Source organism: Fulvivirga sp. AWR4_260 (assembly GCF_056158185.1).
This window is the reverse complement of sequence record NZ_JBSWSU010000001.1, coordinates 527,480-585,150: the sequence shown is the minus strand read 5'-3', so window position 1 is coordinate 585,150 and position 57,671 is coordinate 527,480. Positions and strand designations below refer to the sequence as shown.

General features: G+C 39.1%; 32 protein-coding genes and 1 tRNA gene (2 of these 33 running past the window's edge). 14 read left to right on the top strand and 19 right to left on the bottom strand.

Going from position 1 to position 57,671, the window contains the following annotated elements; all coding sequences use genetic code 11:
• On the top strand, nucleotides 1–498 hold the 3' portion of the coding sequence (locus ACXACQ_RS02455) for a hypothetical protein (RefSeq protein ID WP_474974334.1). It extends 75 nt beyond the left edge of the window; the window shows 498 of its 573 coding nt (coding positions 76–573); its start codon lies beyond the left edge, outside the window; its stop codon occupies nucleotides 496–498.
• Here the strand turns inward: ACXACQ_RS02455 and ACXACQ_RS02450 are convergent.
• The 4 genes from ACXACQ_RS02450 to era form a co-directional block, all read right to left on the bottom strand.
• A complete protein-coding gene (locus tag ACXACQ_RS02450) occupies nucleotides 495–1,112 on the bottom strand; it encodes a SprT-like domain-containing protein (protein ID WP_474974333.1) in 618 nt (205 codons plus the stop codon). The genes ACXACQ_RS02455 and ACXACQ_RS02450 overlap by 4 nt on opposite strands.
• A gap of 101 nt (nucleotides 1,113–1,213) precedes the next feature.
• Nucleotides 1,214–1,432 (bottom strand): hypothetical protein, encoded by a 219-nt coding sequence (locus ACXACQ_RS02445; protein WP_474974332.1) that lies wholly within the window; start codon nucleotides 1,430–1,432, stop codon nucleotides 1,214–1,216.
• Between the two features lie 64 nt (nucleotides 1,433–1,496).
• Nucleotides 1,497–2,801, bottom strand: coding sequence for a ribosome biogenesis GTPase Der (der, locus tag ACXACQ_RS02440; RefSeq protein WP_474974331.1), 1,305 nt, complete (start codon nucleotides 2,799–2,801; stop codon nucleotides 1,497–1,499).
• A gap of 41 nt (nucleotides 2,802–2,842) precedes the next feature.
• Entirely contained in the window at nucleotides 2,843–3,727 is an 885-nt protein-coding gene (era, locus tag ACXACQ_RS02435; RefSeq protein ID WP_474974330.1) for a GTPase Era, read from the bottom strand.
• Between the two features lie 144 nt (nucleotides 3,728–3,871).
• On the opposite strand from era, the gene ACXACQ_RS02430 reads away from it, so the two are divergent.
• From ACXACQ_RS02430 to ACXACQ_RS02420, 3 genes are all read left to right on the top strand, one after another.
• On the top strand, nucleotides 3,872–4,633 hold the full coding sequence (locus ACXACQ_RS02430; protein WP_474974329.1) for a hypothetical protein: 762 nt from the start codon (nucleotides 3,872–3,874) through the stop codon (nucleotides 4,631–4,633).
• Nucleotides 4,634–4,807: 174 nt separating this feature from the next.
• Nucleotides 4,808–4,883 (top strand) — tRNA-Met (locus tag ACXACQ_RS02425).
• Nucleotides 4,884–5,004: 121 nt separating this feature from the next.
• The gene (locus tag ACXACQ_RS02420) at nucleotides 5,005–5,601 is read left to right on the top strand and encodes a pentapeptide repeat-containing protein (RefSeq protein ID WP_474974328.1); all 597 of its coding nucleotides are present in this window, start codon (nucleotides 5,005–5,007) and stop codon (nucleotides 5,599–5,601) included.
• A gap of 46 nt (nucleotides 5,602–5,647) precedes the next feature.
• Here ACXACQ_RS02420 and ACXACQ_RS02415 read toward each other — a convergent pair whose 3' ends face one another.
• Genes ACXACQ_RS02415 through ACXACQ_RS02405 form a run of 3 tightly spaced genes read right to left on the bottom strand, consistent with a single transcriptional unit; the run spans nucleotide 5,648 to nucleotide 8,806 of the window.
• Entirely contained in the window at nucleotides 5,648–6,247 is a 600-nt protein-coding gene (locus ACXACQ_RS02415; RefSeq protein WP_474974327.1) for a hypothetical protein, read from the bottom strand.
• Nucleotides 6,234–8,351 (bottom strand): xanthine dehydrogenase family protein molybdopterin-binding subunit, encoded by a 2,118-nt coding sequence (locus tag ACXACQ_RS02410; RefSeq protein ID WP_474974326.1) that lies wholly within the window; start codon nucleotides 8,349–8,351, stop codon nucleotides 6,234–6,236. Before ACXACQ_RS02410 ends, ACXACQ_RS02415 begins: the two co-directional genes overlap by 14 nt.
• A complete protein-coding gene (locus ACXACQ_RS02405) occupies nucleotides 8,348–8,806 on the bottom strand; it encodes a (2Fe-2S)-binding protein (protein WP_474974325.1) in 459 nt (152 codons plus the stop codon). Before ACXACQ_RS02405 ends, ACXACQ_RS02410 begins: the two co-directional genes overlap by 4 nt.
• Before the next feature lie 928 nt (nucleotides 8,807–9,734).
• Here ACXACQ_RS02405 and ACXACQ_RS02400 point away from each other — a divergent pair.
• Together ACXACQ_RS02400 and ACXACQ_RS02395 are read left to right on the top strand one after the other, a co-directional pair.
• On the top strand, nucleotides 9,735–9,959 hold the full coding sequence (locus ACXACQ_RS02400) for a hypothetical protein (protein ID WP_474974324.1): 225 nt from the start codon (nucleotides 9,735–9,737) through the stop codon (nucleotides 9,957–9,959).
• Nucleotides 9,960–10,170: 211 nt separating this feature from the next.
• Nucleotides 10,171–13,110 (top strand): galactose-binding domain-containing protein, encoded by a 2,940-nt coding sequence (locus tag ACXACQ_RS02395; protein WP_474974323.1) that lies wholly within the window; start codon nucleotides 10,171–10,173, stop codon nucleotides 13,108–13,110.
• Between the two features lie 54 nt (nucleotides 13,111–13,164).
• Here ACXACQ_RS02395 and ACXACQ_RS02390 read toward each other — a convergent pair whose 3' ends face one another.
• From ACXACQ_RS02390 to ACXACQ_RS02365, 6 genes are all read right to left on the bottom strand, one after another.
• On the bottom strand, nucleotides 13,165–13,404 hold the full coding sequence (locus ACXACQ_RS02390; protein WP_474974322.1) for a hypothetical protein: 240 nt from the start codon (nucleotides 13,402–13,404) through the stop codon (nucleotides 13,165–13,167).
• 17 nt (nucleotides 13,405–13,421) lie between these two features.
• Nucleotides 13,422–14,132, bottom strand: coding sequence for a hypothetical protein (locus tag ACXACQ_RS02385; RefSeq protein WP_474974321.1), 711 nt, complete (start codon nucleotides 14,130–14,132; stop codon nucleotides 13,422–13,424).
• Between the two features lie 137 nt (nucleotides 14,133–14,269).
• Nucleotides 14,270–14,665: a (R)-mandelonitrile lyase gene (locus tag ACXACQ_RS02380; protein ID WP_474974320.1), complete on the bottom strand. Its 396-nt coding sequence runs from the start codon at nucleotides 14,663–14,665 to the stop codon at nucleotides 14,270–14,272.
• A gap of 61 nt (nucleotides 14,666–14,726) precedes the next feature.
• Nucleotides 14,727–15,473 carry an SDR family oxidoreductase gene (locus ACXACQ_RS02375; protein WP_474974319.1) on the bottom strand — a complete coding sequence of 249 codons (747 nt, stop codon included), beginning with the start codon at nucleotides 15,471–15,473 and terminating at the stop codon, nucleotides 14,727–14,729.
• A 24-nt stretch (nucleotides 15,474–15,497) separates the two neighbouring features.
• On the bottom strand, nucleotides 15,498–15,959 hold the full coding sequence (locus tag ACXACQ_RS02370; RefSeq protein WP_474974318.1) for a cupin domain-containing protein: 462 nt from the start codon (nucleotides 15,957–15,959) through the stop codon (nucleotides 15,498–15,500).
• Nucleotides 15,960–16,104: 145 nt separating this feature from the next.
• Nucleotides 16,105–16,983, bottom strand: coding sequence for a helix-turn-helix domain-containing protein (locus ACXACQ_RS02365; protein ID WP_474974317.1), 879 nt, complete (start codon nucleotides 16,981–16,983; stop codon nucleotides 16,105–16,107).
• A 141-nt stretch (nucleotides 16,984–17,124) separates the two neighbouring features.
• Between ACXACQ_RS02365 and ACXACQ_RS02360 the strand changes: the two genes are divergently transcribed.
• Together ACXACQ_RS02360 and ACXACQ_RS02355 are read left to right on the top strand one after the other, a co-directional pair.
• Nucleotides 17,125–17,520: a group III truncated hemoglobin gene (locus tag ACXACQ_RS02360; protein WP_474974316.1), complete on the top strand. Its 396-nt coding sequence runs from the start codon at nucleotides 17,125–17,127 to the stop codon at nucleotides 17,518–17,520.
• A gap of 20 nt (nucleotides 17,521–17,540) precedes the next feature.
• A complete protein-coding gene (locus ACXACQ_RS02355; protein ID WP_474974315.1) occupies nucleotides 17,541–18,041 on the top strand; it encodes an N-acetyltransferase family protein in 501 nt (166 codons plus the stop codon).
• Between the two features lie 40 nt (nucleotides 18,042–18,081).
• On the opposite strand, the gene ACXACQ_RS02350 is transcribed toward ACXACQ_RS02355, so the two are convergent.
• Nucleotides 18,082–18,939, bottom strand: coding sequence for a DUF6252 domain-containing protein (locus ACXACQ_RS02350; protein ID WP_474974314.1), 858 nt, complete (start codon nucleotides 18,937–18,939; stop codon nucleotides 18,082–18,084).
• A 149-nt stretch (nucleotides 18,940–19,088) separates the two neighbouring features.
• Between ACXACQ_RS02350 and ACXACQ_RS02345 the strand changes: the two genes are divergently transcribed.
• Nucleotides 19,089–21,272: a B12-binding domain-containing radical SAM protein gene (locus tag ACXACQ_RS02345; RefSeq protein ID WP_474974313.1), complete on the top strand. Its 2,184-nt coding sequence runs from the start codon at nucleotides 19,089–19,091 to the stop codon at nucleotides 21,270–21,272.
• A gap of 37 nt (nucleotides 21,273–21,309) precedes the next feature.
• Here ACXACQ_RS02345 and ACXACQ_RS02340 read toward each other — a convergent pair whose 3' ends face one another.
• Both ACXACQ_RS02340 and ACXACQ_RS02335 read right to left on the bottom strand, forming a co-directional pair.
• Nucleotides 21,310–22,041, bottom strand: coding sequence for an SDR family NAD(P)-dependent oxidoreductase (locus ACXACQ_RS02340; protein ID WP_474974312.1), 732 nt, complete (start codon nucleotides 22,039–22,041; stop codon nucleotides 21,310–21,312).
• 71 nt (nucleotides 22,042–22,112) lie between these two features.
• Nucleotides 22,113–22,964, bottom strand: coding sequence for a helix-turn-helix domain-containing protein (locus ACXACQ_RS02335; RefSeq protein WP_474974311.1), 852 nt, complete (start codon nucleotides 22,962–22,964; stop codon nucleotides 22,113–22,115).
• Between the two features lie 277 nt (nucleotides 22,965–23,241).
• Here ACXACQ_RS02335 and ACXACQ_RS02330 point away from each other — a divergent pair, with 277 nt between their 5' ends.
• From ACXACQ_RS02330 to ACXACQ_RS02315, 4 genes are all read left to right on the top strand, one after another.
• A complete protein-coding gene (locus ACXACQ_RS02330; protein WP_474974310.1) occupies nucleotides 23,242–24,546 on the top strand; it encodes a spondin domain-containing protein in 1,305 nt (434 codons plus the stop codon).
• 98 nt (nucleotides 24,547–24,644) lie between these two features.
• Nucleotides 24,645–25,493 carry a helix-turn-helix domain-containing protein gene (locus ACXACQ_RS02325; RefSeq protein ID WP_474974309.1) on the top strand — a complete coding sequence of 283 codons (849 nt, stop codon included), beginning with the start codon at nucleotides 24,645–24,647 and terminating at the stop codon, nucleotides 25,491–25,493.
• Between the two features lie 277 nt (nucleotides 25,494–25,770).
• Nucleotides 25,771–27,735 carry a carbohydrate-binding protein gene (locus ACXACQ_RS02320; RefSeq protein ID WP_474974308.1) on the top strand — a complete coding sequence of 655 codons (1,965 nt, stop codon included), beginning with the start codon at nucleotides 25,771–25,773 and terminating at the stop codon, nucleotides 27,733–27,735.
• Between the two features lie 188 nt (nucleotides 27,736–27,923).
• A complete protein-coding gene (locus tag ACXACQ_RS02315; RefSeq protein WP_474974307.1) occupies nucleotides 27,924–29,396 on the top strand; it encodes an aminotransferase class V-fold PLP-dependent enzyme in 1,473 nt (490 codons plus the stop codon).
• Nucleotides 29,397–29,448: 52 nt separating this feature from the next.
• Here ACXACQ_RS02315 and ACXACQ_RS02310 read toward each other — a convergent pair whose 3' ends face one another.
• The 3 genes from ACXACQ_RS02310 to ACXACQ_RS02300 all read right to left on the bottom strand — a co-directional run bounded on the left by ACXACQ_RS02310 (nucleotide 29,449) and on the right by ACXACQ_RS02300 (nucleotide 36,482).
• Nucleotides 29,449–30,138 carry a hypothetical protein gene (locus tag ACXACQ_RS02310; RefSeq protein ID WP_474974306.1) on the bottom strand — a complete coding sequence of 230 codons (690 nt, stop codon included), beginning with the start codon at nucleotides 30,136–30,138 and terminating at the stop codon, nucleotides 29,449–29,451.
• A 47-nt stretch (nucleotides 30,139–30,185) separates the two neighbouring features.
• On the bottom strand, nucleotides 30,186–32,087 hold the full coding sequence (locus ACXACQ_RS02305; RefSeq protein WP_474974305.1) for an eCIS core domain-containing protein: 1,902 nt from the start codon (nucleotides 32,085–32,087) through the stop codon (nucleotides 30,186–30,188).
• Nucleotides 32,088–32,222: 135 nt separating this feature from the next.
• Nucleotides 32,223–36,482, bottom strand: a complete 4,260-nt coding sequence (locus tag ACXACQ_RS02300; protein WP_474974304.1) for a glycosyl hydrolase — start codon at nucleotides 36,480–36,482, stop codon at nucleotides 32,223–32,225.
• A gap of 1,683 nt (nucleotides 36,483–38,165) precedes the next feature.
• Here ACXACQ_RS02300 and ACXACQ_RS02295 point away from each other — a divergent pair.
• Nucleotides 38,166–57,671, top strand: the 5' portion of a protein-coding gene (locus tag ACXACQ_RS02295; protein WP_474974303.1) for an SDR family NAD(P)-dependent oxidoreductase. 11,889 nt of this gene lie beyond the right edge of the window; only the first 19,506 of its 31,395 coding nucleotides appear in the window; its start codon is at nucleotides 38,166–38,168; its stop codon lies beyond the right edge, outside the window.

Here is a 57,671-nt window from a genome sequence, read left to right as displayed (position 1 = left end):
GGTAAGCAGTATAATCATGACCTTTACTCTGAAAATATTTATGGGTATTATATAGATCCCGCCTGGGATTTTATGGGCTCAGAAACGCTTTATTTAAAAGTGTTGTATGTTGATTATGATGAGGGGTATACTATTATTGAATTTATAGGTGAGTGGAACGATACTATTAATAATGATATAATGCACCTCAAGCGTAACATCATTGATAATTTCATTCATCAAGGCGTAAATAAATTTATATTAATAGGCGAGAATGTATTTAATTTTCACGGGTCTGATGATTGTTATTACGAAGAATGGTTTGAAGATGTAGAAGAGGGATGGATAGCCATGGTTAATTTTCCTGATTTTGTGCAAGATGAAATGAAGAATTTTAACATAGATTACTATTTAAATATGGGGGGAAATTTGCAGGTAGATAAATGGCGCACTATGACCCCTCAAAAATTCTACGTTTTTATCGATCAGCTTATTCAAAGGAGGTTGTCTTTACCCTAAGATATAACCTCAACCTCGGCAATTTTTGAGATCAGGTATTTTTTTTGAGAACTTACCTCGCTACACACATAGCGTGTTCTTCGTAGTGTTTCTTTTTTAAATACTCTATTGTTTAGTCTGAATAAAGTGCCTGTGGGTATATCACTTAGGTGAATAATACTGCTGTCTTTATCTTGAGTTTTTAAGGCTTTCATTAATGTATGATCATTGCATGAGGATGCCTTAGGATTGTGCATGTATTTTTTTAATGGAGAAAGTACGGCCGGAGGAAATGTGTCCGTAGTTAATAAAGGAAGCATTAGCTGTTTGAAATTATTTTTCCATTCTTCGCCATGAGGTTTTACTCTGTTTTTAAATTGATTGTATGTAACCAAATGCGCTACTTCATGTACATAGGTTATTAGGAAAGAGAATGGATTAAGGTCATTGTTGACAGAAATAGTATGTTGTTTGCTTCTCGAATCATACCTATAATCGCCCAGTTTAGTCATTCTGCGTTTCTTTACCTTAAGCGAAAAGTTATGTACCTCCCATAACTCATAGCAGTAATGTAAAGCATTTTCAGGTAAATGTTTTTTTAGGGCTTTTTTAAAGCGATCTTCCCGGTTGTCCATACCCCACAAAAATAGTATTAGAAATGAAATTCATAGCCTGAAAGGCAAAAAAAAGAGCCTAAGGTCTAACCAGAGGCTCTTTTTAAAAGTGTTAGTTATAATTATTCAGCAGAAACTGAATCAACTTCTTCTTCCACTTCTTCTGCAGCATCTTCTACTGATTCTTCTACGTCTTCAGCAGCTTCTTCCATGTGGTCGCCAGCTTCTTCTACAGTTTCTTCAACTTGCTCAGAAGCAGACTCTTCTTTTGCAGCATTGTTACAAGCTACAAATCCTAATGTAAAAGTAAGTGCAAATAAAAATGTTAATAGTTTTCTCATTTTTTTTCAGGTTTTGATTCGAGACCTAAATATAGATACAAAGATAATACCGGTCAAATACTTATCATTTTTTTCTAAAAAATAAGCGAACAGGTACCCCTTCGAGGTCAAAATTTTGCCTTAACTTATTCTCTAAAAAACGTTCGTAAGGCGCTTTTATGTATTGTGGTAAATTGCAGAAAAATGCGAATGTAGGAACCTGAGAAGGTATTTGAGTCACATATTTAATTTTAATATATTTCCCTTTTAATGCAGGAGGCGGATACCTTTCTATTTCAGGAAGAATTACATCATTTAACTGAGAAGTAGCAATTTTCTCGTTTTTACTGTCGTAAATATTAATTGCTTTTTCTATAGCCTGAAAAATTCTTTGTTTTTTTAATACCGATGTGAATATAATAGGAATGTAAGTCAAAGAGCCTAGTTTAGCTTCAATGCTTTTTCTGTAAGCATCAGCTGTTTTGGTATCTTTTTCAATTAAATCCCACTTATTAACCATAAGCATAATGCCTTTGTTGTAACGAACGGCCAAGTTTATTATGCTCATGTCTTGTGCTTCAAGACCTCTTTCCGCATCTATAAGTACAATACAAACATCACTATCTTGTAAAGCTTGGATAGATCTTAATACTGAGTAAAACTCAATATCCTCTTTTACTTTTGCTTTTTTGCGTATTCCTGCAGTGTCTGTAAGTATAAAATCTTTATTAAATAATTTGTAACGAGTATTAATGGCATCTCTGGTGGTGCCAGCCTCATCAGTAACTATAGACCTCTCTTTTCCTAATAATGCGTTCAGAAAAGATGATTTTCCCACGTTAGGTCTTCCTAATATAGATATTCTAGGAATACCCTCTTCTGGATTTTCGGTGCCTTCATCAAAGTGCTTCACCACTTCGTCAAGCAGTTCGCCCGTTCCTGAGCCACTTACAGATGAAACCGGATGAATGTCACCCATACCCAATGCGTAAAATTCATTGGCCATGTGCAAGCGTTCGGTGTTGTCTGCTTTGTTGGCCACTAAGAAAATGGGCTTCTTTGATGAGCGCAGCACATTAGCAAAGTCTTTGTCCAGGTCTGTTAAGCCCGCAAAACTATCTACCATAAAAAGGATTACTGTAGCTTCATCTAATGCTAACTCCACTTGGTGTCTGATCTGACTTTCAAATTTGTCTTCAGAACCTGTTACATAACCTCCTGTATCTATAACGGTAAAATGCTTACCGATCCACTCAGCATATCCATAATGCCTGTCACGCGTAACTCCACTTTCATCATCCATGATGGCTTTTCTCTGTTCAACAAGTCTGTTAAAAAGAGTTGATTTGCCTACATTGGGTCTTCCTACTATTGCTACAATATTTGCCATTACTTTATAGTAATAATTTACTTCTATTCTTTATTAATTGATTAAGAACGATAGCCAAATCGCCTTAGGCTGGCGTCATGTTTACGCCAGTTTTCAGAAATCTTTACAAAGGTTTCTAAATGTATTTGTTTGTCGAAAAATTTCTCTAGATCTGCACGGGCAGCTATTCCCACCTTTTTTAGGGCTTCGCCACCTTTGCCTATGATGATTCCTTTTTGACTTTTTCTTTCTACATAAATTTCGGCACGCATGCGTATGATGGTGTCATCTTCCTTAAATTCCGTAACCACCACTTCTGTGCTATAAGGAACTTCTTTTTTATAGTTCAAGAAAATTTTTTCGCGTATAATCTCTTCTACGAAAAATTTTTCTGGTTTGTCAGTGAGTTCATCTTTTGGGAAATAAGCAGGGTGCTCAGGTAATTTGTCAACAATGCTGTTAAATACCTGATCTATATTTACACCTTCCAAAGCTGATACCATTAAGTATTCCTCTGCTTTCACCAAGCCTTTCCAATAGTCTAACTTATCGCTAGCTTGTGTGCCTTTCGCCTGATCTACCTTATTAAGGATAAAAATGATAGGGAGGTGAATTTGCTTTAATTGGTTTTCTATCTCCTCATCAAATTTCTCATATATATCTGTTACAAATAAAACTACATCTGAGTCTTCTAATGAGCTTTTAACAAACTTCATCATTGAGCTGTGTAGTTCATATTCAGGTTTTATAATTCCGGGAGTGTCACTATAAATTACCTGAAAATTTTCTCCACTAATAATACCCATTATTCTGTGACGGGTGGTTTGTGCTTTAGAAGTAATAATGGAAAGACGCTCACCAACCATCTGATTCATTAATGTCGATTTCCCAACATTGGGTTTTCCTATAATACTTACAAAGCCAGCTTTGTGAGGAGTGGTACTCATTAGAATTTTTCTGCAAAGGTAGTTGAAATATTTAATTGATGCTTGAAAGTACCGAAGATGTGAAAATAATATTGTGTTTTAGTCATTTGGCATGGTGCTTGATCCGGTATTTAAAATCAATCGAAGCCTTTAAAATTAACATCTATGAGTAGAATTTTACTATTTCTAATTGGGGTTGCTATGTTTTCTTGTAGCTCTCGCGAATTTGTTCCATTAAGCTACTCGCCTGAAAAGAGAGATTTGGATGAAATTCAAATAAATGATAATGCTCAATATAGGCTAGAGTATATAGATGAAGACAAGTCATTTTTCATTTTCAGCTTAGAGGTGACCAATAGCTCATTTGATACTTTGTGGATTAATAAAAAGAAAATTAAATGTGTGGCCAGCTATTATCCGATTTTTGATGGGGCTTCTGTTTATGATCAGTATGCATTGTACGCGCTAAACGATTATGAAATATATAACATATATAATGAGCGAGTTCGTAAAGCTAATGGTGCTTTAGCGGTAATAGGAGTTCTGGCAGCAGGCTTAATAGTATACGATGCTGTCAATGATGTGAAAGATGCAGAAGATGAGGAGTGGACTGAACGAGACGTTTACAAGGCAGAAAGGAGAGATGATTTTGTAAATATAGGTTTGTCGGCCCTATGGATTAGTGCTGATAACGTCATTAGAAGTGGAGAGCGAGCGGCTGTAGAGTTGGACTTTCTGCCATACGAATTATTTAATAAGGAATACATATTGCCAAATGAGAGATATTATGGTAAGGTTCTTTTCGAAAAGAAAAATTTCATCAACTATTTTCAAGTGACATTACCTGACAATGAATGCCAGCTAGAGTTCAATTTTAGGAAAGCTGAGCCAAAAGAGAAGAGATTTGTAAAAAAACATCAAAGATAAATATCTGATAATCAATGCTATGTAATTTTTATTGAAAAAAACATTTGCTCTAATGTTGACTTTATGTTTTCTTTTCTTACCTTTGTATTCCCATTGAACGAAAGGGGTCAACGAAACGAAAAAAAGACAAGCGTTTCGATTTGAAAATAAGAATTAAAAATACTAAAAATATAGCGCGGGATGGAGCAGTTGGTAGCTCGTCGGGCTCATAACCCGAAGGCCGCAGGTTCGAGTCCTGCTCCCGCTACCATCAAAGCCAGTTGTTGTAAAACGACTGGCTTTTTTTATGCTCAATATTTTGGAGCACTTCCGCTGTTTTTCGGTAATAGTTATTTTATTTGTGGACCTATTTTAGAAAATAATCCAGTGTTATGAGTAGTGCTAGTGATCAGGAAGTGCATATTAAAAGGAAGTTTACAAAACTTAATTTCTCTAATAAGACATTAAAGGAGCGAGGATTTGTGCAATGCGTTTTTGTGGGGTGTGATTTTTCGAAAACAAGATTGCGTGATGATGACTTTGAAAACTGCACTTTTGAACAATGCAATTTTTCCATGACCATAATGGAAGGAGCCGGATTTAGGGATTGTATTTTTAAGGGGTGTAAAATATTGGGGGTAGATTTTACTACCTGTAATCGGTTGATGTTTTCATTTTCTTTTGATGATTGTCATTTAGATTATTGTGTTTTTGTTGGTGTGCGGTTGAGAAATACAGTTTTTAACAACTGTACCTTGAAAGAGTCTGATTTTTCTAACGCTGATTTATCATCTTCTAATTTCAAGAATTCTGAATTACCTGGTACGGTGTTTTCCAATAGTAATTTAGAAAAGGCTGATTTTAGAACAGCTAGAAATTTTGATTTGGATTTGGATCAGAATAAAATGAAGGATGCGAAATTCTCTTCGTTGAATCTTGCGGGCTTATTGTCGAAGTATAGGCTGAATATCGATTATGGAGATTATTGATTGGAAATAATGATAATAAAAAAAAGCCCTCATTTAGGGCTTTTTTTTATTCGCTAGGTGGTATGTGTGCTCCTGTTTCAATCCATTGTACGAAATAGTTTGAGAATTCTTCATGTGTTAGTGGAGGAGATGTTCGTCCACCTCCCATATTCCATGAGCCAACAACGAGGCCGTCAGAGGTGATATGGGTGATGAGTTCTTTCTTAGATTTTCCTCCATTTTTGGTTTTGTCTAATAGTTGCAAAGCCAATTCGTGCGCACTTTTTCCTTCAAATACCATTTTCATATCAGCAGGAGGTAGGTGCCAGTTAGGGTTTCCAGGAGGTGTATGTGCTCCGGGCGTGTTGGTGGCTTGGTGGCAATTCGCGCATTTCATTGAGTATAGACCTTTCCCGTCTGTACCTCGGGTAACTTCCATGGTATGGAGGTGGCTATCATCCCCTTGTAGTGGAGAGTCTCCCGCGGGGTGACAGTTCATGCATCTTGGGTGCATCAGTACGGTATATACCTTTTGAAATGCTTCTATTGATTTCTTTTTGTTGTTTTTATGGTTGTCTACTGTGCTTACGCTCTTCTGGTAGGTAATGATTATTAAGCCTATAGCGAGTGTTATGCCTATTGGTAGAGTTAATTTAGATAAACTCATAGTTTCTAATTAATGGTAATGTGGTTATGTGTTTTCCTGTGGCAGCATAAATAGCATTTCCTAGGGCAGCTGCGGTTGCAGGTACTGCGCATTCTCCTGCTCCTCCCATCTTTTCTGTGCTGGCTACAATATGGACTTCTATTTCGGGGCTATCGTTCATGCGTAGCATGCAATAGTCGTAAAAATTATTTTGTTTGACTATGCCACTTTCTATTGATATTTCACTGTGCAAAGCCATGGTTAGTCCATAAACTATTCCGCCCTCCATTTGTGCTATAACACCGTCTGGATTCACGGCTAGTCCACAGTCGATACCGCAAACTACTTTGTGTATTTTTGGTTGATTATTAACAAAACTTAGTTCTAAGGCTATAGCTACATAACTGCCAAAGCATTCATGTACGGCAATTCCTTTGTGGCGATTGGTGGGCTTTGATTCGCTCCATTTGTATTTATCGGCCACTAAATTAAGCACCCTTAAGTGTCTGGGATTGTCTTGTAATAGTGTTTGTCGATATTCAAGAGGATCGATTTTAGCCTGAGATGCCAGTTTATCGATGAAAGTTTCCATGACGAAGCCGCTATGTGAGTGGCCCACTGACCTATAATAAGCTACATGAATAGGCTGTGAAGTGGTGGTGAGCTGTATTTTGTAATTAGGTATATTTTTGAAGTACGGGGATCCATGTACGCCTTCGACTGAGGCTTCATCTATTTCGGCATTAGAGAGTGGCTGGCCTACAATGTGATGCTGCCATGTTTCAGGGTAGCCGTTTTTATTCAATGATGTTTCAATGTGGTGTACGAATAGCGAGCGGTAGTGCATTCCTTTCATGTCATCTTCTCTGCTCCATACTAGTTTAATGTGTCTAGTGCTTTTAGCATTTTTGATGATGTGTGCCGCTTCTTCAATAAAATCTGTTTGGGCTCTGCGGCCGAATGCACCTCCTATGTAAGGCGTTTTGATTGTAATGTTTTGGCTGGGGATTCCTAGTATTTGCGCGGTTACGCCTTGTGCTACTTGTGGAGTTTGTGTTCCGGTAGTTACTGTGCATTTTTCTCCATTGAGCTCAATAGTGCAATTCATTGGCTCCATCGCTGAGTGCGATAGGTAAGGCATTATGTAATCTACTTCTATTGTGGAGTTGTTGTTGGCTGCTTTCGGGTTGCCTTTTTCTTCTACCAGTTTTCCTTGAGTGCGCGCAGCAGCTTTATACTCTTCGGCTATTTTTTGTGATGAGAGATTTTGGTTGGCAGATGTGTTCCATTCTAATTTCAGGGCCTTTCTTCCTTGAGTTGCACTCCAATAATTCTCTGCAATTACTGCTACCCCTGTTGGTATATTTAACACTTCTTTTACGCCTTTTATTTTTAATGCATTATTGCTGTCGGCATTTTTTAAGGTAGCTCCAATTACAGGGGCATGAGCTACAACGGCAATAAGTTGATTGTTGCCTCTGGCATCTATAGCGTATTCTGCTTTTCCATTTACTTTGTTGGTAATGTCTACTCTCTTAATGCTTTTACCAATGTAAATCCATTCTTCTGGTTGTTTAAGAGTTACATTTTCAGGGAGAGATATTTTTGCTGCATCACTAGCTAATTGGCCATAAGTGAACTGTTGTCCATCGCACATAATAGTGCCATTTTTTGCAATACATTTATCGGTGCTAACTCCAGCTTTGTTGGCAGCAGCTTGTATTAAAACTGATCGTGCTTGTGCTCCTGCTTTTCGGTATCTATCGAATTCAGAGTATGTTGAAGAGGATCCTGCAGTAATTTGAAAGCCCCAAAATGCATGATTGTAGGCTTTGTCTGCAGGGCTGTGTATAACCTCAATGTCTTTTGGGTTTGAGTTTAATTCTTCACCAATTAATATGGCTAGGGTGGTGAATATGCCTTGTCCCATTTCTACCTTGCTAGATATGATTTTTATCTTGTTTTCAGTAGAAATATGTAAGAATGCGTTTATTGTTGACTCATCATCTTCAGTGGCTTTCTTGCTTTTACCTTTAAGTGGAATGGTAAACGGGATGAATAATCCTGCGCCAATGAGTGATCCTGTTTTTAAAAACTTCCTTCTGTTTACTTTTGATGCTTTCATCCGTTGTTGTTTTTAGCTGCCCAAAGAATTGCTTTTTTTATTCTAGGATAAGTGCCACATCTGCATATGTTGCCGCTCATAGCAAGGTCTATGTCATGCTCTGTGGGGTTGGCGTTCTCTCTCAGTAGTACCGCGGCTGACATGAGCTGCCCTGATTGGCAGTAGCCGCACTGAGGTACGTCAAACTTGAGCCAGGCCTCTTGTAAAATATGTTCGTTATTATCTGATAAGCCTTCAATGGTGGTGATTTCTTTATCGATGGCTCTTTCAAGTTTGGTTACGCATGACCTTACTGCTTCTCCATCGAGGTGGACAGTACAGGCGCCACATTGTGCTACCCCGCATCCGTATTTAGTGCCTGTTAACCCGAGTATGTCTCTAAGTACCCATAATAAAGGCATGTCTAGATCAGCATCAACGGCATAGGTTTTATTATTGATTTTTAACTGATGCATGTTTGTTGGTTAGTTGAGTTGTTAGTATTTGTAAATGTAATTTGATAAGTGTGATAAATAGTTGCGCATATCAATCTGAAAATTGTAAAAATCAAACAATATTTAAATTTCTCTATGAGTGAGAGGGTGTGGTGTGTCTTTAGTGATTAAAACCTATGTGTTGCTGGGGAGATGCTATTTTACTGAAAATATCAATTTATCTCTGCTTTTTTGAGGGATAAAAGTCATGTGTAAGTAAAATGTATTGTATGCATACAAGTATAATATAAATTTCTGATTCTAAATATATGAGCTATCGGTTTGTTGTGGATTTGCTTTTTTCACATATTAATAGGTGGGGTATGTTAAGGGCTGATGGGCGTATGATACGTTAACTAGGTGAGCTTTTAAGGTAACTCACTAAAATACTGATCTGAAAATGGTTAGATTTTAGGTTTCATTGCCTCAAATATTAGAACCAAGTATGTTATGAATTAGATCTATTAAAATCAGCATTTTATAAACCTAAACCTAAAATCCAATGAACCTACTATTTATCACTATTAAGTCTCATTTACAGAAGAGACTTATGTCGCAAGCTTCTTGTTTGGACGCCTTGCAGACGTAAATATTTCATTGCCCACATAATGGAATTTGTAAGAGTATAGAATCAAAAAAATTATAAATAGCCATAGCCTAGCCTCATTAGCATAAATCAATAATTGGAAATAGTGATTTTTTTAGTCTGCGCCATGTCAAATGATTTGGGGCTGAAATATTTGTTTTTCAGTGAATTGCGACTATTGTTTTAATTTATCTATTACTATAGAAATGCTACCAAAAGAGTTCTGAACCGCTCTGATGTTAGTGTTTACCCTGTTGTGTCACTTCTGAGTTAGCGGCAATTTGTAAATCAACTATTAATTATAATTCTTTTAACAGCACAATTATGAAGACGACAAGGATACGTCTTTTGGCTCTCTGTGTGTGTGTTACTTCGGCTTGTCAGGATTTTTTTTCTGACAGAGTGGTGAGTAGCGGTGCATCGCAAGCTAAAGGATGTAAAGGAAAAATTGCGTTCACAGTAGAGTTCTATGTGAACAAGTATGAGGCATTGATCGCCTCAAATTCGATCAGCTACTTATTAATGGGGGTGCCTGATGATTTTACTTAATTGAATAGTGAAGTAGTGTTGTTCTGCAGCTAGTAAATAACACTGATTTACTGTGCCCTTTGGTGAAATGGCAATTTATTCATGATGACACATTCATGTGCCTTTTTAAACCCTCTCAGTATTGACCTCAGTTTTCTGCAGGGGTGCTGTGTGTAGGGTAATTTAAATTACTATTCAGGTTATATCATAAAATATCAAAGTAGAAATCATAATGAAAAATATAAATCAACTTATTGGTGGATTGATGCTGGTGCTTTCGTTAGTGTCAACCTCCATTGTGAATGCTCAGTGGCAAATGAAACGGGCCAATTTAATGACCCAATATGCTGACGATGTAGACCCTCAAAATGTTTTGCCAGAGTATCCTCGTCCCCAATTAGTTCGGGACAGATGGCTTAATCTAAATGGATTGTGGCAATTTCAACCTGCAAATTCTAGAACGGAGCCTTTGCCGGTAGGAGACTTGCCAAGGCAGATTTTGGTGCCTTTCCCTGTGGAATCAGCCATTTCTGGCATTATGGAGCGTCATGAGCAGATCTGGTACAAAAGGAAGTTTAATGTGCCCTCAGCTTGGAGTGGGCAAAGGATAGTGCTTCATTTCGGAGCGGTAGATTGGGAGTCTGAAGTATTTGTGAATGGAAGAAGTGTAGGGGTGCATCGTGGGGGTTACGATCCGTTTAGCTATGATGTTACTGATTATTTGGTGAGTGGTCAGCAAGAAGTGGCGGTGCGAGTGTATGATCCTACGAACGATGGCGGCTATGCACGAGGTAAGCAATCAAAAACTTCATATGGCATTATGTACGCTAGTGCCACGGGTATTTGGCAGACAGTATGGTTGGAGCCATTACCGGCTAAAAGTATTTCAAGTTTAAAATTAATTCCGGATATAGATGCGCAGCGTTTAAACATTACAGTAAATGCTTCAGCTAACACTACTATTGAGGCTGTAGCATATGATAATGGCGTAGAAGTAGCCAGAATTACGGGTAATGCCAATACTAAATTGCAAATGCCTATACCCAACCCAATTTTATGGTCTCCGGATTCTCCTATGTTATATGACCTAAAGGTTTACCTAAGGCAAGGAGGGACGGTCGTTGATGAGGTAACTAGCTATTTCGGAATGCGAAAAATATCTCTTGAAGAAGTTGATGGTGTTAAAAAACTCATGCTAAATAATGAGTTTGTATTTCAGTTTGGTCCTCTGGATCAAGGTTACTGGCCTGATGGTATTTACACTGCTCCTACTGAAGAGGCCATGAAAAATGATTTGCAGAAAATTAAAGCTATGGGGTTTAATATGGTGCGTAAGCATATTAAAGTAGAGCCTATGCGTTGGTATTACTGGGCGGATAAGCTGGGGCTTATGGTGTGGCAAGACATGCCATCGGTTAACTCTTATGTATGGCCTTTTTACCCTGAAATTACTATTGATAGACTGCAGTTTAAATCCGAACTGCAGCGCATGGTTGATGGGTTAATCAGTGTGCCATCTATCATTATGTGGGTAGTGTTTAACGAGCAGCAAGGGCAGCACGATGCTGTTGACTTAACACATTATGTTGAAAGTTTGGACCCTTCAAGAGTGGTTAACCCTGCTAGTGGATCTGGTTGGGTTGATGCTGGCGATATGGTGGATGTTCACCCCTACCCTGCGCCTATTATTAATGGTTTAGAAGATCGGGATGAAGTAGCCAAGGTTATAGGTGAATATGGGGGGATTGGAATGCGTGTGGATGAGCATTATTGGTCGGAGGATGCAGATTCCTATGTAGTGGTAGAAAATCAGCAAGCCTTAGTAAATATGTATTCTGATTTTGCTGATATGCTAAGAAACCACATTATCAATTATGGTTTAAGCGCAGCTGTTTATACTGAAATTACGGATGTAGAGAATGAAATAAATGGATTAATGACTTACGATAGGTTAATGAAAGTGCCTGCGGAGCAAATTCGTGAGATTAATGAATCGGTAACTGAGGTGATAGGAGTGGAGTCATTATTGCCAAATTCTAGTAATGTAGCTCAAACATGGAAATATACTACTAGTAAGCCGGCTTCTGGATGGCCAAATGAAAGTTTTAATGACCAAACTTGGGCGACTGGTGTTGGTGGGTTTGGAGCTGGAGTTCCTAAAATAGGTACTGCTTGGAATACTTCAGATATCTGGCTTAGAAAGCAATTTTATGTAGGCAATATTTCGGCTGATGTTTTAGAGAGGTTAGTCTTCAGTGTATTTCATGATGAGGAATGTGAGATTTATATCAATGGAGTAGAAGCAGCAAGAATAACAGGTTTTAGCACTGACTATGTATTTGCAGATATTAATCAGCAGGCGTTAAATGCTTTAAGGTCTAACAGTAATAATACTATTGCTGTGCATTGTCACCAGACTTTTGGTGGTCAGTTTATCGATGTAGGCATTGTATATATTGCGCATCAGGGTGATGAATATGGAGATAATTTAGCTTTAAATCAGCCGGTATCTGTTTCTTCTACAGAAAATGGCTACTTTCCTCCAGTTTTTGCTGTAGATGGCAATGCAGGTTCACGTTGGGCAAGCCAATATAGCGATCCACAGTGGATATATGTAGATCTTGGTCGTAGGTATAATATTTCTCGGGTAAAGGTTATTTGGGAATTAGCAAAGGCAAGTAACTACCAAGTGCAGGTTTCTAATGATGCTGTTATGTGGACTACCGTGCGTACAATTGCTGACAATACTAATGAGACTAATGATCATCGGGGGTTGTCTGCGAGTGGGCGCTATGTTCGTATTATTGGTACTAGAGCCGCTACAATGTGGGGGTATTCTATATTTGAATTAGAAGTATATGGTACGCCAACTAATGGGGTAGTCTCTAGAATAACGGGTGAGTTAGAGGCAGAATCGGTAATTAAATCTCCTTATCCTAATCCTTTTGCGGAGGATTTAGTGGTGCCGGTGAAGTTAAAAGAAGCCAATGCTGTAAGTGTTATTGTTACAGATTACTCTGGTCATGAGATTAAATCTATTTCTTATGATTTGAATGGAGGAGAGCATAAGCTAGATTTAGGTAATGTATTAAAATCATTAAATAAGGGTGTATTCTTTTTAAAAGTAGATACCCATGAAACTTCTCGCCAATTTAAGCTGATAAAGCACTGAAAATAGACAAAAGAGGCATATCGTTATGCCTCTTTTGTTAATGCTTTATTATTACTATTGAGTGCTTGTGGCTTCCTCTTTAGCTTCAGTTGCAAGTTTTTTTTCAGCTAAAGCTTGAAGTTGTTTTGCTTCTGCTTCTAGTTTGGTTGCAACCTGATGGGTTTTCTCTTCTGCTTGCTCTTTTAGCTCCACTACTTGTTGGAATCTTTCTGCTTTCTTATGTTGAATGGCCGCATAAGATATTGCTGCAATGTTGGTTACTATCAATGCGATGATGATAATGTTTTTTTTCATGGTTATGTTCTGTTAGGTTAATTTATAATAAGATATGTAGCTCCGAACCTAATTAAACGGCTATGAGCTTCGCTGTTGCCTGTGTTCTCACTTAGGTAATTGCTAAAGCCTTTGCTGTAGCCAGTATAGATGCCATACCTGTCTATACTCATATTCATCTGAAGTCTTACCCTGATGACGATGTCTTTGGTGTCCTGCTCTATATGTTTTTTGTAGCGTAACTGCTCTGAATCAACGTAAATATGTTGTATAGAATTAGTGTTGAAGGCGATATCTGCCCCAGTGATAACATCAATTTTAAGTTTGCTGTCGATAATCCTTTTTCCTATGTATGGGAAAGCATTGATGTACTTGAAGTTAAATAGTATTTTTCCTTTAGTGTGCAGGGTATAATTTACAGGGTTATCATACACAGCTATTTCCGTGATGTCTTTTTTACTTCTTAATACCTCATATCCAAAATCGAAGCCAGTAAGCATGCCTTGTTTAGAAACATGTTTGAAGCCTGCACTAATGCCTAAGCAGGTTTCATTTTTAGCTCCATAAGGATTGTTTATGTATCCGGTCTGGTTAGGGCGGTTATAATTTAGAAATGAACTTTTGGTGCTTGAGCTTCCTGAAAATGAAAATAATCCTGAGTTGAGGTTGAGTGAAAGTTCATTAGATTGTGCTATTGAGGTTTGCGCACTAATAATGCCGAAAAGTAAGGTTAAGGTATAAGTTCTCATTTTCAGTAGTTTACACATGGGTAAATTACTATAATTATTTTAATATAAATAATGATGTTGAAATTATGAGAAAATCAATTTTCATAGTTTAAGCCGCTGGTTTTAGTGTTATTTACTAATAACCAGCGGCTTAATTGTTATTTTGAATATTGCTCGTCCGAAACTTTTTCCATCCATGTCACCACTTCTCCATCAACTTCTTCTTGAATAGCTATATGACTCATGGCCTTGTTAGGAGCTGCCCCGTGCCAGTGTTTTTCATTGGCAGGAAACCATACTATGTCTCCAGGTAGCACTTCTTCGATAGAGCCCCCTTCTCTTTGCACAAGTCCTACACCTGTTTGTATAATTAAGGTTTGGCCTGCAGGGTGAGTGTGCCATGCAGTTCTTGCTCCTGGTTCAAAAGTAACTAGAGCGTCAGCCGCTTTGGTGGTCTCTTGCTGGGTAAATAATGGATCTATTCTTACTTCACCACTGAACCAATCTTTGGGGCCTTTAGCAGACTCCTGCTGTCCATTTTTTATAATTTCCATATTTATTTAATTTCTGAGTTTAACTAAAAAAGGCAGGAGATGAACCTCCTGCCTTGTGATTTTATATTTCCTGAGATGTAGGTCTGAATAATATTTCGTTGATGTCTACATCATCTGGCTGGCTGATGGCAAAGGCTACGGTTCTTGCAAAAGAATCAGCTGAAATTGCATGGTCTGCATAGAAGCCCTGAATGCCTTTTGCGGATTCTTCATGAGTGATATGTGCCGGCAGTTCTGTGTCTACAGCTCCTGGAGAAACAATGGTGGTTCTTAAGTTGTAGGGTTTAACTTCTTTTCTTAATCCTTCCGAAATGGCCCTTACAGCATGCTTAGTAGCGCAGTATACAGCTCCGGATGGGGTAACAGTGTGCCCTGCCACTGATGCCACATTTATAATGTGACCTGATTTTTGTTTTTTCATTTGTGGGAGTATTGCTGAAATACCATATAGTACTCCTTTGATATTGATATCGATCATATTATCCCACTCATCCGTTTTTTGGCTTTCTAACGGAGACTGCTGCATCAGGCCTGCATTGTTGATGAATACGTCTACTTTGCCATATTTTTCAACTGCTTTATTTACTAAACTTTGTACCTGATTAACATCGGTTACATCAGTTGTTATAGAGATAGCTTCTCCTCCTTTTTCTACAATTTCTTTAGTAATTTTTTCTATCTTTTCAGTTCTGCGCGCTGCAAGCACTATTTTTCCTCCTTGTTCGGCTAGCAGTCTGGCTGCCGCTTCACCTAATCCGCTACTTGCTCCTGTAATTACTATTACCTTATCTTTTATATTATCTGCCATGTCTATCTACATTTAATTTTATACTTATTCGTTGTCGTACTGTTCATTTGTTACTGGCTCAAGCCAGTTGATTATACCTTTTTCAGTATTGGGAACAATGTACATTTGTTGCATGCCTGTATCATTACTAGCGCCATGCCAATGCTTTGTGTTTGGAGGGCATTTTATCACATCTCCTTTTTTTAGCTTTTGAATCGGTTGCCCTTCAATTTGATGGTAGCCTTCTCCTGATGTGATGATTAAAATTTGACCTGCCGGGTGTGTGTGCCAGTTGCTTCTGGCTCCAGCTTCAAAATATACATTGCCCACTAATGTGGTAAAGGTACTGTCCATAGATACTAGCCCATAATTGTAGGCATTGCCAGTGAAGTGTTCTTTGGGCCCTTTTTCGCCTATTGGGAATATGGCCTCATTATTATCTCGTTTTGCCTGTGGGGTGCAGGCGGTGAATAATAAAAGAATTATGATTTTTGTTGTTGTCCTCATCTTCATTTATATATGTTGAAGAAACTTGTAGGAGGTTAGATAGCAATATGGATTTTTGCTTTTAACCTCATGCAAATAACTGATACAAAGATAGATATGAGGTGGCCTCAGGAGATAAAGAATATCAAATCAAAAATTAAGAATTTCAAACCTCAGAGGTTCGGATGGCTTTGGGTGTTGTGCCTGTTTGCTTTTTAAAAAAATTATTAAAATAAGTAGGGTATTCAAAGCCTAGTGAATAGGCTATTTCACTTATGTTCCAGTTGGTGTGTTGTAGCAGAGCCTTTGCCTCACTTAGAATCCGCTCTGTAATATGCGAAGTAGTTGATTTTCCTGTTATTTCTTTTACTGCTCGGTTGAGGTAGTTAACGTGTACAGAAAGCTGCTGTGCGTATTCCTGAGCGGTTCGGATTTTTAAAGGCTGATCGGGCGTTTCTATTGGGAATTGACGTTCTAAAAGCTCTAAAAACACAGATGTTAATCGAGATGCTGCATTTTTATGCTCTTCAAACTTGTCTGAAGGTTCCATCTTCATTGCCTCATGAATGATGAGGTGGATATAATTACGGATTAAATCATCCTTGAAAGCATAATCAGACTTCTCTTCTTCCAGCATTTTATTGAATAAGCTATTGAGGAAAAGACGCTGTTCTTCTGATATTTTTAAAATCGGGGTGCCTCCCAGCTTAAATAGCGGGGACTGTTGTAGGCTGTTAGACCTATCGCTCATTTGGATAAACTCTTCAGAAAATAACACGGTGTAGCCTACGTAAGTGGTAGAAATTGTTTCCCAAGAATATGGGATATGCGGGTTGCCAAAGAACAAAACCGTGCCTTCATGTTCGTAGCTTCTTTCGGCATAATGAATAATGCTTTTCCCTGTTGTTAGGCAAATTTTATAGAAATCTTTACGGCTATAAATTTTGGTAGCATTTCTGTCTTTTTCAATTTGAAATACTTTGAAGCCTTTAAGTTTAAGCTCATTGTTAAATTCTGATACACTGCGTTCTACTTTGCTTGCCATACTTGTAAAGTTAAGGAAATCAAATCTTTTTATGAGATGTGCTGGGGCAGTATCCTGCTTCAGGTATGCTAATGCCGTGAAGTATTGGTATTGCCTTCTAATTTTGGTTTAACTTTGGTGTGTATAAAATAAACGAGGTTTATGGAACAAGAGCTAGCTAAACACGACATTCTTGTGCTGGATGATGTTAAATTATTAGTGAACACTTTTTATGATAAAGTAAAAACTGATGATTTATTGGGGGGGATTTTTAATGGAGTAATTCAAGATCGATGGCCAGAGCATTTAGATAAAATGTACCGATTTTGGCAGTCTATTCTTTTAGGGGAGAATACTTATAATGGACGGCCTTTTCCTCCACATATGGAGCTGCCCATAGGTAAGGAACACTTTGATAGGTGGCTGAAGTTATTTTTTGATAATATTGATGACCAGTTTACTGGTGAAAAAGCACATGAAGCTAAATACAGAGCTTATAAATTAGCTCAGATGTTTCATTCAAAAATTGAATTTTTTAGAAATCAGGAGGCCAAGTAATTGGCGTTGAATCAGAGGATATGAAAATATTACCAGTTAATAATGATGGACTGTTGCACGAGGTAGAGCGTGTGGCTAATATCATTTGGACAGAGCATTATACACCTATCATTGGAGAGGGGCAAGTGAAGTATATGCTAGATAAGTATCAATCTTTTGCGGCCATGAAGCAGCAAATAGCCGAAGGTTATGAATATTATATGGTTGTAGATGAAGATGACCAAATTCAAGGGTATTTGTCTGTGCAGCTTAGAGAGGAAGGAGATATACTCTTTTTAAGTAAAATCTATGTTTTGTCTACTAGCCGCGGAAAAGGCATTGGTAAAATGCTAATGCAACATGCTCAATTATTGGCCACTCAAAAAATGGCCAAAAGCATTAGGCTAACAGTAAATAAAGACAACTCAGGAAGTATAGCTGCATATCATAAAATGGGATTTGTTACTGCAGATGCTATAAATGTAGATATCGGGCAGGGATATTTTATGGATGATTATGTAATGGAGCTTAAGATTGCATAAAATAAAATAAGCTGCCCTGAGCAGCTTATTTTATTTGTTTTTAATAATAAACAGAAAATTTAGCATTAGTGATTTCTGCTGTAGCTGTGCCTATTGCTTGAACAGCCTTAAATGTGAATGTACCTTCAATAATCTTATTGTCGGTGTCATGCTTGGTAACGGTTAATGTACCTGTAGAGCCTGAGTAATAAGTAGTGTCTACGGTATAAGTAGGAGAGAAATCAGCTAGTGCATACTCGCCAGTAGTAATGTCTTTGGCTACTTTAATGCCAATCGTTTTATTGTTTTCAGAATCGATAAAGCTAATATTGATTTTTCCACTGATTACAGGAGCTAATACAGTACTATAGGCATAAGTGCTGCCATCTACGTCAGCTTCAAAAGTGCTTTTTTGTTCAGGTAAGGAGATATTACCTCCGTAGCTTACTTTATTAAAAGTACCTGAAGTAATCTCTATAAGGCCAATAGTGGGCTCAAAGCGCTTTACTTTACTGCTAAATGTACCGCTTACGGTTTTGTTTTCAGTATCTAGCTCAGTAATGGTTACGGTGCCAATATTGTCCGAAGTGGCTGTAGAAATGTTGTTATAAGCATTGTCATCAGTAGAGGGAGTGTAAGAAACTGATGCCTGAGAAGAAAAGTCTCCAGTAACGGAGTAGCTTTTTACTTCAGCCTTTTTTAAAATTCTTATAATTAATTCTTCGCCATTATCATTTTCTGCCTTTAATGACAAATAGCCTAAGGCATAATCAGCCGATATGTTGCTAAATGAAGTTGCATTTCCGCCTAAAGTAGCTTCTATGCTGCCTGAGCTAGCCTTTGGATCGTCATCGTCAGAGCACGAAAAAATTAAAGTTGAAAATAAAGCCAATAAAACTAGTTGTAGTTTGTTGTTCATTTTAGTTTGATTTGGTTTTTAGTCTAAAAACGAATATAGTTTTTTTGATCAATGTTTGAATCAAAATATTGCTATCATTTTGTTGAGCAAATAAAGAGCCACTTTTAATCTCTTATTTGTAGATCATTAGTTTTAACTATTTTTGTGCTGTGCAGAAAGATATATTGCTAATCACCCCGCCATTTACTCAGCTCAATACCCCTTATCCGGCTACTCCGTATATCAAAGGATTTTTGAATACTAAGGGTATCAGTAGCCATCAGGTAGACTTGGGAATAGAAGTTATTCTAGAGCTTTTTTCCGCCAATGTACTAGCTCAAATATTTGAGTATGGTGAATCTAGCATGCAATCTGATAATGCAATGCGTATCTTTTCTTTGAGAAAGCGATATATACAAACTGTAGAGCCTGTAATTAAATTTTTGCAAGGGAAAAATAATACCCTTGCAAGGCAAATTTGTACTTCTAATTTTCTTCCTCAGGCATCACGCTTTGCTCAGCTAGATGATATGGAGTGGGCTTTTGGTAATATGGGTATGCAAGACCATGCTAAGCACTTGGCTACTTTATACCTAGAAGACCTTTCAGATTTCATTATTGAGTGTGTGGATGATAATTTTGGGTTTAGTCGTTATGCTGAGCGGCTGGGCAGAAGCGCAAATGCGTTTGATGAAATGCATAATGCCTTGCAGCAGGCTCCTTCTTTTATTGATGAATTGACCCTGCACTTGCTCGAAGAAAAAATAAAGCTTAGTAACCCGTTATTGGTATGTTTTTCAGTGCCTTTTCCGGGTAATTTATACAGTGCTTTTAAGTGTGCTCAGTTTATAAGACAATATTACCCTCACGTAAAAGTGGCCATGGGAGGTGGGTTTGCTAACACAGAGCTGCGCTCTGTTAATGATGCTCGGGTTTTTGATTTCTTCCATTTCATCACTCTTGATGATGGTGAATTGCCTATCGAACTTTTGGTAGACCATGTTAAAAATCCTACATCTGACATAGCTTTAAAACGAACCTTTATTTGTGATGCAGGTCAGGTTATCTATAATAATTATTCTACAAGGGCTGACTATAAGCAAAAGGATGTTGGCACTCCTGATTATTCAGATCTATTTCTCGATGAATACATTTCTGTGATTGAAATAGCTAATCCTATGCACAGCTTGTGGAGCGATGGCCGTTGGAATAAACTGACCATGGCTCACGGTTGCTATTGGGGTAAATGTACATTTTGCGATATCTCTCTAGACTATATTAAAATTTATGAACCTGTTGCTGCTCGCATGCTGGTAGATAGGATGGAGCAGCTGATGGAGCAAACTGGCGAAACGGGTTTTCATTTTGTAGATGAGGCCGCACCACCAGCATTGATGCGCGAAGTGGCGCTAGAAATTATCAGGCGTGAATTAGTTGTTACCTGGTGGACAAACATTCGATTTGAGAAAAGCTTTACTTTTGATTTGTGTCAATTGTTAAAAGCTTCGGGGTGTGTAGCTGTTTCCGGTGGGCTGGAGGTGGCTTCTGGCCGGCTTTTGAAATTAATAGATAAAGGCGTAAGTGTTGAGCAGGTGGCCAGGGTAACCCGTAATTTTACCGATGCCGGGGTTATGGTGCATGCTTATTTAATGTATGGATACCCTACCCAAACGGTGCAGGAAACTGTGGATAGCTTAGAGATGGTTAGGCAGTTATTTATGCTGGGTATTATTCAGTCTGGTTTTTGGCACCAATTCGCACTTACTGCTCACAGCCCTGTAGGCCTAAGTCCAGAAGAGTTTGGCGTGGTTCCTGATGTAAAAGAAATAACATTTGCCAATAATGATGTGCAGTTTAAGGATAGCACAGGTATAGATCACAGTAAATTTAGCTTTGGACTAAAAAAGTCGTTGTTTAATTATATGCACGGCATGTGTTTTGACTATCCTTTGCAAGATTGGTTTGACTTTAAAATTCCTAATACTACCATCGCGGAAGATTATATTACCAATTGTATAGAATTTGAAGAATTTCCTGAGCCAAAGGCCAATGCAAAAGTAGTATGGACGGGTGGTGAAGCTGAAATTGTACTAACAGGGAAAAAGAAAAGAGGCGAGGAACTAGTGCTTTTTAGCATTCATACTAATAAAGATACTGCCGAAGTTAAAATGGCGAAACGTGAGGCCGAATGGTTGGCGAGCTTGCTGTATTCAATGTCTCCCGCTAATGATAAATTAATGACATTCGGGGTGTTTCAAAAGCTATACGAAGAGGCTTTTGATCATGATTTTGAAGAATTTTGGTATTCTCCTGCCATTGATTCTCTTAAAGAAAACGGCTTGCTTATTTTATAAAATAAGCCGGAGTATTCCGGCTTTAGTGATCTCTATTTTACCACGGACTTTCGTGGTTGTTTTTATCATAATCATGGCTAAAATATTTTCCAGTAGGGCCATCTTTATCAATTAGGGCATATTGAGATACAAATTTGGCGGATGCCTCTACAGAAAAGTGGCCACCATGATTGTTGAAGTCCGTAGCGGTGAAACCTGGATCAACGGCATTAATTCTAAAATCTTTTAATTCAAATGCAAGAGCTATGGTATATGCATTGAGAGCTGTTTTTGAAGGGCCATATGCCGCAGATTTATAATTGTAAAATTGCCAATTTGGGTCTGTTTGAAGTGTTAAAGACCCTAAACCCGAAGTAACATTCACTATTACGGGATTGTCTGAGTCTTTAAGTTGTGATATAAAGGCTTGAGTGGCCGAAATAGTACCGTAAAAGTTAGTTTCAAATGTTTTTTTGATGGTTTCTATATTGGTGTTGGAGGCAGCTTGAGGCATGCCACCATTGATCCCAGCATTGTTGATTAAAATGTCTAAATGCCCTTGTTCTGATTGAATCTGGGTTGCTGCATTTTTTATGGTCTCAGGTTGAGTAATATCAATGGCTACCGCTTTTACATTGCTTAAGCCTTCATTATTTAATGCTTTTACCGCTGTTTCCCCCTTGATGATATTTCTGCTTCCTATGTAAACGAAAATTCCTTTCGAAGCTAAAATTCTTGCAGTTTCGTACCCAATACTTTTATTCGCGCCAGTAATTAGTGCAGTTCTCATGTGATTTATTTTTTAATGATAATGCAAAGCTATGGTGCAATGGGCTGCCGCTCGCTGGACTCTTTTGCGTATTACTGGTACATTTTTCGGATTGCCGCTCTGTAGCTCATCGGGGTGGTCTCTGTATTTCTTTTGAAAAACCTATTGAAATAAGCAGGGTCATCAAAGCCTAATTCAAAAGCTACCTCTTTAATGGCAAGGTCTGTATGTAAAAGTAACCTTTTGGCTTCTAGTGTAATACGCTCTTGTATATGCTGTATTGCAGATTTTCCTGTTTGATCTTTTACTGTTTCACCCAAATGGCTGGCTGTTATATTGAGCATTTCGGCATATGTACTTACCTCGTGGTTGGCTTTGTAGTATAGCTCTACTTTAGAGGTGAAAGATCGCATGAGCTGATGCGTACTCGCTTTTTGTTTTGATGTTATTTGCTCTTTATACAATCGGCTTAAATATATCAGAAATGTCTTAGTGTAAGACTGAAGCATGTTGAGCTGATAGTCGTCATGGTGTAGGTATTCATTTTGTATCTTCTGAAGCAAATCCTCTATATACTCGCTGTCTTTGGCGGTAAGTGATAGTTCATGGCCATTGTATGGATTTTGAATTATTGGTAATTCTTCAAAAGATGAATTTTCCTCTAAGGCCAAAAACTCTTTTGTAAAACTGAGTATGTAGCCCGACAAGGGTTTGGATTCTTCTTTTAAATGTACCTGAGTAGGCACTGTAAAATACATGGTATTGTTCTTTAAAATGTAAGGCGTCATGTCAATCCAGTGTTTGCTAGAGCCTGATAAGATATAAGCGAAGAAATAATAATCTTTTCTGTGAGGGGTGAGGAAGTCAGACCGAAACTGCGTAGTGTCATACTGGCTTTTGCTGATTTTAAACAATCTGTTACCTGTCCTGGGATCAGGTTCCATACTAATTTTTTTGATCTTATGATCATTTCGGTCTATTGCACTATCGTTCATGATGGTTGCTTCTGTAGTAAAGGCTTCTGATAATACTGAAACGCTAACCGCTAAAATTGGTTGGCTGTACCATATCTTATTATAGGGGAGATAACGCTATAGAATAATTGTATATTTTTCACGATGCGGGAAGTATTTGCAATTTTTAGGGAAAAATGATCATCAGTGAAAAGGGGAGCAGTTGTAATCTTTGCTAAAAGCTTAATAAAAACTAAAACCCAAGAAAATGATGACAAATAAATTTCAAAAACTGCTGCTGTGCGCATTATTGCCACTAGCCATACTCTCTTGCGATGATGATGACGATAGTAGTTCAACACCTGATAGTATGCAGTTTGCACATACCATTAAAGTGGAAAACGTATTAGAAGGAAAGGCCTTAGTGCAGTCAGGTAAATTTGTGGGTACAGGAGAAAATGCCCCCCTTACGTTTCCTGGGGATTCTGCTACTATTACCTTTTCAGCAGCTAAAGGTCAAACTATTACTTTCGCAGCCATGTATGGGTGGAGTAACGATTTGTTCTTTGCGCCTGAAAACCCTGGTATTGCAGTTTATGATAACCAGGGCAATCCTATCGAAGGTGATGTTTCATCACAAGTAAAATTATGGGATAACGGAACCAGAGAAAATCAGGCTCCTGGTGCAATGGTCAGCCACCCAGGCACAGCCGAATCTAAAAATGTGAGAGAGGTAATTTCTACAGACGATCAGGGTAATACTTACCTTGCAGCATCTAAGCTTTTAAGTGTAAGCTTAAAATATGATGGAGATTCATATTTTACACTTACGTTAAAAAACATTTCTGGAGGTACTGATAATGAAACTCCTGTAAGTCCGGGTGTATGGGCTGTGTCTTATATAGCTGGTGGAGACTTATTGAACGACACTCCTCTGTATGAAAAAGGAATGCCATCTTACGAAGGGCTTACAAAAATAGCTGAGACTGGTGATAATTCTGTTATCTATGAAAAAGTAGAAAATGAAACAGGCGTGTTTACTCCTTTATCTCCAATACTAGTAGTAGTTTATAATGGTGTAGAAAATCCTTTATTTAAGGAAGGAGAGAAAGATAGAGGTGAAGGCCTTGCTGAAATAGCACAATCAGGAGATGCTTCTGTGTTAGCTGCAAGTTTAAATGGAATAGCAGGTATTAAAGATGTTTATGTGCTTGCTGAACCTAGCACTACAGTGCTTTTACCTTCTATAGCTGGCGCTGCGGGTGGCATGGTGTCTCAGGAGTTAGACCTTGAAAGTGGAGACCGTATAGCCATTGCCACTATGTATGGGTTTTCTAATGATTGGTTCTTTGCCTTTGATAACGGAATTTCTGCTGAGAAAACAGGTGATTTTTCATCTCAAGTAAATCTATATAATGATGGGACCTCACTAGATCAGTTTCCTGGAGCTGGTAATGCACAACTTAACCTTGGTGGACAGGTAATAGAAGAAGATGTAGTAATTAGCAAAGTGCCAAACCCCAATGCATTTACTACTTTGCCCAATAATATCGTAAAAGTGACTTTAGAATAATAAACGGCCTTTGTTTGAAGATAATTTAGGTTTTGTCAGGGGGAAGTCTTTTTCCCTCTGATTCCTATTTTATATTTCGACCTTATCAGAATATATTCATGCGATTTGTAGACAAAAATAGTGGAGGCATCTTAGCGTTGCATTTTAATAATCCTGACCTTATAGGTAAAGGCATGCTAAGAGGAAAGACTGAGCCTTTTAATACTTTGATTTTTAATAAAGGGGAGGAGCAGACTGTAGAAGTAGATGAAATTCCTTATAAAATGCCTAAAAACGCTATCTTGCCACTGGTCGCTAATGAAACCTTTACTTTTGAAAAGCCTCATGAGGTGTTTGCCTGGCAGTTTAATCGTGAGTTTTATTGCATAGTAGATCATGATGCTGAAGTAGGGTGTGTAGGCTTTTTGTTTTATGGTATAGAGCATCCCTTCTTTGTTCAGCTAGAGCAAAATGATGTAGATATAATACTTCGGTTGCATGAGCTTTTTTTAAATGATATGCGGGATAAAGATGAGCTGCAAGGCGAAATGCTACGTACTGTTCTAAAGCGGCTTATCATTCATATTACAAGAATGGCCAAAAAGCAATCCGAAAACTATAAGTCATTTTCTAATGAGAAGATGGATATCATTAGAAATTTCAATGTGCTTTTAGAAGGTCATTATCAGCAAGAAAAGGAAGTGAAATTCTATGCAATGGCTATGAATAAATCTCCCAAAACACTGGCCAACATATTTGCTATGTGCAACTATCCATCTCCTTCCAAGCTTATAAAAAAACGAGTGATTCGAGAGGCCAAGAGATATGCGCTCTATACTGACAAATCAGCTAAAGAGGTAGCTTACCTTCTCGGGTTTGATGATGCTGCTCATTTTAGTCATTATTTCAAAACCAACGTGGGGGTGAGCTTTAGTGCGTTTAAGCAAGAAAACGCACTCACTTCTTAAAAAAACTGTACTTTAACCTGCTTAACGCTCTATTGTATAATATCATCCGCAATGAGAGTGTTTGCGTACAAATACGTTTTCTGGTCGTTTTGGGGCTTTGTGTGGTACTGTTTTATATTGATCTTTAGCTTCAATATGAAATGATGCAGTCAACCTAAACCCACACCCCATTTACTTAAAAGCGGCTTTTGCCTTACCCAACTATGCTTATAAGTATGGGGTGTTTTATGGTCTCATCATTCATGGTTTAAATAATTACCTAAATCAAAATGATGTTATGAAAACAACTTTACTTAAAAGGCTGCTGTCGGCAGTAGCACTTTTTTCGCTGATGTTGATGTCAGCTCCCTCTTGGGCGCAAGTGTCTTGTTACCAGATAGTAGGATACTTTCCTTCATGGTCAGGTTCTCCCTCAGACCTTGATTATAGTAAATACACGCACATTAACTATTCTTTTGGTATTCCTAATGCTAACGGAAGTGTCTCTTCTATTGACAATAGTGGCAAATTGGTAGACTTGGTAAATCAGGCTCATGCTAATAATACTCAAGTGTTGTTGGCGATAGGGGGCTGGTTGAGTTCTTCGCCAAGCAATACACCTTTTGAAAATATTGCTTCAAATGCTTCCTCTATCAATAATTTTGTTAACACATGTCAAAACCTAGTAAATCAATACAATCTTGATGGTATTGATATTGACTGGGAATACCCCACTACACAAACGCGATGGAACAACCTTATGAGGCCATTGGCTACAAGGCTTCATAGTATGGGTAAAATAGTTACTGCGGCAGTAGCCGGAGGTCAGTATTATGGTCAAGGATATGGAGACCTTTCTATGCTTGATTTGGTTAATATTATGGCTTATGACTGTAATTGCCCTACTAACTCACCTTATTCTTCTGCGGTAGAGTCTTTAAATTATTGGACAAGTCGTGGCGTGCCTCAAGAAAAAAGAATGCTTGGTGTGCCTTTTTATAGCAGCGATAATACTACCGCAATTCATGTGCAAAAGGCCAACTTAGCTAAGGCTAGTGCCGGTGGTATTATGATCTGGGAAATATCAGCATATGGAGATATCAATGCTATTTATAATACTTTGGGTAATGTGTGCTCAGGTGGAGATACGCCTCCTTCAAATACTTATGCGGCTATACCTGGTACTGTCTGTGCATCAAGCTATGCCGAAATGAGTGGCGTTCAAAAGGAAAGCACTAATGATGGTAGTTGTGGACAAAGTGTAGGTTATATCGATGCGGGTGATTGGATGACCTTCCCAGTAGATGTGGCAGTAGCTGGTACCTACACGGTTAATTACAGGGTGGCTAGTGAAGCAGGTGGTGGATCTATAAGGTTAGAGCAAGCTGGAGGTTCAGGTTCAGTGTATGGAACTCTTGATGTACCTACTACTGGTGGTTGGCAAAACTGGACTACCATTTCTAATGAAATTGATTTACCTGCTGGTAAGCAAAAAATTGGATTGGCGGTTCCATCTGGTGGGTTTAACCTCAATTATATTGAATTTGAAAATGCTGCTGGTAGCGCATATATCCAGGCTGAAGATTATGCTTTCATGAGTGGTATACAACTCGAAAATACTACCGATGATGGTGGAGGTCAGAATGTAGGTTATACTGATGCTGGTGACTGGATGTCATATGACCCTGTAAATATACCTGCAAGTGGAGTGTACACTATTGCGTACCGAGTGGCAAGCCAAGAAGGTGGAGGAGTGATACAGCTTGAGCAAGCTGGTGGAACGGGCACTGTATATGGTACTGTAAATGTACCTGCTACTGGAGGCTGGCAAAATTGGACTACCATTTATCAGCAAGTGAATTTAACGGCTGGCAACAGATCTTTCGGAATCAAAGTAGTTGCGGGAGGATTTAACATTAACTGGTTCTCTGTAACACCGGCTTCGGGCGCTGCTAGAATGTCTGCCCAAACCATTGCCGTTGAAGAGGCAGTGGCTAAGCCTTATCCTAATCCATTTACTAATGAGGTAATTATACCTGTGGCATTGTCTGATATGAAAGGTGATTTCAAATTGAGTATTTACAATGCATCAGGAAAAGAAATAAAAACTTTTGGAAAAGAGTCATTGAAGTCTGAAGAAGCTAGGGTTACCTGGGATGGTACAGACCACCGTGGGGCTAACCTTGCTAATGGAGTATATTATTACAAACTGATTACTCCAAATGGTTCAGTTTCTGGAAAGTTATTAAAGGCGCAGTATTAAATTTCGCATAGGTTTAATAATGTAGTAGTGATTAACTTGAAAAGCGCTCCCTGTCAGGAGCGCTTTTCTGTTTTATATTAAGTGCTGATGATGAATTAAATACTAATGATTGAGCTAATCTAACGGCAAAGTATTATGTTTGATTATTTATTAATTTTTTAAACTTCACATATCTACTTTTAAAGCCTATGTCATTACAAAAGTCTCTGGAAGAACACTTTGCGGCCTTTAAAAAGCAAACGGTAGGAGATAATTTCTCCATAAAAACTGTCTACGGAAATCAGAAATTATTGTATGCCGATTGGATTGCCAGTGGCAGGTTGTACGCACCTATAGAAGATGTAATGATGAATACCATCGGTCCGATGGTGGCAAATACTCACTCGTTCAGTAGTGAAACAGGCAAGGCCTCTACTTATGCCTATAAACATGCCAGAGAGATTATTAAGCAACATGTTAATGCCAATAAAAATGATGTCTTAGTGACTACAGGTTCTGGTATGACCGCTGCCGTGGTCAAACTACAAAGAATTGTAGGATTGAGGATGTCATATAAAAAAGATATTGTGCCAGAGGAAGAAAGGCCAGTAGTTTTTATTACCCACATGGAGCATCACTCTAATCAAGTTTCTTGGATGGAGACTATTGCTGATGTTGTGATTTTGCCTCCTGATGACAGGTTGTTGGTTTCTCCTGAAATTCTTAATGATTATGTGTCTCAGTATGCTAATCGAAAATTAAAAATTGGAGCTTTTACAGCATGTTCTAATGTTACAGGTATTGTAACTCCATACCATGAAATGGCAGCCATTATGCATAAACATGGCGGTTATTGTTTTGTAGATTTTGCAGCCTCAGCTCCTTATGTAAACATTAATATGCATCCTGAAAAGGAAGAAGAAAAGCTTGATGCTGTTCTTTTTTCACCACATAAATTTTTAGGGGGGCCTGGGTCTTGTGGGGTTTTAGTGTTTGACAGAGCCCTTTATGGCGTAGATTGTCCTGATTTTCCAGGAGGAGGCAATGTGAAGTGGACTAACCCTTGGGGAGAGTACAGTTATTTTGATGATATAGAGACCAAAGAAGATGGCGGTACTCCTGGGTTTTTACAGGCAATGAGGGCGGCTTTAAGTATTCGGTTAAAGGAGCAAATGGGCGTAGATAATATTCATGCACGTGAAAAGGAGTTGCTTGAAGTTTGTTTTGAAAGCTTTAATGCCATTGACGGAGTTTTTGTGCTTGGTGCACAGGATGTTGATCGTGTGGGGTGCGTTTCGTTCGGTATTGAAGGGATTCACTATAACCTCGTGGTACGTCTTTTAAATGATAGGTTTGGTATACAAGTGCGTGGAGGATGGTCTTGCGCCAGTACTTATGGCCATCATTTGTTTAATATAGATAAGGCTGCTTCAAAGGCATTGATGGCCGACTTAGAAAATAAGAATTTGTCTAATAAACCAGGTTGGGTTCGATTATCTCTACATCCAACGCTTAGTAATGCGGAGCTGAATTATATCTGCGATGCCGTTGCCCAGATCGCGAATAACTTTAAGGATTGGCAAAAGGATTATATTTACAATACTACAACCAATGAGTTTGATTGCATCAATCAAACTGATGATGTGATTGTATCACATGTAAAAAATTGGTTTACTTTATAATGTGATAAGGAATCAAAAGTGCATGGAGTATTTCATGCACTTATATGTTGAGTTAGAAGATTATTGTGTTTTTGGGGCTACCTTCATTGAAGGGCAAAATTCCATTTGAAAGTTGTTCTTCTGTGATTTTTTTTACATTTTCAGAATTAAAAGTGAAGAAAAGAATTTGATTAGCAAACTTTTTTTGAAGTGGGTCAAATCCAAAATGTATGTTTTCAATATCATTTTTATGTAGGACTTCTGGTTTCCAAAAGGTTATATCAATATCGAATGATTTATTCTTCCATTTTGCTAATTGCTCGCATAAATAAATAACTCCACTTAAATCGATCAATTTGTTCGATGTAGTGTTTTCAAAAATGTAAATGGAAATATCAACAGATGTCTTTTCTGTGGTGTTGTTCATTAATTGTTCATAATCAACTACCTGATTTGGGTGGTGGCTATGAAAATAAGAGTATATAGTTGTTGATGAATTGACATTTGAATAATGTTGTTTTAACACCTTTTGAATTTTATTATTCAATTGAAAAGAGTTAATCTTTTGAGGATAATTGTCATCCAAATTACTTCCATCTTTAGAGTAAGTTCCATCTATAAAAATTTCTCTATTCTTTTTTAATTCAGCCCTATATTGATGATAGTTTAAAGCAAATACGAAATGGTTAATGGTTACATCAAACTCTTCATTGTATCTCTCAAAAAGCTGTTTTTCGATATCTTTATCACTGAGTTTGGGCATGGAGCAGGATGTTAATATGGTTATTAATAATAGTATTGAAAATGTTTTCATTTTGAGGATTTAAATTGTCTTTGTAGATTAATCCAATTTTGCTCTACTATCTTTTGGGCTTCTATAAATTTTTGATTTGATTTTTCACCAAGCTCGAGCCATTCTCTTTCTGCAGTCTCACTTATTTTTGAATACAATTTCGATGTTTCTTGGTATACTTCTATTGTTATAATCACTGCCTTTAGTGGGGTTTGTAAAGATTTACCGAGAATCCACCTAATCGGTTCAGCTACTTTGCGTTGATCTTGGTATGGGTAGCTGTCATATTTTTTTACTGTTGCAGGTCTGTTAATTTTTACGTCTTTGTAATCGACTTCAGCCATGCCATTATCTTCCCTGAGACATTCATAGTGCTCCGACATAAAGGCTAGCGAGCTATGAGCATCACTAAAGCTTTCTAATGCTTTGGTAGTTGTATTACTTATATTGCCCATGCTTTGCTTAATATTATTGATGTGTTTTTCTAGGGTTTTTAGATCTTTTTGTATATCACTATAGTTTTTGAAAATATTCCATGAAGTAACAGATTTGATCGCATTAACTTGCAATCTATGAGATGTTAATTGTCCTTTTGATATATTATTTAATAGCTCATTGGTGTACGTACCTAATTCTGTTAATAAAGTAATTACGTTTAAATGTTTGCCATAATCATGTTCAAATATAGGCCCTGGTAGGCTGGCTTCTCCTGCTTTGTCCACTACATCACCGGTAACAATGTGATGTGTTACATTTGGCCTTTCACCTTCAGGAATGTTATTGAACTTATCTACAGCTTTCTGATCTATACCAGGAGATTGGAAAGTGGCTATATTGGCGACATTAGGGGCGTAGTATACCGCAATTTGTTGTGCTACCGCTGCTCCTAAGCTGTGACCAGTAAGGTCTACTTTTCCTTTTGCATCATTAAAAATGGTTTTGATTAGGTCTCTATTTAATTGAATTTGATTCCATCCTACCGATTGGCCTTCCATATCGGAATAAAATGTCCATAAGGCTTCAGGGGTGCTGTCAGGGAGTGTGCCTCGAATAGCCACTATAGGATTTTTGTTGGAGTTAGCGGTAGGGTGGATCAATAAGGCTTGGAAGCCTTGTTTGGCTCCTTGAGAGGCTCCGTACCATTTGATTTTTGCAGAGTATCCGTTGTTTTTTAGGGCGTCAGCCTCTTGAGGAGTCAAATCACTACCCTCTGGTTTATACACCAAATGATGGGCTGCAAATTCGTAGATAGATTGCTGCGGAGCTATTTTATCTAATTCTTCTTGGTCGTTTTGCCGTTGTATAACTTTATTTTGAACGGTGTTAAGAGCTGTTGCTGATGATTTTTCATAGGTCTTGCCTTCAGCTATGGCTAATCCCTTTTCATCTGCTTCTTTTTCTAGATGATCTTCATTGTTTACATTAACACCTTTCTTTTGTGTAGTGGTGTTTACTCTTCCTTCACTTTGCTGAGCTACATGTGTCAATTCATGACCTATGAGTTCTTGTCCACTTTTAGTTTCAGGGTTAAATTGACCTGGAGCAAAATGTATGTCTTTACCTTGTGTAAATGCTAAGGCTCCTAAATCTGGGGCTTTCTTAGAATTGGTGTGTACATTTACTGATGACACATCTTTACCTAGTACCTGTTGTGCATTTTGCAAAAAGGCTTTAGGAAGTATGGAAGAATTATTGGAATTACCTGCGGAGTTTGTGCTGTTAGTAGCTTCTTTGAATTGTGCGGGGGCACTTCGCATTGTAGGCGGTATAGGGTTAGCTCTTGTAGGTTTATTGTTGGTCGCATCACCTCCCATGAGTGTGGTTCTTGATAACCGGTCATGTTCCCCTGCTGTCATTTGCATAGGATGGTGGTTATTATTTACTAGGTCATGCTTCCTATCCTGGTTACTCTTTTCCATACGCTTTCACCAATTATAATTAATGTAATAATAGTGAATAAAGCCCAGTTAGCAATATTTTAAATAAAAATATTTATATATAAGAGGGTGCCCTACTGGGGCGCCCTCTTATGTTGAATCAATCAGTTGGGGGACTTAGTGCTTATAAAATTTATAAGTGCCTGTATCTCCAACTATTTTCAGTAGATATAGACCGGGTTTTAAATGGTTGATATCTATTAATGTCTGGTTGTTGCTATCTGATTTTACAGAAAGAACTTTATGTCCATTCATTGAATAAACCTGAATCATGTCGCCTTCCTTAAGATCTCCTGAGTGGAAGGTTAAGTTAGTCGCTGCTGGGTTTGGATAAATGCCACCTGTGGTGCTGATTTCGTTAGAAGCTAATCTTGCTGCTTGCGCAACAACACCCCAGTTGAATATTTCCCATTCGCCTGCAGTAGCTCTGCTGCAGTTCATAGAAGTTTCACCATTTTCAGAGCTTACATATAAATTGTTACCTCCTTTTAGGGAGATGCCATTGTCTAATGTTTCCCAAGTGAAGCTTGTTGAAGCATTAATGGTTGTTCCATTACAGTACATAGGAGACGTAGTAGTTACATATAAACCATTACTACCCTGAAGTGCTACTAGGCCATTGCCAGCATCTACTACAGTGAAGTTTTCCCAGCCCGCAGCGGCAGCACGGTTAGCGATCATAGGATTTTCGCCATTTTCAGAAGACACATAAAGCCCATTGTTTGCTTGTAGCCAGATTAGGCTTCCTATTGGGGCTTCGCTGGTGCTATCTTCATCATCACTATCTCCATCATTGTTGCTTGTACATGAAATTCCGCATACGGTAAATTCAAATAAAGAAAAGCCATAGTCATGAAGTTTATTTGTTGCATACATAGCTACATATCTTCCACAGCCTGAAAGACCAGTGATGTTGTCTGTTCTTGCTTCATCAGCTTTACCTGTTTGAGTGGAGATGATAGTCCAATCTGCACTATTAGGGTCAGGAGTAGAGTTTGTGTTCGAAACCATTAAATAATAGCTCTCTGCAGATGCTCTTTCCCATATTAATGTAGCTTCATTGATATCATAAGATTCTCCTAAGTCAAGTTTGATCCATTGAGGAAGACTGAATTCAGAGCTCCATCTTGTGCCTACGTCACCATCAATGGCATTGGCTGCTGCAAATGCTCCTTCTTGTGAAGATGCAGTCGCTTCTGTCACCGCTAAACCTGAACATGTGGTAGGGGTGGATGAAATGGTAACTTTCACCTCGTCAGACCCCGAAAGCTGATCATTGTCGATAGCAGTTAACCTGAATACATATGTTCCGTCTGTGAGTCCATTAACTTCAGTAGTGGCACTGGCAGCGGAAACTATGTTGGCGGCAGGTCCAGAAACCTGGGTCCAGGCGTAAGAAACAATAGTGCCATCATCGGTAGCACTTCCTGTAAGTGTAGTGCTGGTGGCTGCTGTTAATGTTTGATCAGCTCCTGCATTTACCGAAGGAGCTTGCACAGGATTGTCTCCTAGCTTAGAATTGTAGTACTGTTTTGCTCCAATGGTTACTGTTTGAATAACTGCACCGTTATAATATACATTTACATCCTGACTTGAGCTGGTGTAGTTATATATTAAAACTGATATTTCTCCATTAGCATCTTTAAATACGCCTCCAGTGGCTAAACTTGTGTGGTAACCTTCTGCGGGTAAGCCATAAGTAAGGTTAGCATTAGCGATGTAGTAATTGGTAGCTGAGTTCACAGATGTTCCCCAATCGCCACCTTCCTGATCTATAAGGTTATCTAAAGTAGTCGCTACATATGCAGGGTCATATGAGTTGATGTAGTTGAGATGATAGCCACCTAAATATGCTCCCATTTCAGCAATGTTATCGTAGTAATTAGTGCTTGGGAATTCTCCAAACTCAACTCTGTCTTGTAGCATCGATTCGAAATCGTTTTTCGCTAATGCTGGATCTTTTCCTAAATAATAGCTGTAGAAGAAATCACAAGGTACGGCCTGAATACCGAAAGCCCACGCAGGGTCGCCATCAAAGAAAGTGGCCATAGCCATATTGTTGGCTTTTAATATTCCTACATAATCGAAAGCGTAAGCAGAAGGCATATCTTCATGTCTGTCGAACCAATATGTTTCAGCGCTAATTCCTTCTAGCATAAAGCCTGTGGCTCCAAGGCTTAGAAGCTCGTCATCTTCTAAAGCCATACCTAATAAGTACATTCCAAACCACGAGTGTGTAGCTTCTGAAGTGGATTCTTGGTTGTTACCGTCACCTCCATTACCAACACCACCGGCCCAGCTATGGCCTGCATATGGGTCAAAGTTTCTTAAGAAAGGCTCTTTGTCATCATCGTTTACACCGTATCTTTTCCAGTTGGCGTAAGACTTAGCAATTCTTTTGATCATTTCTCCGTATTCATTTTTGAATTGCTCATCAACCATCATTAGGCGAGCAGCTCCTACTATAAAGTAGCCGAAGTGGAAATGCAAATCATTGAAAGCTTGTGATCCAAAACCAACTGGATAGCCAATAAGTGCACCAAACTGCGGATAGTCAGCGAAGAAGTAACTTCCTTTAGAAGCTTCCGAGGGCTGATAGGTTAGCCAATTTTCAAACTCTGATTTTATATTGTTTTTAATGGTTTCAAAACCAGGGTGACCAAGTTCCTTAGCCATTAGCATAATGTTGGACTCTTCTCCAAATCCTTTAGCGTATGTGTTGCCATTGTAATCTTCAGAAACATTGATTTTTGCAGATAAAAGGTCGTTTAACCTTTGTGTTTTAGCTGCATTGAGGTTTAGTGGCTTTGCGAGGTAAGGAGGCATGCCGCCAAAGTCATAGCTAATGGTAATGTTGCTTCCTTGTGCTGTTTTCATTAAACCGTTCATTGTTTGGTACTCCGCTCCGGGCACTGTAGTGTAGCCAGAGGTGTTTCTCCAATGATGAGGTAATAATGCTAATAAAGTTTCACCATCAGCTGCTCCAGTTTCGTAGTTGGACACATCTAATTTAAATGAAGTCTCTATCTTACCTGCTTCTTGGTTGTAATTCCAGCCAAATGTAGTTTTGGTTACTTTGTTTCTTGCTAATGCATCGTAATCAGAAATTAAAGATGTATTAGGTATTACAGAAATCACAAGATACTGTGGTGCCGATGCCGGTATTTGTGGTACAAAATTACCAGCTGGCGACTTAGCGAATGTAGTACCGTTTGGAGCATGTATACCAAATAATTTCCCATCTACATTAACAACAATTGTATTGCCATTATAAGGGAAAGTATTGATAGCCTGACCGGAAGCTGAGTAAATTTCTTCTGGCGTACTACTTGTTTCAATTAATGGATTTACCTCTTTTAAATCAATAAAAGTGTAAGGAATACCATGGTAAGATGATACATCCATGTAGTGCGCTTGGTCATCTTCTAATCGGAATACTAATCCTAAATCAGACCAATCGTAAGCCTTGGCATCTTGTGGCCAGAAGCTGTTAGAAAAGGAGCTGCTCACTTCTTCTTTATTACTGAAAACGATGTTGTCACACAAAGTGAATCCCCATCCACCAGAAGAAGCATCAACAATTCTAATTTGAGCAGTTTGTCCAATATAATCACTAACATCAAACTTTTTCCAAACCATTTCAGCGCTGCTTGCACCAGTTTCGGCTAATACTCTATTGCCATTAATATATAGACCTATATAATTAAGGTCTATGTCGCTACCTCCTCCAAATAAGAAATGGATATAGTTTTTGGTAATAGTAAAGTCAGGTGAGGTAAGTGTCACCTGAGGAGCATCACCGTTAAAAGTGTTGATAAATCGGTCTCCTAAGAACCCGTTAGGGGTTGGTGACTGCTCAAAATCAGCCAATGAAACGGGGCCAGGATATGGCGGATTGTCCGATACTGACCAGCCTGTAGGGTATGAGGCTGATTCAAAATCTGCGAAAATCTCTGTATCCCCTGATTGTTCGGGTTCAACCGACCCTTTTACTGTAATACTAGTTCCCATAGTTACAGAAAGGCCACGTGCATCAAACATACTGAAGCTTGTAGGAACAGATACTTTTACTCCGTTAGAAGTGCCTTGCACTCTATGCGGGTATGCTTCTAAATTTCCAGTGTATTGTTCGAAGATCGTGGCAGTCCACCAGTCGTTGGTGGGAATAGCATCTGCCTGCTTGTTTTCGTGAATGTGCCATGGCCAGCCGTCTCTTAACTGGCGATAAGTCATTCCATAATATGCGCCTTCGTCCCATACGGCTTCGGGTGGTGCGTCAGCATAACTGCCGGATCCTAGGCTCACTGGGTTTTGCGCATTGGCATTCGTGAATAAAAAGAATGCTAACAGTAACAATAGATGTCCTGATTTTCTCATTCTAATTTGGGTTAAGGTTAAAAATTGTTTTAGCTCACAAGCTACAATTAGGAACTGGTTGAACTTTTAGGGATAAAGAGATTGTAGTAGTGAAATTATTATGGTGCAAAGAACTAAATATTTGACATTATAACTAAACTAATTCCGACAAGCCTGTCATTATATACTATAAATGGAGGTCAATTGTATTTGTGGGGACGGTAGCTTATATGTATGTGGTGATGAATTGATTTTGTACAAAGTGTAAAGGGTGTAATTATCTTATTTCATGTTTTTTTTGATAATTAACCCTATTAGGATAAGCTTACTTGAATATCTGTAGATCTTCTACGTGCTGGGTGCGTAATCGATTGTATAATTCTCTGTAGTATATAACAAAATTGTAAATGATAATTTGTAGTAAGTGAAAATGCCGATTGGCGCATTTAAACCTATATTTTGTAGGGAATGAGAAACTATTACGGTATGTAATTTAATAGGTGAATTCTGTTGATTTTTTACTCAAATTTATTTTTACATATTTTTTTGATGTGCCTGCTTCATTAGTCTTCACTTTATTTTATGGAAATCAACGAAGCTGTCTTATTATGCCTCGAAAATTAAGAATTACTTGCCTAATGGATACCTGCTGAAATAATATTCATATTATGAGGTTGATGTAGTAAAATAAATTCAGGCATGATGTGTTTTCTTGCGACTTATCGTTAGGGATTCTTGGTGAAATCCATTGATTTTTCCTTAACGGGTTGTGTTATTTTTATGAAAAATCGATAGATAATTCTTTGTTTAATTATATAGATGTAACTGTGCTGTAAATCAGATTGCTATAAAAAATGCCTTCCACCAATTCGGTTTTAATCAAATTGTTATCAGTTTTTTTATACAAACAGGTTTAGTGATGTGATTTTTGTACAGAGATTATTACAATTGCTCGTTATGCATACTGTCACTCGAAACGTTTGCAGTTTAATTTTACAGTATTAATTTATATAATTAAGCTCAAAATATTACATGAAAATAATCTGTAATGTTAATGAATTGTTACTGCCGTGTTTTTATTTGGTTGATAGTATTTTTAAAAACTTGCTATATAATTTTAAGAATTATCATTATATGCAGTATAAAATACTTCAAGTGTGTATATTTTTATGTTTCTAAAAAGTTTCGAAATTATAATGGAAAAATTTAAAAATGTTTTTTAGTAAAAATATTACATATGTGCTTTATAACTTTTAAAGTGAATGCAGCTTTGTTTTTTTTCAGTTTGATTTGTTGCAGAACTAATTTAAAAAATTACTTAAACCTAAACGCCAATGGTTCTTCAAGTAAATACCCCACATAACCGCAGAGGTACACTCTGGAAGTTTAACCCTATTTCCTTCTATCATCAGTCGGTCTTTGTCTGATGATGTATTATCTCTGAAAGAATTTTAATGGCTGTTTTGTAGCAATTCATATCAACTTTGTCCCCACAAAGTAATTGTAGCATTGCTTCAACGATGAATTATTATAGGGCATCCGTTTAGAATTAATCGGTAAAAATGCGATGATCTTTTCTTTATAGCATGAGCCGCTATTTATAGCGAAGGTCATCGCTGTATCTACTGGTTTCCTTTCAGTTAATCGATTTAGGACTTTCGTCCATTTAAACTTCTTTATAGTAACCTTTACCCCTATATCCTTATGTCAGAGCAATACAAGGATTCTTTATCTATTTCAGATAATGATATGGCAGTTATTGGTATGTCATGTCGTTTTCCCGGAGCTAATAACTATTCTGAATTCTGGAACAATCTCACCAATGGTAAATTCAGTGTAACCGAAATACCTGCCGATAGGTGGGATTGGAAAGATTACTATGGTGACCCCATGAAAGAGGCTAATAAGTCTAATAGCAAATGGGGAGGCTTTATAAAAGACATTGATAAGTTCGATGCTTTATTTTTCAATATTTCACCTAAAGAGGCGATTTACATCGACCCTCAGCACCGAATATTTTTAGAGGCAGCGTGGCATACGATTGAAGATGCTGGCTATAGCACCGAAAGCTTAAGTGGAAAAAAAGTAGGTGTGTACGTGGGTGTGTCTAAAAATGACTACGCAGAAATGTTACAGTCTACCCACCAAGAGATAAGCCCATTTGTGTCTACAGGTACTGTACATAGTATCCTGGCCAACAGGCTCTCTTTCTTGCTAAACCTGAAAGGTAAGAGCGAGGTGGTGGATACTGCATGTTCAAGTTCATTGGTAGCATTGCACAATGCTATTCGTGATATTAGAATGGGCTACTGCGAAAGTGCCATTGTGGGAGGAGTTAATGCTCTGATTACTCCTACCATGTATCTTTCGCATGGCAAATCCGGAATGCTGTCTTCAGAAGGAAAATGTAAAACTTTTGATGAGAAATCTGACGGTTATGTTAGAGGTGAAGGAGTTGGCTGTATATTTATCAAGCCATTAAAAAAGGCGTTGGAAGATAAGGACAATGTTATTGGCGTTATAAAAGGTACGGCAGTTAACCATAACGGAAGGTCTAATTCTCTGACTTCTCCAAGTGCCATTGCTCAGTCTGAAGTAATTAACCTCGCATTAAACGATGGAGGTGTTGCAGCAGAGCACATCAGTTATGTAGAGGCCCATGGTACAGCCACGCCACTTGGTGATCCTATAGAAATTAATGGATTAAAAAGGGTATTCAAAAATGAAGCCTCAGGAGAAAGAACAGTAGTTGTAGGTTCTGTAAAAACTAACATAGGGCACCTAGAAAGTGCGGCAGGTATGGCAGGTATGATTAAGGTATTGCTAGCCATGAAGCATAAGCAGATACCCGAAATCCTCCATTTCAATAACCTAAACCCATATATAGATTTAAAAAATACTCCATTCAAAATTGCCAATGAGCGAAAAGACTGGAAAACATTGGCTCCGCAGGGCATTCCTTTAACTGCGGGCGTAAGTTCTTTTGGTATGGGAGGTGTGAACGGCCACGTGATACTTCAGGAGTTTGAAAACATGGAGGCTGAGCATGAGGATAATAAATCTTATGTGTTTCCGATATCTGCTCGTACTGAAAAGCAGTTAAAAGTTTATATCAAAAACATTGCTGATTTTCTTAGCAGCGAACAAAACGTAAGCTTAAGAAAGCTAGCTTATACATTACAGACTGGCCGTGATGCTTTAAATCATAGAGCAATATTTGAGGCGGCAACCATTGACGAGCTGACAAAGAAATTATTAGCTTTTTCTTCTAAAAAGGAAAACCATGCTAGTGTTCAATCAGCAGCACTTCAGGTGTGGCTCAGAGGCGAGGCATATGACTGGGAGTGGCAAGGAGAAGTGCCACATAAAATGGCATTGCCTGGCTACCCGTTTGAGAGAAGAGAGTGCTGGATTAGCCGCACGGCATTAAAAGAATCGTATTTACTGCACCATGGTGAAAATAAGCTAAGTGCCTTAAATGCATCATTTGATCAGACTAGTGAAAATGCTGTATTAAAAGCATTTGCCTCTAATGCCAATGATTATCAATATACCTTAACTCCTGACGATTACTTTGTAAGAGATCATATCGTTCAAGGAACAAGCTTGCTACCAGGTGTGGCCTATATGGAGTTGGCTCGTGCTGTAGCAAGAACTAAAAGTCAACAGCAAATAGTAGAGGTTAGAGATGCCTTCTGGATGCAACCTGTTAAGGTACATGATAGTGAAGTGCCATTATCAGTAAAGCTCAACGCTGAAGATGGGCATCATAAATATGAAATATTGTCCTCTGCAGGTACTCATGCCACCGGTATTACCGTAACAGGAGCTGTGGAAAAATCTAGCCGGAAATTAAACTTGGAAATGATCAAATCCAGGTTCAGTAAGGGCAAAGATAAGGCCTCTATTTATGAACAATTTGAACTGGAAGGGCTCAAATATTTAAATACATTTCAAATAATAGATGAAGGTTTTTTCAATGCTGATGAAGCCTTTTGTCGTTTAAAAATACAACCTACTAACCCTGCTTCAGGAGGTATTTGGGAGCCATCTTTACTTGATGGTGTTTTCCAAACTGTGGTAGGCTTATGCATTTGGGGTAATGTCAATTACACAGGTCAGTTGCTGCCATTTTACTTAAAAAGTGTAAAATGTTATGGTACTGTACCTGCTAATTGCTACGCTTATGTTCGTAAGTCCGCTGCATATGCTGACGGAAATAAGTTTGCTTTCGATATGTTCTTGTGTGATGAAAATGGAACCATTATATTAGAATTTACAGAGTTCGTAAAGCGTAATTACGAATCTGATGAAAAGGCTGCGGAGGCTAAAGAAGAGCCAATTGAAATGCTGCATTATACTTCAGCATGGGTTGAGCGCAACCTTGGAGTTAAAGCTACTAACCCTAAGTCAGTAGTTATTTTTGATGATCAAGATACGGTATTTCAAGCAGTACAATCTGCACTGCCTTTTACAAAAGTAATTTTAGTAAAACAGGGGCAAGGTTTTGAGAAAGTAATTGCGGATCAGTATACCGTTAACCCTCAAGATAAAGCTTCTTATCAACAATTATTCAAGTCACTGGCCAGTGAAAATGTTCAGTTAGAGACTTTAGTATATAACTGGAGTTTGCAACAAAAGTCAGCGATAGAAGATAACCTTACGGACGTATATTCACTGCTATTCTTAACTCAGGCATTAATTACAAGCCACAATAAGGATAAGGTAAAGCTTTTATATTTCCATGAGTATAATGATACTTTCCAGAGTGCCATGCAACGTATGCCTGGCGGTTATGCTCGTACTTTGTATTATGAAAATCCGGCTTTATCATACGTAACTGTAGGTATTGAAGACCTTACGGCCGTTGATTTAGGTCATATTACCACTGAAGAAGTGACTCGCTATGCTATGGCGCCACTTCGCGAAGTGCTATACAGCAAAGCTGGCCGTGCAGAAAAGGTGATCGTGCCAGGAGAGCAACCTGCTGAAGGTAAATCTTTAGTAAAGAATAACGGTGTTTATTTGATTACCGGAGGGGCAGGAGGACTGGGGATGGTGTTCGCCAGTTATTTATCTGAAAAATATAAGGCCACAGTTGCTCTAACCGGGAGAAGACCTAAAAATGCTGATATAGACGATAAAATCAGCCAAATAAATGCTTTGGGTGGAGAGGCCATCTACTATCAGGCCGATGTATCTGATCACTTAGCAGTGGCTAATGTTATTAATGATTTAGCCAATAAAGGCAAAACACTTAATGGAATAATACATGCAGCGGGGCTTATTGAAGACTCGTTCATTATCAATAAAAAACTAGACTCTTTCAAGAGAGTAGTGGCACCTAAAGTGCCTGGTGCTATCAACTTAGATGAGTGCACTAAAAATCAAAACCTTGATTTCTTTATAGTATTCTCTTCTATTGCTTCGCTGATGCCAAACCAAGGGCAATGCGATTATGCTTCTGCCAATAGCTTCTTAGATCATTTTATGGAAGTGCGCAACAATTTACGCGCGAAAGGCCAACGTAGTGGAGTAAGCTTAGCGATCAACTGGCCACTTTGGGAAAATGGCGGTATTACTGTTGATGAGCATGAGAAAGAGCATCTTTGGGAAGTATTTGGGATGAAACCAATGCAAAACAAAGAAGCGCTGGAAGGTTTCGAGTATATTCTCAATACACAAGCAGAAACTTCAGTAAACCAAATAGTGCTTATTGAAGGCATAAGAAGTAAGATCGAACACTTCTTAAACGCGGAAAGAGATGTTACTCCTATCAATTTTGAAGTTGAAAATGTTCAAGTAAATGATGCTTCTGCTGAGGCCGTAATTGCTTCGTTGATAGCTTCTATTTCACCTAATGCTCAAATCAGCAATAAAGTTACTTTTAAAGATTTGGGTCTTGATTCTGTAGGAATGGTCACTTTCTCTAAAAAGCTAAGTGAAATGGCTGGAGAGGAAATCAACCCTACTATATTCTTTGACTTTAATACAATAGATAAACTGGCGGCTTACCTGAAAGAGGAAGGTGTTACACTTTCTGGAGGATCAGTGAAGACGTCAAATAATTATACTCCACCAACTTCATTGGTAGATGCTGATAGGTCTGATGCTGGTAGCTTACACTTTAGAAAGCGATTTAGCAATGAAGAGTTTTATCAGCAAGACCATGTGGTGGATGAAATGTTTAATGTGCCTGGTGCGTGTTATATTGAGATGGCACGCCAAGCAGTTAGTTTGCTAGACATACAGCCAAAAAGGTTGGTGAATAACTACTGGCCAGAAGTATGTTCATCCCCTGGACCGGCTATAGATACCGACATCAATCTTGTAGAAAAGGATGGTGGTTTTGATTATGAAATAAGCAGTAAAAATACCAAAGGCCAGCGTGTGGTGCACGCTATGGGTGAAGTAGATCTCACTTATGAGGCCGTTGATTTAGGCAAAATTGATATTCAGACTATACAGTCGAGGTTAACACAGCCTGTGCCGAGAGATGAAGTTTATGCTTCCATTATCGCTGAAGGTTTGCATGTGGGACCGTCATTTATGCCTATGCTCGATATTGCTATCACGCAAAAGGAAGCGTTAGGACATTTAAGGCTACCAGATCACGTTTCTGAAACCTATAATGAATATATATTACACCCAAGTTTGCTTACAGGTGTATTTCAAACAGCACTTATCAACAATAGGCCGCAAGGAATTGATGAAACAAAATACATTCCGGTAGCTATTGATGAAATTATTGTATTGGGAGCTATCCCGTATGAGTTTTATGTACATACCGAAATTCATGAGTCTAACCTAAGAACTACAGGCATAAAGAAATTTGATGCCACAGTTACTGACATGGAAGGTAATGTGATAGTGAAATTATTCGGTTTCTCTATCCGTGAAATTTCTGGTAAAGCCCAAAATACATCACAGCCAAAGAAAAAACGAGAGGCTGGTGCTACTGACCTTAACACTGAAAAAGTAGAAAACCTATTAAAAGAGCTTTTGAGCGATGGAATAGGTATAGAGCCAGAAGAGTTAGATGCAGAAGCCTCTTTTCAGGAGTTTGGGATTAACTCCCGAATGATCATAGACCTGAATTACAGGCTTGCGGATGTGTTCGGCAACTTGTCAAAAACATTATTCTTTGAATATCAAAATATAGCTGAACTAGCGGAGTACTTCCAGAAAAACCATGCTTCAGCATTGCAAAAGAAACTTGACGGAGGGGAAGAGGTAGAGGAACAACAGGAAGAGGTAGAAGTAAAAGCGGAATCATCGCTTGATGATGCTATTTTTATGGACGAAGCTCCTACTGAAGCTGATACAGATACGGCATCGCAGCGAAGACCAGAAATGGATATTGCTATTGTTGGTGTAGGCTTGAAATATCCTAAGGCCAATACGCAGGATGAGTTCTGGAAAATGCTGGAAGAAGGACAAGATTGCGTTACTGAAATACCAGCTGACAGATTTGACTACACCACGCACTTCAATGAAGATAGAATGAGCGGATTGCTTTATTCTAAATGGGGAAGTTTTATTGACGATGTAGATAAATTTGATCCGCAATTTTTCAATATTTCACCTTTAGAGGCTGAAAAAATTGATCCGCAGGAAAGGTTATTCCTGCAGGTGGTATATGAAACACTAGAAGATGCAGGCTTAACAAAAGATGAAATAGCTGCAAAAACTAAGAAAGTAGGTGTTTTTGTAGGGGCACTTTGGCAGCCTTACATCAATACAGGAGTGGAGCAAACATTAATGGGCAACCCCATTGCGCCAAGTGGTTTGCTGTACAGTATTCCTAATCGCGTTTCTTATTTCTTCAATTGGAATGGGCCAAGTGTGGCCATTGATACAGCGTGTAGTTCTTCACTCACTGCTATTCACTATGCTTGCGAAAGCATCAGAAGTGGTGAGTCTGATAGTTGTATTGCCGGAGGAGTAAACCTTTCACTGTCATTAAGTAAATATTTATTCTTAAGTCAAAATAACTTCTTGTCTACCGATGGTAGGTGCAGGAGTTTTGGTATTGGAGATGGTTACGTTCCGGGTGAAGGTATTGGAGCTGTTTTATTAAAACCATTATCGCAAGCTATTGCTGATGGAGATCAGATTTATGGTGTAATTAAAGGAACAGCCGTAAACCATGGTGGAAAAACTAATGGTTATACAGTTCCTAACCCTAACATGCAGGGTGAACTGATTCATTCAGTTTTAGAAAAAACTAAAATTGATGCCAGAACCATCTCATATGTAGAGGCTCACGGAACAGGCACTTCATTGGGTGACCCGATAGAAATTACGGGACTCAATAAGGCATTTAGTGCACATACCGATGAGAAGCAATTCTGCGCAATAGGCTCACTTAAGTCCAATATCGGACATTTGGAGGCTTCGGCAGGTATAGCAGGATTAACTAAAATATTAATACAAATGAAAAGAAAGGCATTGGTGCCTTCTATTCATTCTGATACATTAAATCCAAATATCGATTTTGGTGAGTCACCATTCTTTGTATCACAAAAAGTGGCAGACTGGAAAAGACCTGTTGTAGATAACAAAGAGCAACCATTACGAGCAATGCTTAGCTCTTTTGGTGCTGGAGGTAGCAATGCTCATCTTATAGTAGAGGAATATCGTAAGCCAGAGAAAAAGAGTTATAGTTCTTCAGCTCCTGCGGTGGTTGTGCTTTCTGCTATTAGCCAAGAACGATTAAAGGCGCAGGCCGAAAAGCTGCAAGCATTTATTGCGGCTCATACTGATCTTGATCTGCACGATGTTGCATTTACACTTCAGGTTGGTAGGGAAGCAATGGAGGAGCGATTGGCCTTTATGGCATCTTCTATAGCGGAGTTGCATCAAAAACTTGCTGCATTTATAGCCGGTGATACCACAAGTGTTTATAGAGGTAACAGTAAGCAAAAGGCGCAGGAACTTATGCTTAAAGGGGATGCAGGGAAGGCATACATTAAACAAGTATTGGCATCTAAGGAGTTAGATGCCTTAGCCCAAATTTGGGTGAAAGGTGTTAAAATAGATTGGCATGTACTTTATGAAAATGGACAGCCCAATCGGATATCTTTACCTGCTTATGCGTTTGCAAAAGACCGTTATTGGATTGATGAAGTAGATGCCTCGCTCACTACATCGGGGGTAAGTCACATCCATCCGTTGGTGCAGCAAAATGATTCTGATTTTACTGAGCAGAAGTTTACCAGTGTATTTACTGGGAAAGAAATATTTCTGGATGACCACAGAGTAAATCATCAGTCAGTATTGCCAGGGGTGGCATACCTAGAGCTTGCCAGAAAAGCGGGTGCTTTGAGTACACGTGAGCAGGTAACTCAACTTAAAAATGTAACGTGGTTATCACCTATTACCATTGCCGATCTGCCCAAAAACATAGCTGTGAGCTTATTTGGTGATGAAAGTAATATAGAATTTGAAATCTACAATGCTGATAATGAAGAGCTCATTCACAGCACGGGTAGTTTAAAAATAGATAAGCATGCGGTTCAACCATCGCTAGATATTCAGGCGTTACAGCGCAATGCTACTAAAAGGATTGAAGGAGCAGAAATCTATAAAGCGTTTGATGCCAAAGGATTGAACCTAGGAAAAAGCTACCAAGGTGTTAAACAAATATATGTAGGTGCAGGCGGTGCTTTATCTAAAATTGAGCTTCAAGGGGTGGATGGCTTTATGTATAGTCCGGGCATATTAGATAGTATACTGCATACTTTTTATGGCCTGATGGCTTATGAAAGTCAGCCTTATGAGTTGGTGCTTCCTTATTTTGTTAGTGAAGTTGACTTTTATGCAGGTTTAAGTGAAGCAAAAGAGCTTTGGGCACATGCAGTGAAGACTTCTTCAGGCAAAGTGACCAACTATGATTTTACCTTAGCCAATGAGCGAGGTGAGGTTTTAGTGGCTTTTAAAGACTTTGTATTCCTTCCATTAAATAAAATGAATGCTACAAATGGAGAGGTAAAAGGAGCTTCTACCATTTTATATAATTATGACTGGCAGCCAGCTCAAGCCGATGCAAGTTATAATTATGATGAAGCGGCTAGTCACCTTGTATTATTGGCCGGAGGTTCGCCTGAGTTGGCAGACCAGCTGCAGCAAGAATTAGAAGTAGCTGTTGAAGCCATCAGTTTTGTGGATGAAGCTACGTATTTTATGCAGGTACTGGAGGCTGTGAAAAATGCTCAAGCTACGAAGCAGAAAACCCATATTGTAGTAGTTCATCAAAATGCAGATAGCTTAGAATACGATTTTGTACAAGGCTTATTTAAGACGGCTACGCATGAAACGCCTCAGGTTACGGGTAAAGTATTAGGCGTAGAAAGCCTTTCATTAGTGGCATCAGATGCTTTATCTGAGTTGCTAGAAAAAGAACTTTACACACAAGAAGTAACCGTAAGGTATATCAATGGAGTAAGGGAATCTAAGTCCATTGCTAAAATAGACACTGCTGCATCAACCTCAGCAATAAAAGAAGGCGGAGTTTATCTGATTACCGGAGGTGCAGGAGGCCTAGGGCTCATCTTCGCTAACTACATCAATAAAACGGCCAATACGCAACTAATATTGACTGGTAGAAGTGAGTTGAGTGCTGAGAAAAAAGAGGCTATGGCTCACCTGAATCATGCCGAATATGTGGTTTGTGATGTGACGATGCCGGAAGCGGTTGAAGCTTTAATTGATGAAATAAAATCAAAATATCATAAGATTGACGGGGTCATTCATAGTGCAGGCATACTTAGAGATAGCCTGATGATGAATAAAAAGCCCGAAGATGTTCAGGCAGTATTCTCGTCAAAAATAGAAGGTACCAAAAATCTGGATGAAGCTACCAAGGCTGAAAATCTCGATTTTATCCTATTATGCTCTTCTATAGTAAGTGTTATGGGCAATATGGGGCAGAGCGATTATGCTGCTGCTAATGCTTACTTAGATAGTTTTGCTGCGCATAGAATGGCTTTAGTGGCCGAGGGCAAGAGGTTTGGTAAAATATTAAGTATCAACTGGCCGCTTTGGAAAGAAGGAGGTATGCAGGTGGATGCTGCTGCCGAAAAATACATGGAGCAGCAGTGGGGACTTTCTCCTTTACCTACCAAGGAAGGTATTGCTGGTATGGAAAGTTTACTGTCTACAGACCAGACTCAAGGTATTGTAGGTTATGGTAAAAAGCATAAACTAGGTGACTTTGCAGAAGAGGTAGTAGAGATAAAAGCGCCAAAAGTGCAGGTAGTGGCTGCAAGCGGATTGACCGAGAAGGTAGAAGCAAAAGTAAGCGAAATAGTGATGCAGCTGCTTAAGCTTAGTAGCAGTATGGTGCAGCGCGATAAGGAGTTTGGAGATTATGGTTTTGAGTCCGTTTCTTTCACTCGTTTTGCACAGGCTTTGAGTAGTGCTTATGGCATTGAGGTGATGCCAACGGTATTCTTCAATTATCCTTCTATTCAAGAATTATCGGCTTACCTCACTGAAGAGTATAATGATAAAATAAGTCAGTTACATGGAGGCTCAGTGACAGCTACTGTTGCTGAAAGTAGCTATGTTGAAGAAGTAGATGCTGTAGTAGAGCAGCCGGTAAGTAGAAGAAAGCGCAGGAAGTTGAACGTTCAGCATGCTGTAGTTAACACCACTTCGCATCAGCAAAAGGAGCCTGTAGCTATCGTTGGTATTAGTGGTAGATTCCCAGGTTCTCCTGATTTAGAATCTTTCTGGAATAACCTAAAAGACAATCAAGATTTAATTACAGAAATTCCATCAGACCGATGGGATTGGAAAAAATATTATGGTGATCCACTAACCGATGGCAATAAAACAAAGGCCAAATGGGGTGGATTTATAAGCGATATCGATAAGTTCGATCCGTTATTCTTTGGCATTTCACCAAGAGAGGCTGAGTTAATGGATCCGCAACAGCGAATTGCATTAGAAGCTGTACATCAGGCATTAGAAGATGCTGGTGCAGCGGCTAAAGTTAAAGGTTCTAATACCGGTGTTTTCATGGGGGTTTCCACCTTCGATTACATGGCTTTATTAAATGAACAAAACTCATTGGCAGGTCAGGGACATTATGCTACAGGTATAGTTCATTCAGTATTAGCCAATAGAATTTCCTACTTGCTGGATGCGCACGGCCCTAGTGAGCCGATAGATACCGCTTGTTCGAGCTCGTTAATAGCGATCCACCGAGCGGTAGAAAATATTCAAAGTGGACATTGTGATATGGCCATTGCGGGTGGTGTAAATGCATTACTTTCTCCTGAGTTGACGTTAAGCTTTAGTCAGGCCGGAATGCTCAGCCAAGATGGAAGATGTAAAACTTTCGATCAGAGTGCCAACGGCTATGTGCGTGGTGAGGGAGTTGGAGTGATAGTGATGAAACCATTGAGCCAAGCAGAGGCAGATGGCGATCATATTTATGGTGTAATCAAAGGAACAGCAGAGAACCACGGTGGTAAAGCGAATACCATGACATCGCCTAATCCGGTGGCGCAAAAAGAATTATTGTTGAAAGCCTATCGCACAGCAGGTGTTGACCCTAGAGCCATTAGTTACATTGAGGCACATGGTACAGGTACTCCACTTGGTGACCCTATCGAAATCGAAGGGTTAAAAATGGCTTTCAAGGAATTATATAAAGACCATAAGTTAGAGGCGCCTCAGCAACCGTATGTAGGGTTGGGTAGCGTTAAAACTAATATTGGTCATTTAGAAGCAGCAGCCGGTGTAGCTGGCGTAATGAAAGTATTGATGGCTATGCGCCACCAAACTTTACCTGGTAATGTGCACCTCAAAAATCCTAATAGCTATTTAACATTAGACAATACTCCTTTCTACTTAAGAAACGAAACCAGCCATTGGAATCAGATTATTGATCAGCCAAGAGTAGCAGGTATCAGTAGCTTTGGTTTTGGAGGTGCTAACTCACATATTGTCATCGAAGAATATGTGCCTAAAGCTAAGCCGCAGTTCAATAGTGAAGTGCCGGCAATTATCATATTGTCAGCCAAAGACGATGAAAGGCTAAAAGCACAAGCAGCTAACCTTTATCAGTTTATAACTTCCAATGCTACTGCTGAGCTTCATGAAATAGCGTATACACTACAGGCTGGAAGAGAGGCTTATGAAGAAAGGTTGGCTTTTGTAGCGGACAGCACTGAAGCTTTAGAAGAGAAACTTTCAGCATTCATTCAAGGTAACAACGCAGGTATTTTCTATGGTAATATTAAGCATGACAAGGCCGATTTCTTATTAGAAGGTGAGGCGGGCAAGGCTTACATGGAAATAGCGGTGAAAAAGAAAGAGCTTAATTCATTAGCGCAACTTTGGGTGAAGGGCATTGCCATTGACTGGAGTCTGCTGTATGGAGAAGTTAAGCCTGCGAAAGTAAGCTTACCAACTTATCCTTTTGCACGTCAGCGTTATTGGGTGCCACAAGGCAAGCAAACAAGTACAGCATTGGTCGGTGGCATGAGTCAGTTGCATCCACTAGTGCATATCAACAGTTCTGACTTAAAAGAACAAAAATTTACAACCGTATTTAGCGGAGAAGAAATATTCCTTCATGACCATCAGGTGAAGGGCGAAAAAGTACTGCCTGGTGTGGCATACTTGGAGTTGGCCAAAGTAGTAGGAGAACTCAGCACGCAGCAACAAGTAACTCAGTTGAAAAATGTAAGCTGGCTTGCGCCAATTCGTGTGGTGGAAGCTACAGAAGTGACCACTGGTGTATTTGATGATGGCAATAAGATTAATTTTGAAGTGTATGCTACTCGTGGAGGAGAGCAGGTAGTTCATAGTAATGGAAGTATCGGTACCTCTAAACTAGAACAGCCTGAAGGGTTTGATCTGAATATATTGAAATCATCCATGGAAATGGTAATTCCTGGGAATGAGGTTTATCATGCATTCAATAAGCAGGGATTAAATCTTGGTGTTACTTACCAAGGTGTAAAAGAAATAAAGGCAGGAGCTAATGGTGCGTTGTCTCGAATTCAACTCAATGGATTGGAACACTTTACCTACAGCCCTGGTATTTTAGATAGTTTACTCCATACTTTCTATGGTTTACTTACTCACGAGGGTAAAGCTTATCAATTGGCGCTACCATATTTCGTGGGTGAAGTGAATTTCTACCAGCAACTTGATGGACTAAACGAATTTTATGGATACATAAGAAGAAGTGCTTCCAGCAAAGGAAAAATCAGTAATTACGATTTCTTCTTGCTGAATGCTGCCGGAGAAGTGTTGGTGAGCTTTAAGGATTTTGTGGTACTCACGCTTGATGGTATAGCTAAAACCACATTGAGTGCTAATGATGCTTCAACTCACCTCTTCACAAATGGCTGGACTTCTTCAGCTCCCGTAGGCGTATCAAGCCATGCACAGCAGCATGTTTTGTTGGCCGGAGGTACGGTGCAACTTGCAGAGCAGCTACAAGAAATGCTGGAAGTGGAAGTTACAACAGTAGCTCTTACTAACGAAGAAGAGCTGTTCCATCAACTTCATGCTCAAGTGAAGGGTCTAATGGTTTCTCGTGAAGCGGTACACCTTCAGGTAATATTTGAAAATGCGGATCAGCAACATGTAAGCTTCTTAAGTGGTTTACTGAAAAGTGCAGCACAGGAAGCTCCTAAATTCTCTGGGAAGGTAGTTGGTGTAGAGCGCTTGGCGTTATCTGCTGCTGAAGAATTATCAGCGGTTATTTCTAGCGAATTTGATACGCGCGATGCTGAAGTAAAATACGAAACAGGTCAGCGATATATTAAACAGCTTTCTCCTGTTGATATTGATGGTCAATATACCATTAAAGAAAATGGTGTATACATCATTACTGGTGGTATGGGAGGCTTAGGCTTGCTATTCGCCAAGCACTTAGCGCAAACCAATGGCGTAAAGTTAATATTGACTGGCCGTAGTGCGTTGAACGAGGCACGTCAGCAAATTTTAAAGACATTACCTCACGCGGTTTATAAAGTTTGTGATGTAAGCAATGAATCAGCGGTCACAACCTTGATCAATGAGGTGAAAGCTGAATATGGAAAAATAAATGGTGTTATCCACAGCGCAGGAGCTATAAAAGATAGCCTGTTGATGAATAAAACTCATGAAGATATTGCCACTGTTTTATCTCCAAAGATTGCAGGGGTACAGCTTTTGGACGATGCTACACAAAATGAACAGTTAGATTTCATGGTGTATTTCTCTTCCATTGCAGGTATCATGGGCAATATGGGGCAGGCAGATTATGCCGCAGCCAACATGTTCTTGGATAGCTATACAGAGGAAAGGAATCAGAAAGTAAGTGAAGGCAAACGCTATGGACATACTTTAAGCATTAACTGGCCACTTTGGAAGGAAGGCGGTATGCAGGTAGATGAAGCTGCAGAGCAGTTTATGCTCAAAAAATGGGGATTATTGCCATTGCCTTCTGAAATAGGCATAAAATTATTTGAAAGTGCACTCGCAGCCGAGCATAGTCAACTTGTAGTGGCTTATGGCAATGAAGTGAATATTTCAACACAGCACGAGGAACAGTCAGTAGCGCAAAAGTCGATAGCTGTACCACAACAAAAAGCGACAGTTGAAGCCTCAGATATCGAGAAAAAAGTAGAAGCAAAAGTATTGGCCATCGCATCTGATTTATTAAGAATGCCAGCCGGTACTATGAAGAAAGATAAAGAGTTTGGTGAATATGGACTTGATTCTATCTTGCTGTCAAAATTTGCTAACGCTTTAAACGAAACTTATGGTTTGGATTTAATGCCAACTGTGTTTTTCAATTGTCCTACGGCAGCTACACTTACTGCATTCTTATTAGAAGATCACCTAGATGAAGTGAGTAAAGTGCATGCGGCTCCGGTAGTTCAGGCAGCACCGGAAGTGGAAGAAAGTTTTGTTGTTGAAAATAAGGCGCAAGATATAGTGCCTTTACGTTCTGGGCGAAGCAGGTTTGCTGTCAAGCAAAATGAAGAGCCTCAAGCTGCTCCGCAGCAGCAAGCAAAGCAAAGTACTTATAGTGAAGAGCCGATTGCCATTGTAGGAATCAGCGGAAGATTTCCAGGATCACCCGATTTGAAAACCTTCTGGAAAAACCTAAAAGATAATAAAGACCTTATTTCTGAAATACCTGCCGACCGTTGGGACTGGCAAGTGTATGACGGAGACCCTCAAAAAGAAAGGAACAAAACCAGAGCAAAATGGGGCGGTTTCATTTCTGATGTAGATAAATTCGATCCTACTTTCTTTGGTATTACGCCTACGGAAGCCGAATTAATGGATCCGCAACAACGCATAGCCATTGAAGCAGTGTATCGTGCCTTCGAAGATGCAGGTATTGCACCTTCTAAAGTAAGAGGCTCTGACACTGGAATGTTCATAGGAGTAAGTGGATTAGATTATTTTACATTGATAGCTCAGCAAAGTGAGCTGGCAGGTCAAATACATTCTACTACAGGTTCAGTGCATTCGGTACTACCGAATAGAATTTCTTACCTGTTCGATTTACACGGGCCAAGTGAACCAATAGATACTGCATGCAGTAGTTCATTAATAGCCATACACCGTGCCGTTGAAAATATCAGAAATGGTAATTGTGAAATGGCTGTAGCCGGTGGTGTTAATAGCATTTTATCTCCTGAGTTGACATTAAGTTTTAGTCAGGCAGGTATGTTGAGTATTGATGGTCGCTGCAAAACTTTTGACCAGAGTGCTAACGGTTATGTGCGTGGTGAAGGTGTTGGAATGGTAGTGTTGAAACCACTAAGCAAGGCCGAAGCAGATGGAGATCATATTTATGCTGTAGTGAAAGGTACAGCGGAAAATCATGGAGGAAAGGCCAATACCCTAACTTCTCCGAATCCTTTAGCACAACGCGATGTGTTATTGAAGGCATACCGCTCAGCTGGTGTTGATCCTAGAAACATCTCTTATATAGAAGCTCACGGAACAGGTACGCCACTTGGTGATCCTATAGAAGTGGAAGGCTTGAAGCTTGCTTTTAAACAACTGTATAAAGAGCAGCAATTGACCATGCCAGAGGCTCCTTATTGTGGGTTGGGCAGTGTAAAAACCAATATTGGCCATTTAGAAGCTGCTGCTGGTATTGCAGGAGTAATGAAGGTTATTCTTGCTTTACAAGACGAGACCTTGCCGGGGAATGTACACCTGAAGAATCCTAACAGTTATGTGAAAATAGCCAATAGTCCTTTCTACTTGCGTAATGAAACTGGTGAATGGCCGGTGAGCGGACCAGGTGCAAGGGTAGCGGGTATCAGTAGTTTTGGTTTCGGTGGCGCTAACTCCCACATAGTAATAGAAGAATATAAAAAGGAAAAGATAGCTTATACGAGTGATCGTCCTGTGGCTATCGTATTATCTGCTAAAGATAAAGAAGCACTTATTCGTCAGGCCGAAGGACTGGTAGCCTTCGTAGCGCATGGAGAGCATGCTATTTATGATATTGCCTTCACCTTACAAACCGGTCGTGATGAACTGGAAGAGCGTTTAGCATTTACCGTTGCTTCACAGAATGAGCTTGTAGAGAAATTAGAAAAATTCATCAATGGTGATTTATCATCATCTACTGCTTATGTAGAAGAAGGTACAGCTGATGAGTTGAAAGAGCATGAAGCTATACAGCAAGAAATTTCAGAGGCATTAGCAGCTAAAAAGATAGAAAAGCTAGCAGCCTTATGGCTTCAAGGTGCTGAGGTTAACTGGACATTGGCTTATGAAGATGGATTGCCACAGCGAATCAGTATGCCGGGGTATCCATTTGCCAGAGAAAGATATTGGTTGCCAGAAGCGGAAGAATTAGAAGTAAAGGCAGTGAAGAATGTGCTGCACCCTCTAGTGCACACCAATGAATCAGATTTAGAAGAACAAAAATACAAGACCGTATTTAGTGGTAAGGAAATTTTCTTACAAGATCACCAAGTGCGTGAAGTGAAAATATTGCCAGGGGTAGCATACCTGGAGTTGGCACGTGTGGCTGGGCAGTTAAGCAGCAAGGCGCAGGTGACCAAGCTGAGGAATGTAAATTGGCTGGCGCCAATAAGCGTAAATGGACATGATGAGGAGATAGCGGTAAGTGTTTTTGAAGATGGAGGAGCGATAAATTTTGAAGTATATAGCGGTGGAGGAGAAGCTGAAGTGGTACACAGTAGCGGAGCTTTAAGCACTGAAAATATTGAATCTCCAGCAGCCATTGACCTGCATCATTTAAAAAATACTGCAGACCGACAGTTAGATGGGCAAATGATATATGACTCATTTATTGCCAATGGTCTTGATTTGGGTACAAGTTACCGTGGTGTGAAGCAATTGTTTGTAGGCAATGAAAGCTCTCTTTCAAGAATAGACCTTACCGGCCTTCAAGGCTTTACTTACAGTCCTGGTATTTTAGATAGTTTGCTGCACACGGTTTACGGGCTACTGTTTTCGCCTGGCTTTAAATATGTTTTGGCTTTACCATACTATTTGGGCGAGGTAACTTTCTACCAAGACCTTAAAGAAGCTAAGGAGACTTGGGGCTATGCACGTAAGAGTACTTCTGCAAAAAATCATGGCGATAAGGTTCAAAGTTATGATATTGATTTATTGAATGAGCGTGGAGAAGTATTAGTGAGTTTTAAAGATTTTGTGGCGCTTCCGCTTGATGGTAGTCAGAAAAGATATTCGGCAAGTACTTACACTTATGCACATAACTGGACTGAAAAACCTGCAGAAAACGACAATGCCGCTAACAATTTAGTTTTGGTGTTAGCTGGTAAAGCAGCGCAATTTGCCGATAATCTGAAAGATAAAATAGAAGGTAGTATTATTACTACTACCGAAACTGATGAAGAGGCCTTTTTCCATCAGATATTAGACAATAGCAAGTCGTTGTTGACTCAGAAGGAAACCGCTCAATTGATGGTAGTGCACCACCAAAGTGAAGGACAGCATTACAACTTCATTAGTGGTTTGTTGAAATCTATTGCTCAGGAGAATCCAAAAATTAAAGGAAAGGTCATCTCTTTAGATCATCTGAACGCTGAAACATTAGCAGAAGTGGTAGCGAAGGAAGCAGTAGATGCTCAGCCAGAAGTAAAATATATTGCCGGTAATAGATATGTGAAGGAGCTCAACGAGATGTCACTTACTGAAAGTGATAATCTTAGAATTAAAGAAAATGGCGTTTACCTAATTACCGGTGGAGCCGGTGGGTTAGGGCAGTTGTTTGCTGAGCATTTGAGTAATACTGCAGGAGTACAATTGATACTTACTGGTAGAAGTGCACTAACAGAAGAAAAGCTTGCCTTGGAGTATACACTACCTCATGCAGTTTATGAGCAGTGTGATGTCAGTGATGTTAATGCGGTGTATGCTTTAATAGAAAAAATTACGACTAACTACGGAAAATTAGACGGTATTATTCATAGTGCCGGTACTATCAAAGATAGTCTCATTATCAATAAAACAGCAGCAGAAGTACATACTGTAATGAGTGCTAAAATTCAAGGAATTAAAAACCTTGATGAAGCTACACTCGGCATGAAGCTAGATTTTATGGTGCTGTTCTCTTCTATTGCTGCTGTTATGGGCAATATGGGGCAATCAGATTATGCATCAGCCAATAGCTATCTCGATAATTTTGCTGCGTTAAGAAATGCTGACCATAAACGCCATGGAAAAACCATAAGCATCAACTGGCCGCTATGGCAATCTGGTGGTATGCAAGTGGCTGCTGAAAGTGAGCAGTATTTAGAAAGGCAATGGGGACTTTTACCAATGCCTACCGAGGCAGGCTTAAGTTTATTTGACCAAGCTTTGAAAGCCAATGTAGCACAGGTAATAGTTTCTTATGGCAAAGATAGCTTAGCTAACAGATTACGTACCACTAAAAAAGTATCAAAAACGGTAGCCGCTGCAGCTACAGATACTGCTGAATTACAGGAAAAAGTAGCGGCAAAAGTCTTGGACATGGTGAGCAAGCTACTAAAAATTGATGCTCAGAAAATAGATGTTGATAAGGAATTTGGAGAAATAGGATTAGACTCCATGATCCTCACTCGCTTTGCGCAGACGCTCAATGGACATTACGATCTTGACCTGATGCCTACTGCATTCTTTAATTATAATACAGTAAACTCGTTAGCTGCATTTTTGGTGGAAGACCATGAAGCCATCGTGAGTAAAAAGCATCCTTCTTATCACAAGAATAATGTAGTAGAAGAAGCGGAAACAGCAGCAGAGGTGATTCCATCTGCAGAAGTGGAGACTGTGAGTAGAAGGAAAAGAAACAAAACAATTAATTATCATACACAAACCGCTACTGTGGCACCTCAGGCAAAAGGACAACCCGAGCCTGTGGCTATCGTAGGGGTGAGCGGTCGTTTTCCTGGTTCTCCTGATTTAGATACATTCTGGAATAACCTGAAGGAAAACAAAGACCTGATCACTGAAATACCAGCTGATCGTTGGGACTGGCAACAGTTCGATGGTGATCCTCAAAAGGATCGCTTTAAGACCAAAGCGAAATGGGGAGGCTTTATTAGCGATATCGATAAGTTTGATCCATTATTCTTTGGCATTTCACCCGTAGAAGCGGAGCTGATGGATCCACAGCAGCGCATAGCTTTAGAGGCTGTTTATCAGGCTATTGAAGATTCAGGAATTGGTGCTACCAAAATTAAAGGCACCAGCACAGGGGTGTTTATGGGAGTTTCTAGCTCAGACTACACCATGCTGATGAAAAATAAGGTGGAGACCATCAACGAAGCGCAGTTCCCGACCGGAACGGCTCATTCTGTATTGGTTAACCGTATTTCTTACTTATTAGACCTTCGTGGTCCAAGTGAGCCTATCGATACTGCTTGTTCTAGTTCATTGATAGCCATACACAGGGCGGTAGAAAATATTCAGGCGGGGCATTGCACCATGGCGTTGGCCGGAGGTGTAAATGCCATTTTATCTCCTGAGCTTACGTTGAGTTTTAGTCAGGCGGGCATGCTAAGCCAAAATGGCCGATGTAAAACATTTGACCAAAGTGCCAACGGTTATGTACGTGGCGAAGGTGTAGGTGTGCTGTTATTGAAATCATTGTCTCAGGCAGAGGCCGATGGCGATGTTATTTATGGTGTAATAAGAGGTACTGCTGAAAATCATGGTGGTAGAGCTAACACCCTGACATCACCTAATCCA

Excerpts from the sequence above, each read along its gene's own strand:
- ACXACQ_RS02400 (WP_474974324.1), top strand. The coding sequence starts at position 9,735 with ATGAAGACGACAAGGATACGTCTTTTGGCTCTCTGTGTGTGTGTTACT.
- ACXACQ_RS02385 (WP_474974321.1), bottom strand. The coding sequence starts at position 14,132 with ATGAGAACTTATACCTTAACCTTACTTTTCGGCATTATTAGTGCGCAA.
- ACXACQ_RS02395 (WP_474974323.1), top strand. The coding sequence starts at position 10,171 with ATGAAAAATATAAATCAACTTATTGGTGGATTGATGCTGGTGCTTTCG.
- ACXACQ_RS02365 (WP_474974317.1), bottom strand. The coding sequence starts at position 16,983 with ATGGCAAGCAAAGTAGAACGCAGTGTATCAGAATTTAACAATGAGCTT.
- ACXACQ_RS02330 (WP_474974310.1), top strand. The coding sequence starts at position 23,242 with ATGATGACAAATAAATTTCAAAAACTGCTGCTGTGCGCATTATTGCCA.
- ACXACQ_RS02310 (WP_474974306.1), bottom strand. The coding sequence starts at position 30,138 with ATGCCCAAACTCAGTGATAAAGATATCGAAAAACAGCTTTTTGAGAGA.
- ACXACQ_RS02300 (WP_474974304.1), bottom strand. The coding sequence starts at position 36,482 with ATGAGAAAATCAGGACATCTATTGTTACTGTTAGCATTCTTTTTATTC.
- ACXACQ_RS02375 (WP_474974319.1), bottom strand. The coding sequence starts at position 15,473 with ATGGCAGATAATATAAAAGATAAGGTAATAGTAATTACAGGAGCAAGT.
- der (WP_474974331.1), bottom strand. The coding sequence starts at position 2,801 with ATGGCAAATATTGTAGCAATAGTAGGAAGACCCAATGTAGGCAAATCA.
- era (WP_474974330.1), bottom strand. The coding sequence starts at position 3,727 with ATGAGTACCACTCCTCACAAAGCTGGCTTTGTAAGTATTATAGGAAAA.
- ACXACQ_RS02445 (WP_474974332.1), bottom strand. The coding sequence starts at position 1,432 with ATGAGAAAACTATTAACATTTTTATTTGCACTTACTTTTACATTAGGA.
- ACXACQ_RS02350 (WP_474974314.1), bottom strand. The coding sequence starts at position 18,939 with ATGAACAACAAACTACAACTAGTTTTATTGGCTTTATTTTCAACTTTA.
- ACXACQ_RS02360 (WP_474974316.1), top strand. The coding sequence starts at position 17,125 with ATGGAACAAGAGCTAGCTAAACACGACATTCTTGTGCTGGATGATGTT.
- ACXACQ_RS02335 (WP_474974311.1), bottom strand. The coding sequence starts at position 22,964 with ATGGAACCTGATCCCAGGACAGGTAACAGATTGTTTAAAATCAGCAAA.
- ACXACQ_RS02370 (WP_474974318.1), bottom strand. The coding sequence starts at position 15,959 with ATGAGGACAACAACAAAAATCATAATTCTTTTATTATTCACCGCCTGC.
- ACXACQ_RS02410 (WP_474974326.1), bottom strand. The coding sequence starts at position 8,351 with ATGAAAGCATCAAAAGTAAACAGAAGGAAGTTTTTAAAAACAGGATCA.
- ACXACQ_RS02305 (WP_474974305.1), bottom strand. The coding sequence starts at position 32,087 with ATGGAAAAGAGTAACCAGGATAGGAAGCATGACCTAGTAAATAATAAC.
- ACXACQ_RS02415 (WP_474974327.1), bottom strand. The coding sequence starts at position 6,247 with ATGAGTTTATCTAAATTAACTCTACCAATAGGCATAACACTCGCTATA.
- ACXACQ_RS02315 (WP_474974307.1), top strand. The coding sequence starts at position 27,924 with ATGTCATTACAAAAGTCTCTGGAAGAACACTTTGCGGCCTTTAAAAAG.
- ACXACQ_RS02325 (WP_474974309.1), top strand. The coding sequence starts at position 24,645 with ATGCGATTTGTAGACAAAAATAGTGGAGGCATCTTAGCGTTGCATTTT.
- ACXACQ_RS02320 (WP_474974308.1), top strand. The coding sequence starts at position 25,771 with ATGAAAACAACTTTACTTAAAAGGCTGCTGTCGGCAGTAGCACTTTTT.
- ACXACQ_RS02355 (WP_474974315.1), top strand. The coding sequence starts at position 17,541 with ATGAAAATATTACCAGTTAATAATGATGGACTGTTGCACGAGGTAGAG.
- ACXACQ_RS02420 (WP_474974328.1), top strand. The coding sequence starts at position 5,005 with ATGAGTAGTGCTAGTGATCAGGAAGTGCATATTAAAAGGAAGTTTACA.
- ACXACQ_RS02405 (WP_474974325.1), bottom strand. The coding sequence starts at position 8,806 with ATGCATCAGTTAAAAATCAATAATAAAACCTATGCCGTTGATGCTGAT.
- ACXACQ_RS02340 (WP_474974312.1), bottom strand. The coding sequence starts at position 22,041 with ATGAGAACTGCACTAATTACTGGCGCGAATAAAAGTATTGGGTACGAA.
- ACXACQ_RS02390 (WP_474974322.1), bottom strand. The coding sequence starts at position 13,404 with ATGAAAAAAAACATTATCATCATCGCATTGATAGTAACCAACATTGCA.
- ACXACQ_RS02430 (WP_474974329.1), top strand. The coding sequence starts at position 3,872 with ATGAGTAGAATTTTACTATTTCTAATTGGGGTTGCTATGTTTTCTTGT.
- ACXACQ_RS02450 (WP_474974333.1), bottom strand. The coding sequence starts at position 1,112 with ATGGACAACCGGGAAGATCGCTTTAAAAAAGCCCTAAAAAAACATTTA.
- ACXACQ_RS02380 (WP_474974320.1), bottom strand. The coding sequence starts at position 14,665 with ATGGAAATTATAAAAAATGGACAGCAGGAGTCTGCTAAAGGCCCCAAA.